This window comes from Cellulosilyticum sp. ST5 (genome assembly GCF_046529625.1).
Lineage (GTDB): Bacteria > Bacillota > Clostridia > Lachnospirales > Cellulosilyticaceae > Cellulosilyticum > Cellulosilyticum lentocellum.
On record NZ_CP132338.1, the window covers coordinates 1,787,816 to 1,845,486 of the forward strand.

At 34.3% G+C, this 57,671-nt stretch carries 48 protein-coding genes and 1 other annotated feature (2 of these 49 running past the window's edge); of the genes, 10 read left to right on the forward strand and 38 right to left on the reverse strand.

What is annotated here, in order from left to right; all coding sequences use genetic code 11:
* The 15 genes from QTL86_RS08730 to QTL86_RS08800 form a co-directional block, all read right to left on the reverse strand.
* Nucleotides 1–548 carry the start of a hypothetical protein gene (locus QTL86_RS08730; protein ID WP_127066351.1) on the reverse strand. It extends 2,140 nt beyond the left edge of the window, so the window shows 548 of its 2,688 coding nt (coding positions 1–548); the start codon lies at nt 546–548; its stop codon lies beyond the left edge, outside the window.
* A 13-nt stretch (nt 549–561) separates the two neighbouring features.
* Nucleotides 562–1,779, reverse strand: coding sequence for a prepilin-type N-terminal cleavage/methylation domain-containing protein (locus QTL86_RS08735; RefSeq protein WP_127066350.1), 1,218 nt, complete (start codon nt 1,777–1,779; stop codon nt 562–564).
* Nucleotides 1,780–1,795: 16 nt separating this feature from the next.
* Complete coding sequence (locus tag QTL86_RS08740; RefSeq protein WP_127066349.1) at nt 1,796–2,971, reverse strand: hypothetical protein; 1,176 nt, start codon at nt 2,969–2,971, stop codon at nt 1,796–1,798.
* Nucleotides 2,971–3,687 carry a hypothetical protein gene (locus QTL86_RS08745; protein ID WP_127066348.1) on the reverse strand — a complete coding sequence of 239 codons (717 nt, stop codon included), beginning with the start codon at nt 3,685–3,687 and terminating at the stop codon, nt 2,971–2,973. The genes QTL86_RS08740 and QTL86_RS08745 overlap by 1 nt, the downstream gene beginning before the upstream one ends.
* Nucleotides 3,688–3,698: 11 nt before the next feature.
* A complete protein-coding gene (gene pilM, locus QTL86_RS08750; protein ID WP_127066347.1) occupies nt 3,699–4,703 on the reverse strand; it encodes a type IV pilus assembly protein PilM in 1,005 nt (334 codons plus the stop codon).
* Nucleotides 4,704–4,736: 33 nt separating this feature from the next.
* Nucleotides 4,737–5,348, reverse strand: a complete 612-nt coding sequence (locus QTL86_RS08755) for a type II secretion system protein J (RefSeq protein ID WP_127066346.1) — start codon at nt 5,346–5,348, stop codon at nt 4,737–4,739.
* A 12-nt stretch (nt 5,349–5,360) separates the two neighbouring features.
* On the reverse strand, nt 5,361–5,849 hold the full coding sequence (locus tag QTL86_RS08760) for a prepilin-type N-terminal cleavage/methylation domain-containing protein (protein WP_190283303.1): 489 nt from the start codon (nt 5,847–5,849) through the stop codon (nt 5,361–5,363).
* A gap of 17 nt (nt 5,850–5,866) precedes the next feature.
* Nucleotides 5,867–6,643, reverse strand: coding sequence for a prepilin peptidase (locus tag QTL86_RS08765; RefSeq protein ID WP_410496982.1), 777 nt, complete (start codon nt 6,641–6,643; stop codon nt 5,867–5,869).
* 74 nt (nt 6,644–6,717) lie between these two features.
* A complete protein-coding gene (locus QTL86_RS08770; RefSeq protein ID WP_127066343.1) occupies nt 6,718–7,137 on the reverse strand; it encodes a type II secretion system protein in 420 nt (139 codons plus the stop codon).
* Between the two features lie 54 nt (nt 7,138–7,191).
* A complete protein-coding gene (locus QTL86_RS08775) occupies nt 7,192–8,397 on the reverse strand; it encodes a type II secretion system F family protein (protein WP_127066342.1) in 1,206 nt (401 codons plus the stop codon).
* 125 nt (nt 8,398–8,522) lie between these two features.
* Entirely contained in the window at nt 8,523–9,587 is a 1,065-nt protein-coding gene (locus QTL86_RS08780) for a type IV pilus twitching motility protein PilT (protein WP_127066341.1), read from the reverse strand.
* A 14-nt stretch (nt 9,588–9,601) separates the two neighbouring features.
* Nucleotides 9,602–11,284 (reverse strand): GspE/PulE family protein, encoded by a 1,683-nt coding sequence (locus QTL86_RS08785; protein WP_127066340.1) that lies wholly within the window; start codon nt 11,282–11,284, stop codon nt 9,602–9,604.
* A gap of 180 nt (nt 11,285–11,464) precedes the next feature.
* Nucleotides 11,465–14,083: a YfhO family protein gene (locus QTL86_RS08790; RefSeq protein ID WP_410496983.1), complete on the reverse strand. Its 2,619-nt coding sequence runs from the start codon at nt 14,081–14,083 to the stop codon at nt 11,465–11,467.
* Nucleotides 14,084–14,110: 27 nt separating this feature from the next.
* Complete coding sequence (locus QTL86_RS08795; RefSeq protein WP_410496984.1) at nt 14,111–14,854, reverse strand: class I SAM-dependent methyltransferase; 744 nt, start codon at nt 14,852–14,854, stop codon at nt 14,111–14,113.
* Nucleotides 14,844–15,818, reverse strand: coding sequence for a glycosyltransferase family 2 protein (locus tag QTL86_RS08800; RefSeq protein ID WP_127066337.1), 975 nt, complete (start codon nt 15,816–15,818; stop codon nt 14,844–14,846). Before QTL86_RS08800 ends, QTL86_RS08795 begins: the two co-directional genes overlap by 11 nt.
* A gap of 212 nt (nt 15,819–16,030) precedes the next feature.
* Between QTL86_RS08800 and QTL86_RS08805 the strand changes: the two genes are divergently transcribed.
* A complete protein-coding gene (locus QTL86_RS08805) occupies nt 16,031–16,183 on the forward strand; it encodes an ATP-binding protein (RefSeq protein WP_410497302.1) in 153 nt (50 codons plus the stop codon).
* Between the two features lie 625 nt (nt 16,184–16,808).
* Here the strand turns inward: QTL86_RS08805 and QTL86_RS08810 are convergent.
* From QTL86_RS08810 to QTL86_RS08820, 3 genes are all read right to left on the reverse strand, one after another.
* Complete coding sequence (locus QTL86_RS08810) at nt 16,809–17,810, reverse strand: GGGtGRT protein (protein WP_013656725.1); 1,002 nt, start codon at nt 17,808–17,810, stop codon at nt 16,809–16,811.
* 14 nt (nt 17,811–17,824) lie between these two features.
* The gene (locus tag QTL86_RS08815) at nt 17,825–18,517 is read right to left on the reverse strand and encodes an iron-sulfur cluster assembly scaffold protein (protein ID WP_013656724.1); all 693 of its coding nucleotides are present in this window, start codon (nt 18,515–18,517) and stop codon (nt 17,825–17,827) included.
* A gap of 124 nt (nt 18,518–18,641) precedes the next feature.
* Nucleotides 18,642–21,440 carry an insulinase family protein gene (locus QTL86_RS08820; RefSeq protein ID WP_410496985.1) on the reverse strand — a complete coding sequence of 933 codons (2,799 nt, stop codon included), beginning with the start codon at nt 21,438–21,440 and terminating at the stop codon, nt 18,642–18,644.
* Between the two features lie 130 nt (nt 21,441–21,570).
* Here QTL86_RS08820 and QTL86_RS08825 point away from each other — a divergent pair, with 130 nt between their 5' ends.
* Nucleotides 21,571–22,884, forward strand: a complete 1,314-nt coding sequence (locus QTL86_RS08825; RefSeq protein ID WP_410496986.1) for a peptidoglycan-binding protein — start codon at nt 21,571–21,573, stop codon at nt 22,882–22,884.
* Nucleotides 22,885–22,951: 67 nt separating this feature from the next.
* Here the strand turns inward: QTL86_RS08825 and QTL86_RS08830 are convergent, their stop codons facing one another.
* The 8 genes from QTL86_RS08830 to QTL86_RS08865 all read right to left on the reverse strand — a co-directional run bounded on the left by QTL86_RS08830 (nt 22,952) and on the right by QTL86_RS08865 (nt 36,058).
* Entirely contained in the window at nt 22,952–24,304 is a 1,353-nt protein-coding gene (locus tag QTL86_RS08830; protein ID WP_127066334.1) for an ABC transporter permease, read from the reverse strand.
* Nucleotides 24,291–26,708 carry a hypothetical protein gene (locus QTL86_RS08835; protein ID WP_127066333.1) on the reverse strand — a complete coding sequence of 806 codons (2,418 nt, stop codon included), beginning with the start codon at nt 26,706–26,708 and terminating at the stop codon, nt 24,291–24,293. Before QTL86_RS08835 ends, QTL86_RS08830 begins: the two co-directional genes overlap by 14 nt.
* Entirely contained in the window at nt 26,692–27,468 is a 777-nt protein-coding gene (locus QTL86_RS08840; protein WP_190283301.1) for an ABC transporter ATP-binding protein, read from the reverse strand. The genes QTL86_RS08835 and QTL86_RS08840 overlap by 17 nt, the downstream gene beginning before the upstream one ends.
* Nucleotides 27,469–27,643: 175 nt before the next feature.
* A complete protein-coding gene (locus tag QTL86_RS08845) occupies nt 27,644–29,404 on the reverse strand; it encodes a S8 family peptidase (protein WP_127066332.1) in 1,761 nt (586 codons plus the stop codon).
* 8 nt (nt 29,405–29,412) lie between these two features.
* Nucleotides 29,413–31,185, reverse strand: coding sequence for a S8 family peptidase (locus tag QTL86_RS08850; RefSeq protein WP_127066331.1), 1,773 nt, complete (start codon nt 31,183–31,185; stop codon nt 29,413–29,415).
* 13 nt (nt 31,186–31,198) lie between these two features.
* Nucleotides 31,199–33,520, reverse strand: a complete 2,322-nt coding sequence (locus tag QTL86_RS08855; protein ID WP_410496987.1) for a hypothetical protein — start codon at nt 33,518–33,520, stop codon at nt 31,199–31,201.
* Between the two features lie 11 nt (nt 33,521–33,531).
* Complete coding sequence (locus QTL86_RS08860; RefSeq protein ID WP_127066329.1) at nt 33,532–35,220, reverse strand: S8 family peptidase; 1,689 nt, start codon at nt 35,218–35,220, stop codon at nt 33,532–33,534.
* A 124-nt stretch (nt 35,221–35,344) separates the two neighbouring features.
* Nucleotides 35,345–36,058, reverse strand: a complete 714-nt coding sequence (locus tag QTL86_RS08865) for a 3'-5' exonuclease (protein ID WP_127066328.1) — start codon at nt 36,056–36,058, stop codon at nt 35,345–35,347.
* 307 nt (nt 36,059–36,365) lie between these two features.
* Between QTL86_RS08865 and nrdD the strand changes: the two genes are divergently transcribed.
* Together nrdD and nrdG are read left to right on the forward strand one after the other, a co-directional pair.
* Entirely contained in the window at nt 36,366–38,483 is a 2,118-nt protein-coding gene (nrdD, locus tag QTL86_RS08870; RefSeq protein ID WP_127066327.1) for an anaerobic ribonucleoside-triphosphate reductase, read from the forward strand.
* Nucleotides 38,480–38,959 carry an anaerobic ribonucleoside-triphosphate reductase activating protein gene (nrdG, locus tag QTL86_RS08875; protein WP_127066326.1) on the forward strand — a complete coding sequence of 160 codons (480 nt, stop codon included), beginning with the start codon at nt 38,480–38,482 and terminating at the stop codon, nt 38,957–38,959. Before nrdD ends, nrdG begins: the two co-directional genes overlap by 4 nt.
* A 68-nt stretch (nt 38,960–39,027) precedes the next feature.
* Here nrdG and QTL86_RS08880 read toward each other — a convergent pair whose 3' ends face one another.
* The 9 genes from QTL86_RS08880 to QTL86_RS08920 form a co-directional block, all read right to left on the reverse strand.
* On the reverse strand, nt 39,028–39,972 hold the full coding sequence (locus tag QTL86_RS08880; RefSeq protein ID WP_127066325.1) for an L-lactate dehydrogenase: 945 nt from the start codon (nt 39,970–39,972) through the stop codon (nt 39,028–39,030).
* 23 nt (nt 39,973–39,995) lie between these two features.
* Nucleotides 39,996–40,430, reverse strand: a complete 435-nt coding sequence (locus tag QTL86_RS08885) for a DMT family transporter (protein ID WP_127066324.1) — start codon at nt 40,428–40,430, stop codon at nt 39,996–39,998.
* Nucleotides 40,431–40,683: 253 nt separating this feature from the next.
* Nucleotides 40,684–41,694 (reverse strand): aspartate--ammonia ligase, encoded by a 1,011-nt coding sequence (gene asnA, locus QTL86_RS08890; protein ID WP_334295397.1) that lies wholly within the window; start codon nt 41,692–41,694, stop codon nt 40,684–40,686.
* Nucleotides 41,695–41,737: 43 nt separating this feature from the next.
* Nucleotides 41,738–41,988: a binding site (T-box leader), on the reverse strand.
* Nucleotides 41,989–42,065: 77 nt separating this feature from the next.
* Entirely contained in the window at nt 42,066–42,740 is a 675-nt protein-coding gene (locus tag QTL86_RS08895; RefSeq protein ID WP_410496988.1) for a uracil-DNA glycosylase, read from the reverse strand.
* A gap of 289 nt (nt 42,741–43,029) precedes the next feature.
* On the reverse strand, nt 43,030–43,959 hold the full coding sequence (cysK, locus tag QTL86_RS08900; RefSeq protein ID WP_013656707.1) for a cysteine synthase A: 930 nt from the start codon (nt 43,957–43,959) through the stop codon (nt 43,030–43,032).
* A gap of 17 nt (nt 43,960–43,976) precedes the next feature.
* Complete coding sequence (locus tag QTL86_RS08905) at nt 43,977–44,432, reverse strand: RrF2 family transcriptional regulator (RefSeq protein WP_013656706.1); 456 nt, start codon at nt 44,430–44,432, stop codon at nt 43,977–43,979.
* 196 nt (nt 44,433–44,628) lie between these two features.
* Nucleotides 44,629–45,483, reverse strand: a complete 855-nt coding sequence (locus tag QTL86_RS08910) for a YitT family protein (RefSeq protein WP_127066321.1) — start codon at nt 45,481–45,483, stop codon at nt 44,629–44,631.
* Nucleotides 45,483–45,740, reverse strand: coding sequence for a GIY-YIG nuclease family protein (locus QTL86_RS08915; RefSeq protein ID WP_127066320.1), 258 nt, complete (start codon nt 45,738–45,740; stop codon nt 45,483–45,485). Before QTL86_RS08915 ends, QTL86_RS08910 begins: the two co-directional genes overlap by 1 nt.
* 78 nt (nt 45,741–45,818) lie before the next feature.
* Nucleotides 45,819–47,177: a DUF4340 domain-containing protein gene (locus QTL86_RS08920; protein ID WP_190283300.1), complete on the reverse strand. Its 1,359-nt coding sequence runs from the start codon at nt 47,175–47,177 to the stop codon at nt 45,819–45,821.
* A gap of 152 nt (nt 47,178–47,329) precedes the next feature.
* Here QTL86_RS08920 and QTL86_RS08925 point away from each other — a divergent pair, with 152 nt between their 5' ends.
* From QTL86_RS08925 to QTL86_RS08940, 4 genes are all read left to right on the forward strand, one after another.
* Nucleotides 47,330–47,881: a hypothetical protein gene (locus QTL86_RS08925; protein WP_127066318.1), complete on the forward strand. Its 552-nt coding sequence runs from the start codon at nt 47,330–47,332 to the stop codon at nt 47,879–47,881.
* A 202-nt stretch (nt 47,882–48,083) separates the two neighbouring features.
* Entirely contained in the window at nt 48,084–49,109 is a 1,026-nt protein-coding gene (locus QTL86_RS08930; protein ID WP_127066317.1) for an HD-GYP domain-containing protein, read from the forward strand.
* A gap of 130 nt (nt 49,110–49,239) precedes the next feature.
* Nucleotides 49,240–50,826 (forward strand): transposase, encoded by a 1,587-nt coding sequence (locus QTL86_RS08935; protein ID WP_410495382.1) that lies wholly within the window; start codon nt 49,240–49,242, stop codon nt 50,824–50,826.
* A gap of 253 nt (nt 50,827–51,079) precedes the next feature.
* Nucleotides 51,080–52,243 (forward strand): hypothetical protein, encoded by a 1,164-nt coding sequence (locus QTL86_RS08940; RefSeq protein ID WP_127066316.1) that lies wholly within the window; start codon nt 51,080–51,082, stop codon nt 52,241–52,243.
* A gap of 56 nt (nt 52,244–52,299) precedes the next feature.
* Here the strand turns inward: QTL86_RS08940 and murI are convergent, their stop codons facing one another.
* Nucleotides 52,300–53,061, reverse strand: a complete 762-nt coding sequence (gene murI, locus QTL86_RS08945) for a glutamate racemase (RefSeq protein WP_127068046.1) — start codon at nt 53,059–53,061, stop codon at nt 52,300–52,302.
* Between the two features lie 268 nt (nt 53,062–53,329).
* Between murI and QTL86_RS08950 the strand changes: the two genes are divergently transcribed.
* Together QTL86_RS08950 and QTL86_RS08955 are read left to right on the forward strand one after the other, a co-directional pair.
* Nucleotides 53,330–53,869, forward strand: a complete 540-nt coding sequence (locus QTL86_RS08950; protein ID WP_127066315.1) for an NfeD family protein — start codon at nt 53,330–53,332, stop codon at nt 53,867–53,869.
* A gap of 95 nt (nt 53,870–53,964) precedes the next feature.
* Entirely contained in the window at nt 53,965–55,539 is a 1,575-nt protein-coding gene (locus QTL86_RS08955; protein WP_127066314.1) for an SPFH domain-containing protein, read from the forward strand.
* Between the two features lie 71 nt (nt 55,540–55,610).
* Here the strand turns inward: QTL86_RS08955 and QTL86_RS08960 are convergent, their stop codons facing one another.
* Nucleotides 55,611–56,603 (reverse strand): peptidyl-prolyl cis-trans isomerase, encoded by a 993-nt coding sequence (locus tag QTL86_RS08960; protein WP_410496989.1) that lies wholly within the window; start codon nt 56,601–56,603, stop codon nt 55,611–55,613.
* Nucleotides 56,604–56,682: 79 nt separating this feature from the next.
* Nucleotides 56,683–57,671, reverse strand: the 3' portion of a protein-coding gene (locus QTL86_RS08965; protein WP_013656695.1) for a sensor histidine kinase. It continues 466 nt past the right edge of the window; 989 of the gene's 1,455 nt are visible here — the last part of the coding sequence; its start codon lies beyond the right edge, outside the window; the stop codon is at nt 56,683–56,685.

Here is a 57,671-nt window from a genome sequence, read left to right on the forward strand (position 1 = left end):
TTATTGGCTGCATCCTGATCCGATGTTTCTATTGTTACTGTTGTATCATATCCACTGGCTATTCTATCCCCTTGCATTTTATACTCAATAGGTGGTTTCGCACTTGGTCCTTGAGTCAAAAAGCTAGATTTAATATACTCATAAATTCTTTTCTGAATTTGTGACTTAAGGACATCACTCTTGACTTGCAGTTTATTATCGCTATAAACGATATCGGGTGCTGGATTTGTAGTCGAACCTTTTAGTTTCTTAATGACGCCATCATATGTAGTCCCATCTAATGTATAACCTTGGGTCACATCTTTAACAATCTGTGACATCTGACTTTCTATAGCCTTATTCATGGTATCCACATGCTTTTCTAATGCTGATTTAGCTAAATAGTATGTATTACTTGTATTACGATTTAATACAGCTAAATCATACTGCATACCTGATATATTCACTACAGTAGCAACAATTACCGCCAAAACAAGTAAAATGATTGTAGTGATAAGCATGGCATTTCCTTTTTGATTTTTCTTCACTTTGTTAACCTTTTGTTCCATGTTATCACCTCCTTTAATGATCAAATGCATCATAGCTATAGACATCTATCATTCTTTTAACAATCTTACCAGGATTACCCATTGCAGGACTTTTTTCTCTAGCAATAATGGCAATCAAATAATTATCATAGTTGGTTTTATTATCAATATTTACGATGGTACTTTTCACACTAGTTCCAATATCTTCTACTACAATATTATACTTTGCCTTTGCATAAGCTATTTCTTGTGCAGTTAGTGTACTTGGGAAATTATTTTTCACTCTAATCGTTTGATTATATCCTGTTTTATTAATAAACTTTAAGGTGTAATCTGTTTCTGTTGCTACAGTACCTGCCGCTACATTGGCTTTTAATGTACCAATGTCTCCTATTAAATCAGTTAGATTGACTTCGATAATACTTCTAGATTTAGTAATTGGGTATATCGTAGAATCGATTGTGCCATTTGGAGAACAAGTAATTACATATCCCCTATTTGAACCATCTACATCTATGATTTTCACTTCTACTTTTACTTGATTTGTACTATTATTCCAAGTATCTAAAGTGCCATCATCTTTTATACTCACTTTATTAACATCCAAAATTTCTTGTTCGGTAGTCCCTCTATTAGGTACATAAATTAACTCGCTATCATTGAAAATCTTAAGCATCTCAGCAGTCGTTGCAAAGGTAATAGGATAAGCTGTGCCACTATAATCGCTAGCTTCTAACTTATATGCATTATCTGTATGAAGTTTTACTGCTTTTTTAAGTTGGTCTGCCGTTAATTGTAACTGATTACTTACTAAAGTTACATCTTCTAGCTTCCACAAAGCCACTTCATAAGCATATCGATTTGTATTATAAGCAGTTTGAAGATCAATGGCCGTTGGCAAAAAACCACTTAAAACATGAGATTGATCTCTATCTCCTGCTAAGCGATTGTTATACGGTATAAGATAGCCTTTATAGCCCTCTGTTTCAAGATTAAAATTAGTAGCTACTTTTCGCTTACCTTCAACTTCTTGCTTATTATAAATATCTGCTGTTATTTTTGCCTTAATATCTTCCATCAAACATTCTGTTGTTAGTGTTACTTCAGTAAGTGATTCTGCTGACACCCTTGTTTTAATAGAGGCTAAAAGTGAAAAGCTAATAGGGCCTACAATAAGAGCAACAATTGCTAGACACACTAATATTTCAATAAAGGTAAAGCCCTGTTCATTTGCTCTATCTTTCTTTAACATATTTTCACATCCCTACTTATTTAACCCTTATATTTCCTTTTGTTTGTCCTTTACTTACTTGTTGATCAAATTCATTGAAAATATGTATATTCCCTAGTAAAGAACCTGTGAGTTCTACATCCATAATTTGCTTAGTGTAGTTATACACATAAATATGGACATTAGGCATAATCTCCAGTACATTTCTCATGGTAGAATTTATTTTTAAACAAGCATTATTAATTGGCGTATCTACAAATGTCTGTTTGACATTACCATCCTTATCTTCTGCTGTAATTTCATAGCCATCTTCTCTTATTACTAAGCTAATACTCGTATCTGTTTGCGAAATAAGTCCTACATATCCACTTCCATTTATACCCCCAGGTCCATCTATGCCATAAGTATCTCCTGAAGATAAAATATCTCCTATATATATATTAAAATACTGGCTATAAGTAGTGATAGGACTCTCTTGATTTGGCTGTTCCTCATTCTGGCTTACCGAGGGACTCACCTCTTCCTCTTGTTTTACAAAACGCCTAAAAGAACTTCCTTCAACCCTTCTGCTATCCAAGTTAGGTTGATAAATTTCATCTGTTTGTTGTTCACTAGGTCTTGTATATATTGTAATTTTCAACTTAGAAGTAACTAATTGATCAAAATCTTCTCCATAATGTGCTTTATAATAAGCTGTTATTTCACTGTTTTCTGATTGAAGTTCATTATTCATTTCAAAACTATTACTATTAATAATCTGATAAGACTTATTGAGACTATCTACAAAATCTATGACATCCTTATAGCGACCTACAAAAGTTAACTCATATATACGTTTTAAAACATCTGCATCTGCATTTGCAGAAGCAGTTGCTTCTTCTGTAACTGCTTCAAACCCAATATTAGCAAAATCTTTACGCTTCATATAACGAATTAATTCCGCACCTTCTTTAGAGGCTGCTTCAAAATCGGGAATAGTATTAAGCATAGCTACTTTTTGTGCTGTCACTAATGCTAATTCTTTTTCTGTCTCTGGTAGCATTTTAACACGTTCTTCTAATTGCTGAATGCGCTTCTCCATCAGTTTTATTTCGCCTTTATTAGCTGATATTACTTGTTGCTCATCCTTATATATGGTTAGCATATAACCTATTTGTAAAACGATCAGGGCTACAATAACCACAATAAAAGCAATATTACTCTTTGATTTCATTAGTTAGCCCCCCTTTCAGGTTGCTCAGTTGATGGTGTTGTCGTCTCATCTGCAGGTTGCTCAGTTGATGGTGTTGCCGTCTCATCTGCAGGTTGCTCAGTTGTCCCCTCTGGGTTTTCGGTTTCAACAGGTTTAACTTCTACTACTGGAGTTATGTTAATTTCGTACTCAAAACCTTTTAGCTCTTCATCATAAGTTGCTTTATAAGTTGTAGTACCTGACCCAAACACACTTTCTATAATCGTAACATAATTTACTACTTGCTCTGCATCCATAGTGTTACCTTTTAATGTAATTACATCTTTTCCTGCCGCATTAACTGTTTTATCTGCTGGTTCAACGGTGATTTGATTAACAGTTGTATTGATCGGTATTCTTGCAATGATGCTATCTAGTAGGCGAGCACTAATTAAATTCTCCTCTTTAATATTTCCATATTTATCTATCCATTCCTTTATGGCAACCTTAGCATCTTCTAGTTGTTGAATCTTTTTATTAACGTCATTAAACCTACTATCTGTCAGTTCCGCAGAAACTTCATCTAATCTTTCAATTACCTTTTGTGCTTCAATCTTTGGAGATATGATTGCAATCCCCACAAAAGCAAGTATCTCTAAAGCCATAACACCTGCAACAATCAACTGAATAAACTTAATCTGTTCTGCTTGTATGTATTCTTTAGGTAGCAGGTTGATTCCTTTTACTTGTGTCCTCATATCTTCCCTCCTTATAAGCCATTAATGGCTCCCAGTATATTCACAAAAAACCTTGCATAATCCTCAAATTGAATATTAGGATTTTCGATTACTGTATCAAACTTACTCAACTTTTCCGTTGGAATATTTAATGCATCTCTAATATATCCCCTTATTCCCTTAATACTGGCTCCCCCACCTATTAAATAAATCTTCTTAATCATGCCACTACCATAACTTGAATAGTAGAATTGTAAAATTCTTTCTACTTCTGAAACAATATTATATTCTATTTGTGGTCTAATAATGCTAGCTAAATATTCTTCCTGCATCTCTGTGCCAGTCATTTCATTAACATGAGCTTCTTGAATAATTTCATTGATACTTTCTACACCAAAGTCAATCATTCTTGTTAAAATAGCACTGCTATCAGCAATGACTGTAGCCGTTGTAGATTTTCCACCTATATCTAGTACCAAAATATTTTTTGTTGCTTCATAAATCATACGTGTTTGTGAGTTAAAAACATTTTCTAGAGCTTCAGAAGGAATGGTGATTAAAATGGGTGTAAGCTTTAAACTTTTGATTAGACTAGCCATGGGTAAAATAACTGTATTAGGTGCAGCGACTAATAAAAGTTTGTTTTTAATCTCGCCTTCTTCTTCAGCATCTCCTGTGATTTTAAAGTCAATTTGATATTGACCTCTTTCAACCGGCAAATAATCCTCCGTTTTTACTTCTAAAAGTTGTCTAATAACTTTCTCTGGTTGCTTATCCATTATTGCATTTCTAATGATAATATTACTACTTTGTACTATAGCCACTACTTGTTTTGCTTTATACTTTTTTGCTTTTATTTCTTGGTCTATTACCTTGCGCAAAGGTTCAATATTACTAATAACACCATTATTAATGCAATCTGACGGTGTTTCAATAAGAGAAAACTTTTGCACCATCAAGGTTGCTCCCTTTTTTACGGCTTCGATTATTTTAATATTATTACTTCCTATTTCTAGTCCCATAATACTTCTTGCCATGTGCTCACCTCTTTTAAATTCATTATTTAAACTCTATGGAGTAATATGTTCTTTATAAGCTATTGATTCTGTAAATGCTAACTTCACCCTCTGCCGTTCATTAGCACTAGTTGGTACTTTGCTTTTACTAATAATACAGCTAAATTTAACTAGATTAGAGTCTTTATACCTCGTTACTTTTATATTTTCAATCAATACCGAAATCGTATTTGTACCATAGGTTAATCGATATAACCCTTGCTCCTGTGTAGGCGACACGATGGGCTCTAAGTTAATGGTCTTGAAATCATCTACCATTCCCCCAGCACCTCCATTAGCTGCAGCATCATACACTTGATTTTTTAACTTAATTTCTTTTAATGGGGCATCTATTATGTCTATGTTGTAAGGACCTGTAGGATCAGATTCAATTACTTGTGTTGTATCCGTAGTTGTAATTTTAATACCTTCTGATAGTCGTATGTAATCCCTTAAAAAACTTTCTACGGCATTAGCTTCGTTGTCTAGAACCACTTTTTTATCAAATTGTATAAACTCTATATAAACATTGGTAAAAAAGCCCCATAGGCTTTCTAGAAGAATGGCAAATAAAACAAATGCAACTGTTACTTCTAATAAAGTAAATCCGTTTTCTCTTTTTTTCATATCCCTCCTCCTTTATACCTTCTTAGTAATTGTATAACGACCTGTCAGACCTTCAAATTTTGCTTCCGTATAAACAACGCCATCATATGAAATAGTGATGATAAAATACTCTTTTTCATTTCCTAATGCATCTTTCATAGATCGTCCTTTGAATACTATTTTATTGGATGCCACTACTGTTGAACCATCTCCACCTACAACAGAAAATAAGATTTTAGAAGCCATATTATCTGGTTTACTACGCCATTTCCCTGAAGATGTTTGAATGCCGGGCATCATAGTATACTTATTCCCGCTTACTTCTAAAGTATATTCTCCCCCTGTAGCAATAGCTTGTTTTCTAAGGGTTACCAGATCAATACAAATGCTGTCCACGGCTTTTATTGCATGCTGTTTATATACCGCTTTCATATTAGGAATAAGGGCTACTCCCATCAAACAAATGAGTACCATAACAACTGACATTTCTACCAAAGTGAAACCTTTCTTATCTTTTTTCACCTCTTTTCCCCCTCTCATTACAGGTTAAACAAACTTAAGTAAATTTGTAATAATTGCTTTCCCCATAAAATCACTATAAAGGCTCCTAAATTCAAAAAAGGTCCTAAAGGATACGGTTCGCTCTTCTTTTTGATAAGCAATAAACCTATACCAAAAATACTCGCCAGTAAACAGGCAAGAATGATCATTAAGAAAAGCTGGTTTATACCTATAAAAAGACCTATGAACCCCATTAATCTTACATCGCCATAACCTAAACCCTCTTTTTTTAATAACCATTGGCACCCATAATAAAGTAGCATAAATAGTCCGTAACCAATAATACCTCCCACTAACGCTTCTAGTAATATATACCAGTTGTGTATACTCCAAGCTTGTAAGAATACTTCTATGAGGCCCACTCCTATCCCCCATCTAATAATCGAAGTAGGTAAAATCATATGATCCCAATCAATCATCGTAAGTACTACTGCAAAAGCAAAAAAGGTGCAATAACGTAGCGTGTCTAAACTATAGCCGTATTTGTAACCAATGATCCCAAAACCTATACCTGTAATTACTTCAATGCACATATAGCGGGGTGAAATCGGTGCTTTGCACGCTTTACACTTTCTTCCCAATATTAAATAGCTTACTACTGGAACAAGCTCTAAAGCACTTAATTCATGCTTACAGCGTGGACAATGAGAACGTGGAAAACAAATACTTTGTTGATTAGGAATACGATAAATACAGACATTTAAAAAACTACCAATTAAAATACCACCTAAACTTAATCCTATCATATATATCATATTAAACCTCTTTTAAAATAAGCAGATATTCCACAGAATATCTGCTTATTTTTAAATAATTATCATACTTTTTATTAAGGTGCTACGAAATCAGTTACTGTTTGGGAATCAATTTGTGTTAGTGCTTTACTAAATGTTGTTGTTTTTCCTGCACCTAGGTCTAACCAAATACGTTCAGCTGCAACATCAACAGAAATTAAACCACCAGCAGCACTTGTTTGTAATGTTGGTTCTGCTTGTAAGTATCCATCAGATACAAGGATACTTACTAAAGTTGAAGCATTTGTACCTGGCCATAATTCCTTCTCTGTTTTGTAAGCAGTTGCTGTTCTTTGAAGCGTCTTAATAGTAGAGATATCAGTTGTTAATCTTGCTTTAGCTGACATTGTTCCAAATGCTGGTACAAGTAATGCACCAATAATACCCATAATCGCCACTACGATAATGAGCTCAACCATGGTGAAGCCTTTTTCATTTCTTTCTTTCTTATTCATTTCTTTCACTCCCTTTAATTTGTTATATATTGTAAATCCTTATTAAGGAATTTACTACATAGCTGCTGTAGCTGCTGAGAAGGTTGGTAACATAATAGCTGCCATAATCCCTCCAACGATTACACCTACGATTAAAATCATTGCTGGTTCAATTAAAGTCGTCATATTATCTACTGCAAGGTCTACTTCTTCCTTAAAATAAACGCTAATTTTAACCAACATCTCATCTAAAGCACCACTCTCCTCACCAATACTCACCATACTGAGAAGAATAGGTGGAAAGATGGTACTTCCTCTAATAGCATCTAATAAGCTATTACCTTGTTTCAAAATTTCAATAGCTTGATTCATTTCTTCCTCTGCTACTGCATTACCCATAACTCTTTTAGTAATTTCCATAGCTTGAAGCATAGGTATACCGGATTCAACTAACATAGACATAGTACTAGAAAAAGTAGAGGATAAACTTTTCTTATTCAATTCCCCAAAAATAGGAAGTCTTAAACTTAAACGATCTAGACCTCTTCTTATAGAATCTACCTTTTTCATGTTCATAATAGCAAGTGTTACAACCACTATAATCATCAATAATATTTGCCAATAATTAACGCAGAAGTTACTAATTGCAATAACAATTTTAGTAGGAAGTGGTATAGGTGCACCTGTATCCCGTAATAAACCTAAAAAAGCCGGTACTACTTTAATCATTAAAATAATAACCACCACAACAACCATACATAGTACCACCACTGGATATGTCAATGCTTTTTTGATTTTCTTTTGGATTCCCAACTGATTATCGAAATGCTCTACTGAACGTCTCATTACCTCATCTAAATTACCTGAAGCTTCGCCACTTTCAATTAAGCTCACTAAAATACTAGGAAAAATCTTTTCATCTTCTGCTGCTTGAGAAAAAGTCTTTCCGCCACTAACTGCCTCATGAATATTTTCTAAATGTGCTTTTAAGGTCTTATTAGTACATTGCTGTCCACAAATTTCTATCCCTTTAGCAATGCTAATTCCTGCTTGAATCATGGCGGCTAATTGTTTACAGAAAAAGTTAATATCACTTAATTTAATCTTTTGCTTAAACAAAGACAAATCACTATTTAAGGCATTTTTTCGCTTAATAGATTGCGGGTATAAATTCTTATCCATTAAGACCTTCCTAACTTTTTCTTCATTTTCTCCTTCAATCTCACCCTTAACTTTATTTTGGGTTAATAAATCACGTGCCACATATAAATATGTATCCATTTCCCCACCCCTTGTCTATTATAGTTATGAAATACGCATTCATTCATTAAAATGATGCTACGCAGTTTAGGTAGCAAGCCTATTCATACTCATTCCATTATTTTAGGTTGTGTTATCACTCTTTTCTATCTTCCTAGAATTCGCTTAAGTTCATCTCTATTTTGCGCATATTGATAGGCTGTTTCTAAAGAGATTGCTCCTTTTTTATAAAGATTTGCTAGAGAAGCATCCATGGTAATCATACCAGCTAAGGTTCCTGTTTGAATCTGGGAATAAATTTGATGAGTCTTTTCCTCTCTAACCAAATTAGCTATGGCGGCGTTACTAATCATGATTTCTAATGCTACACATCTTCCCTTAATATCACTTCTTGGCAATAACTGCTGTGAGATAACCCCTTTTAAGATATTAGCGATCTGAACCCTAATTTGCTGCTGCTGATGGGGTGGAAATACATCTATAATTCTATCAATCGTTTGAGGTGCTCCTATGGTATGTAATGTACTTAATACTAAATGACCTGTCTCTGCTGCAGTAATGGCTGTAGCAATGGTTTCTTGATCTCGCATTTCTCCTACCAAAATAACATCTGGGTCTTCACGCAAAGCAGCTCGTAAGCCATTGGCATAGCTATTGCTGTCAAAACCTATCTCCCTTTGATTAACCATACTATTTTTATGTTTATGTAAATACTCTATCGGATCTTCTAATGTTAAGATATGCTCTTGCCTTTTTTTATTCATATAATCTATCATAGTAGCCAATGTAGTTGATTTGCCACTACCTGTAGGACCTGTGACTAATACTAAGCCTCTCTTATTATCTGCTAAGCTTTCCAGTATCTTTCTAGGCAGTCCTAATTCCTCCATAGTAGGTATTTCAACGCCTACCAATCGTAATGCTGTTGCCCAACTTCCTCTTTGTTTATAAACATTTACACGAAAACGCCCTATATCTTGTAAAGCATAGGAAAAGTCCGCTTCACCTTTTTCTCTAAATCTTTCTGTAATAATAGGCTTTCCTTCTAAAAGCTGACTAATGAGTTCTCTTGTATCGGCTTCTTTTAATGGTGGTAAATCCAAGTGGATTAATTGGCCATGTAATCTTAATGTAGGTGGAATTCCTACTGTTAGATGTAAATCTGATGCTTTTTCCTGTACGACAATTTCCAACAAATCATTAATGTCCATAGTTCATCCTCACCTTACTGTTCATATGCTATTCTTAACATTTCTTCCATGGTTGTCTTTCCCTGAAGTACATTATAAAGGGCATTATCCCAAAGTGTACGCATCCCTCTTTTAGTGGCCTCTGCTTTTATTTCCTCAGTACTTGTATGCCCTGCTGAAATCATATCTTCTAGATGAGTATCGATGGTTAACACCTCATGTACTGCCAAACGTCCCTTATATCCTGTCTGATTACACGCGTTACACCCCCGTGACTGATAGACTTCAGTTCCTTCAGGTATATTGTAAATCTTTGATTCACTAGCTGATACTATATGCTTTGTTTTACAGTTAGGACAAAGCCTCCTTACTAAGCGTTGTGAAATAACTCCCTTAATAGCAGCTCCTACCATATAGGCTTCTGTTCCCATATCAATTAGACGAGGAATAGAACTTGCCGCATCATTGGTATGTAATGTGCTTAACACAAGATGTCCAGTAATAGCTGCACGAATAGCTATAGTACTTGTTTCACTATCACGCATCTCACCAATCATAATAATATCTGGGTCTTGACGTAAGATAGAACGTAGGGCACTTGCAAAAGTAAGACCTATTTTGCTATTTGTTGCTACTTGATTAATACCTTCTATCATATTTTCAACTGGATCTTCTACTGTAATAATATTAACCTTATCTTCATTTAAGACCTTTAAAGCAGCTGCTAAAGTAGTTGACTTACCGCTACCTGTGGGGCCTGTTAAAAGAATAATACCATGAGGGTTTTTTAATAAATTAAGTACCTTTTCATAATCTGTAGGATAAAAACCGATTTCATCTAACCCTAAGTCTTTACCTGTACGATAAATAAAACGAATAACTGTTTTTTCACCATATACAGTAGGCAAAATACTCACACGTAAATCTACCTGCTGTCCATTTACTGTCTTAGACATACGACCGTCTTGAGGTAGTCTTCTTTCTGCAATATCTAAACCTGATAAAATTTTGATACGTGTGGTAATTCCATTAAGCATCTCTTTCTTCGTTCTTGTTAATTCATGAAGTTGACCGTCTACCCGAAAACGGATACGCACATAATACTCAAATGGTTCAATGTGTATATCCGATGCCCCTTTTAAAATACAACGTTGTAGAATATTGTTAACTAATTGAACCATAGGTGCGGTATCATCATCTTCCTCTTCATCAACAGCCACCCTTCTCTGAATTTCATCTTGCATCTGTCTTTCTACTTGATTTACGATGCTCTTGGTCTGTGCTGATGTATAGGTTTGATTAATAACATTAGTAATAGCTTTTTCACTGGCTAAAATAGGGATAATTTCCATCTTTGTACTGAGTTTAAGGTCATCTAATGCAAACATATTTAAAGGATCTTTCATAGCTACTTTTAATTTATTGTCATCCATTCCAACTGCAATAACCGTATATCTCCTAGCTATACTTTCTGGTACCTTAGAAGCAATATTGTAATCAATATTATATTGTTCTAGGTTCATATGAGGTATGCCTAATTGAAATTCTAATGCCCCTAATATATTATCCTCTGTAATAATACCTGCTTCTACAAGGACTTCCCCTATTCGTTTACCAGTACGTTTTTGCTCTTTTATCGCCCATTCCAATTGCTCTTGGGTAATCATACCTGTTTCAAATAGTAGATCTCCTATTCTCTTTCTCTGTACCTTTTTCATCTATTTCTCCCCGTTTTACACTGTAAGTAAAATATATCTCCTATCTTTAATTACCATACTATTATGCATATTTTCAATATTGTATAGTATTTTATTCAATTTGTTATATATAGATTATAATCTCATTTAATCATTTTTGCAATATTGTTTATATATTATAAAATTAATATAAACAATATTTCACTTTTTTCTATCTTGTTTATGTTTTATTGTTATAAATACCAAACATAGAACTGATATGATTGAAATAAACATACCAAATTTAAATCCAACAGGTTTATAAATCAGTTCAATTTCATGCTTGCCTTCTTTTAGATCTGCTCCTAAAAAGCCTCCTATTACTTCTTTTGTTGGTGTTGATTGACCATCCACAAATAAGTGCCATCCTCTATCATACGGAATTGATGTATACAATAAAGGCTTATCTTTAGGTATTGTAATACTTCCTTTTATCCTTTCATCTGTATATTCCTCAACGTTTAATTTACCTTGTCTTAGTTTAAGAATATCTTTCTTTAGTAAAGCATCATCAACATTACAAACTAGCAGCTGAACTATGTCTGAATACTTTTCTTTAAGTTCTATTTGAATATTTAGTTTTTCTCCTTTTTCATAGTCACCTAAATAAGTAATAGAAGTAGTCCCCGTTCTAGTTATATTTAACGACTTTCCATTAACCACAATATCTGTCCAAAAATACGCGTCACTTTGAACATAAAGATAGCATGGACCTACCTGTTCGGTAACAACACTGTAATTAATTGTTCCTTTTTGATATGTATCTTTTTGATAAAAGTGCTGAATTGTATAATTATCTTTTTGCTCATCCACCTTGTCTACATTATTAAATTTTTCTAACACTACTTTGAGTGGTTTTAAATACTCTTTATTTTCTTCCCCTAACATTTTACTTAATAGCTTATTCTGCTGTTCAAATGGTTGTATTGGTGTTTTGAATGTTCCTAATGCATCAAACTCTTCAATATCTTTAGCTACTGCAAACCCAGCTCCAATAACATAAGGATTTTTAAAGACCTTAAAGTAATTCTCTTCTCTATCGGACATTAAATCATAACCAAAATACTTTTCTTGTAAAGCCAAAACATATTTAATATTAAATATTGCTTCGGTTATTGGGGTGGTTCCTTTATAACTTATCCAGTTATTTCCTGTAGATATACCTAAGTTAGCAATTGTATTTTTGCTTTTCTCATTATACATTGTATCAAAATGACTTATACCAGGATAACCCATTCCAAATCCATCATTTAAACTACGTTGCTCTACACGTTCTATATGATAAAAGTCTTGGTCTTCTTTTAGTACTTCATGGGTTTCTTTATTGATCCTATTATAGGTTTCATAATAATCTGCTGCAAAAGGATAACCTGAACTACTGTCAAACCTGGTTAAAATCATTCTAGAGTTATCTGCTAACTCTAATCCAACTAATAATGCCAGTAGTAATAAACCATATTTTTTATATGTAACTTTATTTTTTACTAGCATAAGTAATAAATAGTATAGGAATAAAAATAATAATGTTAATAAAATATTCTCGTCTTGGATATAACTATATTCTTTAAAATTGAGACCTATTATTATGCCACCTAGTATTCCAAAAACACAATGAATTTGTTTTGTTGAGATAGTATTTAGTACCCGAAATCCTTTATATGCTAGAAAAATCATCAAAAACGATACTGTATACGTAAACCTCCCTTCAAAATAAGTTGGCCATTCAAATCCATGCCATGCCATATATAAAGGATTTAAAGTCACAGATAAAAACATAAATACAAGCCAAATAAAACTTATTAATTTTTCTCGATAACTAATGCTATAACTCAAAAAAAAGAAAATCATTAAAACAATCACTATTGTGCCACAATAAATGAGTGGTGTGCCATCGCTTACCACAGTGTCATATACACCTACAAAAGTCTTACTCCATAATGCTTTAAAATCATAGCGCAAATAGACACCTAACTGACTAACATCAAAAATACCACCTCTATTAGATACCAGATAAAGAATAGGAAAAAGTAATATACTCGCACAACCAAAGGCGAAGAGGGGACTTATGAAAAATGCTAACATCTTTTGCAAAAAATCCTTTTTCTCAATAGAGGTGTTTAAAGTAATATATCTGTATATAAAATACATAAAAGAAAAGATTCCTGTCATATAGGCAATATAGTAATTCATAAAAAATATTACGGTTAAACATATGGTAAAAAATAAATAATCCTTCTTATTCTTTATAATTTTATCTACACCATATAACACTAGTGGTAACATAACTACTTGGTCTAGCCAAATAATATGAAAATGATATGTAATTGTATAGGCCATTAGTGCATAGCACCAAGCAAAAATGCTTATACTTAAATCGTTTCTTTGAAAAGTTTTCTTTAAATAAAATGCACATGTGATACCACAACAAGCTATCTTTAAAATAATCATCCACGTAAGCGCATCTAAAATCAGTTCCTTTGGGAAAATGAAGACCAAAAAGCTAAATAAATTCACAAGAATACCTGTACTCAACATACCTAACGGTGTACTTCCCTGTATCTGCGACCATGTATTAAATAAACTTTCATTCTCTGTAAGTATTCGTTTTAAAGCTGTAAGACTATCCATATAGACTTCACTTAAATCAGAGACCAAGAAGCTATAGGCACCAAATGGTGTTATTTGCATTGTTACACATATAAAAATCATAACTATAAATGGTATAAGAAACCCCAAAAAGATAAATTGATTATCTTTTATCAAAACTGTAACTTTTTTCATTAGACTAATCCTTTCTAAATAAACAGTTTAATTTCTATTCTCTATAATTTTATTAACAATAGCTATTATTGATACACCAACTGGCATTTTTACACGATGTCTACACAAAAAAGTCTCTGTAGAAAATATCTTTTCAAGAAGAAAATTCACAAAGGGACTCGGCATAGATGCATCACTTTCACAATCATTTATTTTATTTTTTATTTTCCTAGCTACATAAATGGGTAAGAATAACCAAAAATTATAGTAGCTTATGTATGCGATACTGTATCCGGATTTTTTTAACACACGTTCCAACTGCTTAATTGTGTATCTTCGTTTATGCATATGTTCTACATCATGATATGACCATAATTGTTTAAAAGCTGGAACCGTGACTAAAAGCTTCCCATTTGTCTTTAAAACTCTCCTTATATTTTTTAATCCCAACTCATCATCTTCTAGATGTTCGATTACATCTAATGCAATAGCTAAATCAACACTTTCATCAGGAAGTTCAACTTTTTTAAGTAAATCACTTTGCACTAGATCCCCATCAAAATTCTTTTTACTGTATGCTAAGGCTCTTGCACTATAATCTATACCTTTTACATTGCCATATATTTTTAAGTATTTTAGAAGACAACCACATCCACATCCACAATCTAATATTTCATTCTCAGTACCACTTAATTCTTGATTAATAAGTTCAAGAATAATCTTCCTTTTTGATTTAAACCACCAATGTTTTTCTTCTAGTTGATACATCTCATCATATAAATTATCCTGCATAGTCATCTTCCTCTCTCATATATTGACTTACATGATTATTACTACTCTCTTTTATTAGATAGATTGGTCTTTTTTTAGTTTCCATATAAGTTTTAGCTAAATATTGACCTAGAATACCTATACAAAATAGTTGTATACCACTTACAAAAAAGATCACACATATCATAGATGGCCATCCACTAACAGGGTCTCCCCATACTAAAGTTTTAATAATAATAACAATTATTAAAATAACAGAAAACACAAATAAAACCATTCCTACTAAGGATGCAATAGCTAATGGAACCGTTGAAAATGCCGTAACTCCCTCGATGGCATATAAAAACAATTTCCAAAAAGACCATTTTGTCTCTCCTATCGCTCTGTTTACATTTGTATATTCTATCCATTTTGTATTAAATCCTACCCAACTAAAAATCCCTTTAGAAAAACGGTTATATTCACTTAATTGTAGTATACTGTCTACTACTTTTCTCTTCATCAATCTAAAATCTCTTGCACCATCAACAATATCAATATCTGATATTTTATTGATGATTTTATAAAATAATTTTGCGAAAACTGATTTAATCTTCGATTCACCACACCTATTAATTCTCCGGGCTGCAACACAATCACATTTCGGTTCTTGTATATATTCGTACATACTCAACAATAATGACGGCGGATCCTGTAAATCTGCATCCATTATTGCTATATAATTTCCTGTTGCTTGCTTCAATCCTGCAAGCATCGCTGCTTCTTTTCCGAAGTTTCTGCTAAAACTAATATAATTTATACTTTTATCATCTTGAGCTATTTGTTTAATTACCTCAAGTGTATTATCACTTGAACCATCATCTATAAACCAAATTTCATAAGAAATATTATTCATTTTTTTTCTTACTTTTAATAACTCTTCATAAAATACTTGCAAAGATAATTCTTCATTATAACTAGGTACTATAATTGAGATTTTTTCCATTTTAATATACCTCATATTTTTACTTTCTGTGTGATAAATAAAGATTCTATATGTATATTAACATATTTACGTGCTGTTTTCAAAATATACAAAATTTATTTATCAAACCTGAAACATATGTTGAATTTTATAAGTACATATTCAAATTAAGGAATGCATCATAAACACAAAAAGCATCACATTTTCTTTTATCACTATGATAAAGAGCAACTATTTGGACTGTAAATTCGGCTGATGATCCAGTTGTGGCTTCTGCCATTCTTGATAGATTGCTCCATCACTCACACGTCATCAACATAACAGGGCAATCTTATAGGATAAAAGATAAATTTGTAGATATAGATAAAAACAAGATGCAATTGTAATGCTTTAAAAGGGGCATTTTAAAATGCCCAAAAACCACATTTTCCAGTTGCCATTTCATAGTACACTCTAATATATGTTTTCTAGCAGAACGAACTGTCAAAAAAATATCTTTCTATCTTTTATTAGGGAATTACTTGTCTCATTACATATACTATAATGTAAAGATAAATCAAATAACTTCTCGTAGCAGAATCACCACAGCTTCAATCTGAGGAACTGACCAGGTCAGCCAAGTCTCAATCTATTGTTATAGGTACCTCTGGACTTAAGGAAGATGTTCACTGATGCGCTGTAAAGGGAAGCGCTCTTTTATAAGTTATTTTATAATCCTTTATATCTAGCATTACTTTAAACAAAGTTTAAACCAGAGTCTGAAAGCCTTAGCTTCCTCATCATAAGGGTGCACCGGCTAAGACTTTAAGAGCTCCTCACTCATGGCTTGAACTTTCATAGCTCTCTTAAGTAGGCACTGCTTCTTTAGCTAGTTGTGCTGAGGAGCCATTTCTATGCCTTGAAGTAAGCTCTACTTAAGGAGCCAGGAAAGTTTTACCAGAGTCCGGACAGCAAAAAAGCGGTAATCACGTCTATACGTGATTACCGCTTTTTTATTGTCCTAAAAAGGAATTATTTATTCATAGCTTCTTCGATTGCTACGGCTACAGCAACTGTAGCACCTACCATTGGGTTGTTACCCATACCGATAAGTCCCATCATTTCTACGTGAGCAGGAACTGATGAAGAACCAGCGAATTGTGCATCTGAGTGCATTCTTCCCATAGTATCAGTCATACCATAAGAAGCTGGACCAGCAGCCATGTTATCTGGGTGAAGTGTACGACCTGTACCACCACCAGAAGCTACTGAGAAGTATTTTTTACCTTGTTCAACGCATTCTTTTTTGTATGTTCCAGCTACTGGATGTTGGAAACGAGTTGGATTAGTTGAGTTACCTGTAATAGATACGTCAACACCTTCCATATGCATGATTGCAACACCTTCACGAACATCATCACAACCAAAGCAACGAACTTTTGAACGTTCACCGTTTGAGTATGCGATTTCTTTTACTACATTTACTTTACCTGTCATATAATCAAATTGAGTTTGAACATATGTAAACCCATTGATACGAGAGATAATTTGAGCAGCATCTTTACCAAGACCATTTAAGATAACTCTTAAATCTTCTTTACGAACTTTGTTTGCAGAACGTGCAATACCGATAGCACCTTCAGCGGCTGCAAAGCTTTCGTGACCTGCTAAGAATGCGAAACATTTTGTTTCTTCTCTAAGAAGCATAGCTCCTAAGTTACCGTGACCAAGACCTACTTTACGGTCATCAGCTACAGAACCTGGAATACAGAATGCTTGAAGACCTTCTCCGATAGCTTCTGCTGCTTCTGCTGCTTTGTGACAACCTTTTTTGATAGCAATTGCAGCACCTACAACGTAAGCCCAACAAGCGTTTTCAAAAGCGATTGGTTGAATTCCTTTTGTGATTTCATATGGATCAAAGCCTTTTTCTTTACAGATAGTTCTAGCTTCTTCAATATCTTTGATTCCGTATTTATTTAAAACAACGTTAATTTGGTTAATTCTTCTATCATATGATTCAAATAATGGCATTGTTTGGCACCTCCCTATTCATGTCTTGGGTCAACTGTACGTACAGCATCATCAAATCTGCCGTATTGACCTGTAGCTTTTTCAATTGCTTCATTTGCATCCATACCTTTTTTGATCATGTCCATCATTTTACCGAAGTGAATGAAACGGTAACCGATGATTTGATCGTCAGCATCAAGAGCGATGTTTGTTACATAGCCTTCTGCCATTTCAAGGTATCTTGGTCCTTTAGCAACTGTTGAGTACATTGTACCAACTTGGCTACGAAGTCCTTTACCAAGGTCTTCAAGACCTGCACCGATAGGAAGTCCACCTTCAGAGAATGCAGTTTGAGTTCTTCCGTATACGATTTGTAAGAATAACTCACGCATTGCTGTGTTAATTGCGTCACAAACTAAGTCTGTGTTAAGCGCTTCAAGAATTGTTTTACCTGCTAAGATTTCTGCTGCCATAGCTGCAGAGTGAGTCATACCTGAACATCCAATAGTTTCTACTAATGCTTCTTGAATCACACCATCTTTAACGTTAAGTGTTAATTTACAAGCACCTTGTTGTGGTGCACACCAGCCTACACCGTGTGTAAGACCACTAATGTCTTTAATTTCTTTTGCTTGTACCCATTTACCCTCTTGTGGGATTGGTGCTGGCCCATGGTTAGGTCCTTTAGCGATTGGGCACATTTGTTCTACTTCATGTGAATACATCATTTTCATGACTCCTTTCCACTCATCTCTATTTAAAGATTTCTCTTTAAATCAAAAATTTAACAATACACACTTATTGTATAGGTGGTTAAGGAATCTGTCAATATTTATCCTTTTTTTTAATAGTCTAATATGAGTAGGTAGTAAATTCTTTTTCTGTAGTATAACTTTTTTGAGTCATAATAGAAACTCTACCTTGCTTAAAAAGTTCTTTGTAAATAGCTCCCTTTGCCTTAACAGCTTCTGGTGTTGCTTTAAGAATTTCTTCTTGAAGTCTCATCAGGTCAGCTGGACCTTGCCCCCATAAAACTAGTCCTTCCAGAGCATTTGCCTCTTCTAAAGGTGTACCTAATAAACGAAATTGACTGTGCAGTCTGCTTAAAGCTTCTGCTTTGCTACTCTCAAGAGCAATGCTATCTACATTGGTACTTAAAAATTCATGTGCTTTTTCTAAAATAGGCAAAGAACGTTCTATATTGGGATCTCTATAGGTATAAAAAGAGATGGTGTATGGATAACTAAGTTGGCAACCTGCGCCATAAGCACCTAGACCTACACGAATGCGAGGATTAAGATAGTTTTTCGTTAAATAAGTGGTTGCTAGGTAATCTAGCCCGTCTAAAGGTATACCCTTATCCATTCCAATGTAACTATGATCAATAGCTGCATGACTTGTTACAACACAATTTTTAGAAGTGACTGCAAATTCATAGGTAGCTGTTTTATGTTCAAAACAAGGTAATGTCTCTAAGAAATCTTCCCAGCTTTTCGCATATAAATTCGATTCTTTAGCAGGAACAGTTGTTGCTACAATAAGGTCTCCTGTATGATATAGCTTTTTATCAATACGCTCTACATTCAGACGCCAGGCTGTATGATGCATTTTTAAAAGCTCCTCACAAAAAGTATAGGTAGGATAACTCTGTTCATACAAGTAGCGCTTCAATCCTTCTTCTGCTCCTAGGCTGAGGTGTGATAGTGTCCCAATTACATTATTTTCACTTGCCTCTTTCATATCCATAACCCATTCAATGAGTTTTTGTCTGTACCATTCATCTGGCTTGTTTTGTAAGTGTAATCTAGCTTCCCTTAGTAACGTGCTATGATCTGTTTCTTCTGCTTTTGTTAAAACAGCAAGTTTGAAGCAGGGCCAATATCCCTTTTCACTGGGATAAGCCGTACAACCTGTTGTAATAATACCACTAAAAGGGGTAATCTCCTTGGCACTTTCTTCTAATAAGTGAGCATAGAGAAACAAATAAGGCAGTTCCTTTTGAGGTATATGAGCTGTATTAAAATAAAGTTGTGACCTTGCCCATGTGCTTTCTACCTCTGTAACCATTTCTGTATAATTCTTTTTTTGTTTGCTTTTAATTTCTAAATGTGGCTTTAAAATAAGCTCTCTTAAATCTACTGCTTTTAATTTTGTTTTTTTCTTCTGCCAAGCTTCCATTTTAGGAACAATATCTAGCCACTCTTCATCTGAAACAGGACTTAATTTCTCTGGTTCCTTTACTTCATAAGAACCTGGTAATAACAGAAGAGTATACCTAGTAGCTTGTTCAAATAAAATTTGACGGCTATCTGCATCTAAGCTTTTAGCATTTTGAATATAATCTTTCTTTTCATAATACTGATTAATCGTTTTATAATGAGCCCATGCTTCTAGCATGCTTTGTGCAATATCAATGCCTCTATTGACACTTGTATCTTCTTTAAGCACGAGCCAATTTGCTTGTGCTAGCACATCTTGTTCTGTAAAGTTATTCGTTCCTAAATCCTTTGGCATACTGGCAATCAGCTGATCTAGCTGTCTTGCACAATCTTCTAGTTGATTCGTAGGCAAATCTGAAATAACCAAGGAATAAACTGGACAAGGTAAATCCTCATCTTTAATCCACCTTGCTTTACCTAGTCCAATGCGATTCAAATTTTGCCAAAATCCTGTTTGAGGACTCATTAAATAAGCAGTCATCCATAAATCTAATGCTTGTATCTTTTCTGAACTAAGCGTTTTTTCTAATACAAAACTTTTTACTAAGACCCCTTTATCGCCACTTGGTAAAACAGTATAGGTGGCTGTTTTTTCCGGATTTAAGTTTTGGACATTTAAATCAATGCCCTCTTTAGGCTTTGTCAAATCTGTTAAATAGGAGGCTATCATTTGTAAACTTTCTTCAAGTGGAATAGCACCATATAAGACAATTCTCATATTAGCTGGATAATAGTATTTTTTGTATACCTTTAAGCAATTTTCATAGGTTAAAGTAGGAATCTCATTAGGACTACCACCACTATCATATGCATAGTGGCTATCTTTAAAAATCATATTTCTAAGACTTCTAAAAACAGTACGCTCCTTGCTACTATAAGCACCCTTCATTTCATTATAGACAACTCCCCCTACTCTGTTTTCCATAGGAGATGAATAAAATGCCTCTTCATAAAAACCATAAGGTTCTTTTAATAAATTAGGTTTAAAAACAGCATCTAGATAAATATGCATAAGTTCTTTATAGCAGGAAAGATAAGGTGTAGAAAAAGGAAATAGGGTCATATCTCCGCTAGTTAATGCATTCATATAGGTGTTAGGATAAGCTTCACTGGCATCAAAAAATAAGCTTGCCGAAGGGTAGTCTTTAGAACCTGTAAATAAGGTATGCTCAATAATATGATTCACACCTGTGGAGTCTGTTGTTGGTGTTTTAACACCTAAAACAAAACTCTTGTTCACATCCTCATTTTCTATCCAAATAACCTCTAAACCTGTTGCTACATGCCGATAGGTATGTATTGTATCGGTATTGTATTTTTCTTTACTTATTTCCTTAAAACCCTGTGATTTAGGACTATTAGGTTTACCAAATATAGGACAAATCATACATAAGACAATGCATATCATAAGAAAACTTTTTCTTTTTAACATAACTCGCCTCCTTTTTCCTTATGATGTGCAATAAACATCTTTTTATCCTTTCATTTTGTTCTAATAAGCCTTAAAAACTCATATATTATCCATAGCTTATTATCAGTAAATTAATAAGGAGGGAACTTAAATGATACCACATCCTATTTATCCCCCTAGTGTTTCTAGACAAAATCTAGGATCGCTCATTGTACAACTTTCTTCAGATACGCTTTTAGGACCTCTTATTCCTGTTAGTAATGTTAATGTTACTATTAAAGAAATCTCCCCTAGTGGTGAAGAAACTGTCATTGCAGAGCTTGTTACTAATGAAGTTGGTCAGACGACTCCCCTAGAATTATCTGCCCCTCCAGTTGACTATAGTTTAGATCCCCTTAATACGCAAAAACCTTATGCTACTTATCGTATTGAAACTGCTTCTCCTAATTATGTAGATGCCATTGTTATGGGCTCACAGATTTTCGCCGATATCCAGTCTATTCAGCCTATTACTTTGCAAGCTACTGAAAGACAGCTTAAACGTTATGCTTCTTATACGAGAGAATTGTTAGAGACTGTTAGCATAGGTCCAGCCACCCTATACGGTAACTACCCACCTAAAATTCCAGAAGCTTCTATCAAACCTATTATTCCTGGCTCTGGTTTTATCGTCTTAGACGAAGTCATTGTACCTGAGTTTGTTATTGTTCACGCTGGAAGCCCCAATGATAATAATGCGCCTAACTATACGGTACCTTATATCGACTATATTGCCAATGTAGCCAGCTCTGAAATCTATCCTACCTGGCCTATTGAAACCATTAAAGCCAACATTATTGCCATTAATTCCTTTACTTTAAACCGTATTTATACAGAATGGTATCGTAATCAAGGTAAGCCCTATACCATTACTAATTCTACGGCTTATGACCATGCTTTCTTCTATGGACGTAACCTATTCGATTCCATTGTACCTGTTGTTAATGAAGTTTTTGATACCTATATTAAACTGCCTGATGTTACTCAACCTCTACTTTCTCAGTATTGTGATGGTGTTAAGTCCCAATGTCCAAACTGGATGACACAGTGGGGGAGTAAGGATTTAGGCGATGCAGGTTATACAGCTGAACAAATTCTTAGAAATTTTTACGGTAGTAATATCACCCTCAATACTGCTCCTATGGTAGAAGGTAATCCTGAATCTTATCCAGGTAGTCCTTTAAGGTTAGGTGATAGTGGGCCTGCTGTACGTACCATTCAAATGCAGCTGAATCGTATTTCACAGAACTTCCCTCTCATTCCCAAAGTAGCTGTAGATGGTAATTTCAATGAAGCAACTCAGGAAGCAGTGAAGACTTTTCAAAAAATCTTTCATCTTCCCCAGGATGGCATTGTAGGAAAAAGTACTTGGTATGAAATCTCTCGTATTTATGTAGCTGTTACTAAACTTGCTGAACTTGGATAAAATAAATAGACCTAATCGAAGATTGTTTACTTCGATTAGGTCTATTTATTTTATTAGCTTTATATCACTATTCTGTTCTAATAGCTGAAAGCGCTGAAAGTTTCATTGCTTTTCTAGCCGGAAAGTATCCAGATACGAGACCAACTAAAGTAGAAAAAACAATGCCTGCAGCAATTAACCATGGTGGTACTAAGGATACAGTAGTGCCTCCCCACATCCCTAGCATTCGTGCTATTGGCTCACCTATAGCATTTAATATAAGGGAAATTCCTACAGAGATACTTGCACCTAAAATGCCTCCTATTAAGCCAATAAATAAGGCTTCCATTAGGAAAAGATATTTAATATCTACAAGCTTGGCTCCAATAACTTTCATAACGCCTATTTCCTTAGTACGTTCATAAATACTCATCATCATAGTATTAGCAATACCTATCGCTGCTACAACAAAGGATACAATACCTATACCACCCAAAGCCATACGCTTAGCTGCTGCTTCTTGCTTATACTGTTCTAGCCATTCCATATTGTTATATGCATCATAACCCATGCTCTTAATCTGTTCTAATGTACTTACTACATTGTCTTGGTGGTCTACTTTAATCATCACTTCATTGTAAGTACGTTTCTTATCTCTTTTAGCCTCTTCATCTGTATACCATCCCATTGCCTTTTTATAAGCAATTTGTTCTTTTTTCAATTCTTCATATAGAGCTCTTGGAATAATAACTTTACGTGCTAAATCCATGCTTGTTTCAGGAAATAGGCCTACTACGTTCACCTCTGTTCCTTTAGGTGCTTTAATCTTATTGCCATTAACGTCTTCTAGTTGCGGCTTGCCTGTTTCCCAATCATACTGAATGACTTCTAGTGTAACTTTATCTTTTTCAAGGTCAAATGGCATAAATTCAAGTTCCTTAGAATAGTCTATCTGCTTCCCTCTTTTTGTAAAATACTGAAGCACGTTTTTTCCCATTAAAATACTTCTTGTTTCTTCTGGTAATAAACTGCGCCCCTCTTCTACTTTGTATCCCAATGCCTCTATATCAGCAGCATCCATCACATAAATTTCCCAATAAGGATCTGGTGTACGATATTTGCCACTACTTAAGTAAACATTAATATCATTAAGCATCGGAATAGCTCTTACAACATGATCTACCTTTTCAAATTCTTTGAGTACCTTATCATCAATTTCTTGGGTAGAGTTACCACCCCCGTAACTCCATACTTGAATCAAAGTAAGATCTCCCATCTGGGCAAACTGCTCCTCCATATTTTTCTCCATAGCTAAACCTAAGGATAACATCAATATAATAGAGCATGCCCCAATCACTACACCTAATATAGTAAGAGCTGTACGCAACTTACGTCGCCATAAATTACGTACGCTCATGCTTATCAAATCAATCTTCTTCATCTAGCATCATCTCTTCTTTTTTTGCTTTTTTCTTTTTAAGCATAACAAGGGTGATTGCTACTGCTACAACGACACCTACACCTACACCTGCTAAAATCCACTTTTTACTTACAGGCCCTTGAGCTGGTGTTTCTCCTTCCACAGGAGGCATTTCTCCATCTACAGGAGGCATTTCTTCCATCATCATCTCTTCTACAAGGAATTCAAAAGGTTTTCTAATTTCTTGAGTCTTACCGGCTGCATCTTCATATTCTACAATAACTTCACCTTTTAAGGTTCCAGCTTGATTTGCTGTAATCATTGGCTCATAGGTCTGTGAATCTCCTTGCTTAAAGTTACCAATAAACGTTCTATTATTTTCTACTGTAAAGCCTTCTCCTTCTACATAAACCATCATATTGGTTACATCAGTACGTCCTCTATTATAGAAGGTTGTAGATAGTGTTGTTTCTATCCCTACCTGTGCATATTCTACGAAAATGTCACCTGCCTCAATTTTTGTAACTTGTTCTACTGGGATTCCTATATTTTCAGTTGCTGTAATTTCATTGCCATCCTCATCTTCATAAGCCATTTCTAAGGTAATTTCGTAAGTCTTAGCTTTTGCTGTAGGAATGGTATACATGGTTACATCCTTAGTTACTGTTTCTCCTGGACTAAGCTGATCGATGTAAAAGGTATTACTACCACCTACAGGCGTAAATACATTTCCTGTTTGATTTTCACCTTGTTCAATGACTTTAATATTAGCTTTCAAATTGTTAACAGTATGCTTACTGTTTGTATTTAAAAAGCCTAGATGAAGTTCAAAGTTTTCTCCGGCTTGGACAATAGTTGGGTTAACTATATATTCTCCAATGATTACTTTAGGTTTACCTTTTAACTTCTCATCCTCATCGCCTTCTGCATCCTTCTTAGGATTGCTGATGTTAACACTTCCATATTGACTAATAGTGGTAGGTGCTTTAGCATCACCATATTCAACATTAATCTCAATCGGATGACTACTTGTAATAGCTGCATGAGTTGCTGCAAAAGTTACACTGTATTGTTTAGTTTCTCCCTTACCTAATTTAGTTACAAAGAAGAGATTCTGAGATTTAGGTACAATTCCTTCATCTCCTTTAACAGAAATTTTAAGATTATCTGCTCCGCTTTTGGAAGAAACATTGAATTTAACGGTAAAATTTTGGTCTACACCATATGTATCTGTAGGTGAAATCACATTACTAATAATAACTTCTGAAGCAATGCTTGAAGCCGATGTACTTAAATAAACGTATTGTGTATCTTCTTCTTTTTCACCTGATGAATTTAAATAATCCACTTTAATCTGAATAGGTACACTATCCCCTTTAAAGCTGCTATTTACACGTAATTTCATTGTAATATCTTGACTTGCCTTGCCTTGAATAATATCTAACCTTTTAACATTACTTGCCTCTACTATGGAGACATTTTCAGAATTAACCACTTCAAAACGGATATTCTTTGCATCACGTTGTCCTACATTACTTAACTTAAATGTTACATCACTTGCTACACCCGGTGTATAAATTTTACTGCCCGATGTACTTACTTCGAGTGCTGATGGTACTACACTACTGTCCACTTGAAGATTAACAGGATAACTATTACCATTAATCGTTATTGTCGCAGGATAAACACCTGCTTTAGCATCTTCACTTGCTTTAATAGAAAAAGTGCCTGTTTTAGTTTCCTTAGACTTGATATTTTTAACAACAGCAGTTGCTGTTTTTATTTCTACTCCTGTTATTTTACTATCTAAGGCAAGTGTCATTTCTGCTTGATTTATTGTAAAACTTCCTTTGTTAGTTATTTTTACTTGCACACTTTGTGTTTGCCCTGTTCTTACAAGCAAGTTTTCCTGCTTGTCTATTGCAAAGCTATCTGTGAACTCCTCATTACCTTTAGCTTGTAAGCCCCCCTTTAAGCTACCCGATGCACTATATTTAGTATGTTCTTCTCCATAACCATTTCCTATTCCTACACTAACTGATAAATCCTTCCCTTTACCACTATACTTTATACCATATATTTTAATATCATTATAACCTACAACAGGTTTTTCACTACTTTCTACTGAATACTGGATACTTGAATCTTCTGCCACACTACTACCAGAGGCTGTTGCATAACAAAAAACATTATCCCCCAATGCTGCTTCTTGTGACACAAGTACTTTAACTGTTACACTAAAAGTATCCCCAGGTTGCAAGTTAGTTTGGTCTTGGGTTATGTCATTAATAGATATGTATTCTGAATTATTTTGTGTTTGTTCTTTTTGTTCTGCATAAATAGGGCTATGTACACTCGATAAACTATAAGTTAGTCCTAATGCTAAACTTATGAGTAACCCTTTCCACTTATTCTTCTTTTTCATAAATCATTTCCCTTCCCTTATCTGTATTTTTTTCTATTTTAAGCACATCGCCGTCTTGCACTGTAATAATTTTATGTGCGTAATCAGCAATTTCAGGGTCATGTGACACGATAATGAGTGTTTGCTTATATTTTTCTGCAATTGCTGTAATCATATCCATTACTTCTATGGTCGTATGCGTGTCCAAATTTCCTGTAGGTTCATCTGCAAATAAAATTTGAGGACGATTCACAAAAGCTCTTGCAATACTCACACGTTGCTGTTGTCCACCACTCATCTCTTTTGGCTTATGATGAAGCCTTGACCCTAGGCCCACTGCTTCTAGCATTTCCTTGGCTCTTTTCTCTCTTTCTTTTTTATCCATGCCTTGAAATACAAGAGGTAATGCTACATTTTCTAATGCCGTTAGTGTGGGAATTAAATTGTAAGACTGAAAAACGAAACCAATATTTTTTTGACGAAAAATAGCTAACTGAGTTTCATTTAATTTTTCAACTCTTATCTTTTTTATTTTTATGGTTCCTTTTGTAGGTTTTTCAAGCCCAGCTAACATATTGAGTAAAGTTGATTTACCTGAACCTGATGTACCAAATAAACAACAAATTTCACCCTTTTCTATTTCTAGGTCAATATGATTGAGCGCCACAATTTTTTCTTTTCCCATGCGGTAAACTTTCCTCAAGTTTTTAACTTCTATAATAGGTTCCACCTTATCCCCCCTTCGTAAACAATTGTTCAAATATAACAAACAGTATAGCATACTTAACCATAATTAACCATAAAATAGAGATTACAGTATTATGACTTTTTAGTCATAATACTTAACCTTTTCTTAATATTTTCCTTTTCTTATCAATAAAAGCAAAAAAGAGTGGGCATCTCCTTTTTTAAAGTTATTGCCTACTCTTCCATCTGTCCTAACATCAACCATTTTATTAAAAAATCAATTGCCTTCTTAGCAAATCTAAACTTTGTTCAATGCATAGTCTACCATATCCCCATAATGGACTAGGATAGTTGATAGAATCATCTCTAGTAGCACCTCTTACTAGGTAAGTTCTTACATTTTCACCATATAAAAAAGGATTATTTCCCTGTATAATTCCCCACTCCATTAAAAGCGCTATTCCCCCTGTTACATGAGGTGTAGCCATACTAGTACCACTTTGAACCCTATAACCTGACGTTGTATGGCTTGCTGCACTAATTTCTACCCCAGGTGCCACCAAATCAGGCTTGATGACACTATTATCTCTTCCAAAACCTCTTCCTGAAAAAGGAGCAATTTGACCTGTAACATGGTTATAAGCACCAACTGATATTACCAACCTCGCTGTCGAAGGAGTGGTCAGTGTCGTTTCCACTGTAGGCGTTAAAAAGAAATTATTAGCAGCACCTTCTTCTGTAGTAGGCCCCCATGCATCAAAACGTCCATCTACTATCCTCTGACCATGTACGACAACTTGCCACACACCACTTGTAATCTTGCCTGATGTGGGTACTAAAAATACTGCAAATTCAATATCTCCGCTTAAAGGAGATGGACCTGCAAAAGCAGCATAGACCTTAGTTCCGCCCAACCCATATTGTACCGGTCCCTGAGCATACACAATAAGTGGCGTTCTCCTTCCAGCAGGATCAATGATTTCAAAGGCTAATTCATCAATAGGATTTTGCCAGATAGATAATGGATAATAAGTCGTATTTTCTCCTATCTGAAATTCAAACATAGTCGTGCCTTCCTGCTCTACTTTGCCACTAGTATGATTCCTAGCATTTGCTTCATTTCCTGTCCCTACTACAATATTATTCTTCCATAAAGTTGCTGCACTATCTAAATATTGTTCTAAAAGTGCATTGCTGTCATGAGGTCCATTATTAGTTCCAATACTTATGTTAATGGCAACAGGTTTACCTAAACTTATAGCTTTCTCAATCACATAACGTACACCTAACATAATCTCTATATTTCTTACAAAACCTTCGAAATCTGGTTGCCCTAGTTTTACAATAATAAATTCTGATTCTGGTGCTGCCCCTACAATTCTGCCTCCTGAACCCCTTCCATTCCCACCTGCTATTCCTGCTACATGAGTGCCATGACCGACTCTATCACCTGTTGGCACTATCTCCTGCTGTTGCATTTTTGTAGGTTGTTTTAAAGCTTCGTTAATTTGCTCCCTTGTATATTCTGTTCCTGTTAAATAACCAGTGGGTGGTGCCCCAGAAATAGATTGATCCCAAATAAAATTGATACGTGTGCTACCATCTTCATTTCTAAAGTCTGGATGAGCATAATTAATACCAGAGTCAATAATACCGAGTAAAGTGCCACTACCTTTTAGCCTATAAGGTGCTTCATTTTGAACAGGTGTAATACAACTGGCCAACATACTTTCATTAATATTATAAAAAAGCCTTTTAGGCACTTCCATATATTCTACTTCTGTAAAATTAAGAAGCTCTTGTATGCGCTCAGGTGGAACGGTTAAAACAGCAAATTGATTACTTATAATTTGTGCTACCCCTCCTACTTTTCGGGCAACTGCTTCAATGTCTCCATTGTATTTGACAAGTATCTCCCAAGTCCCTTTTTGTTCAAATCCCAGTAGCCCTAAATCAATTTCTATCTGTTCTCGTTCATTTTGAGGTACAATACTTAATATTTCTAGTGTTGCATCTGTTTTATTTTGCATGGCCCCTCCTAATTGGTTTGGTTGGCTACTTCTCTCATATTATTAAGGGCTGCCTCTAGGCAAAGTATACCAAATCCCCAACTATTATTAGGATAAGGACCATTAATAATTGGTCTTTTGGCATTACGAATCAAATACACCTCTAAGGCATCCCCATATAATCCTGGATTTCCTAATTGAATAATTCCATAAGACTGCATCAATATATATGCACCTGCTACAAATGCTGCTGCAATACTTGTACCTGATGCTACGGTATAAATTTCTCCATTTCTTACAGAAGGTACAGTTACATTCACTCCTGGTGCTACTAAATTAGGTCTAATCCTACCATCAGCAGTATATCCCCTACCTGAAAAAGCTGCTAATTGTATGGTATTACCATTATATGCTCCAACGCCAGTTAACCCTTCGGAATCAGCTGGGCAAGTTAAAGTCGTTTCTATAGAAGCTTCTAAAAATCTCGTATTATTAGCGTATTCTCTTACGATACTTCCCCATATATTATAATTACCTTGTAGAATACGTTTTCCCCTTAAACTGATACGCCATAAACCACTATTGACAAATTGACCATTTTGACCTTGTAAAACAATAAGAATTTGTTGCTGGGTGATATCTATAACAGGTTCAGAAAAATTAATAAGTACAGCTGTTTCATCAAATAAATATGCTCTATTTGGCGTTAGCAAACTTAGTACCTCTGTTTTTTCTCCCGTTGGTGACTCTAAGGTGAGTTCTACTTCATCACTTATAGGCTTCCATATGCAACAAGCATACTCTTTCATATCTCCATCAATAATAAATTGAATCTCTTTCGTTTCACCCTCTCCTATGTTTCCTTGACCATGACTTCCTCTATTCCCTTCGTTGCCCATTCCTACTACAATATTACATACCCAACTTCTATAAACAGTTCCTATATAAGCAGCTAAAATATCTTCTCCATTATGACTAGCCAAATTATATCCTGAACCTAATAAAATAACTAAGGGTTTACGTAGCTCTTTGGCTTTTTCCATTGCAAAACGAATTCCCTGCATGATTTCAAGATCTCTGGGACCATATTCTCTATTAGGTTTTCCTACTTTTACAATAAGTAAATCACATTCTGGAGCCATGCCTCTATTTCTTCTTCCTACGCTTCCTCGCCCATTTCCTCCTGCTATTCCTGCTAAAGCTGTTCCATGTCCTAGTAGATCCATAGAAGGAACTTTAACTAGCATTTCCTCTTTGGTAGGTTCTTTTAATGCTTCATCAATCTGCTCTTTGGTATAAAGTGTTCCATCAGCAAAACCTAGTGGTGGCCCTCCTTCTATACCTTGATCCCATAAATATAAAATCCTTGTTGTATCATCATCATTTCTAAAGTCAGGGTGTGTATAATCAATACCTGAATCAATCACAGCTAATAATAATCCTCTTCCTGAGATTTGAAAATTCCCTGTTGGAAGACTGGTTTCCTCTGCACAAACCTGAGCTAAATCAAGATCTATATACTCCATAAACTGAGGCAAACTAATGAAGATTACATTAGGTTCATCTGATAGTTCACTAATATAGCGTCTTCCTATAATAACCTGTGCATAACCTTGACCTAAATCATAAACTTTCATATCGAATTTACTACTTATTTCTTCTAAAGTATTGACATAACGAACAATAATCTCCCATATTTGTAAAGTTCGGTCTTTTATAAATAAGCTTTTAACATTAGGTGTCAAAAGGTTTTCATAACGCAAAGCTAATTGCACTTGTGCACTTAATTTGTTAATAACCATTTGCTAACCTCCCTTATTCTAAAGGTGCGATTAAAGTGGCTTCTAGCTTCTTTAAATCTAAAATACCACTTCCTTGACTAAAATGAGGATAAGTCTGATTAGGCAAGTGCGTAAGCTGCCGTTCTATCCACCTTTGCATCATCTTAGTATTCGGATAAGCTTTTCCCTTCTCCTGCTGCCATTTACTATATAAGGTTGCCACTACTCCTGTCACTAAACTAGCTGCTATAGCCGTTCCTTCTAAACATAATATCTCATTTTGTTCCTTTAACCTGATACTTGCCCTACCTTCTGCTACACAGCTTAATCCTGTTTGATTAGTATGCTTTGCTCTACCTGAACCCCCTCGTACAACTAAAGCCTTTGTATCAAAGCTTCCTACTCCCATAGTTCCCCATTTAGCTGGTGCAGGATTTGCCGTATTCAAAGCCGTCCATGAGCTTAATGTAGCTTCTGGATTTACTGGTTGTTCACATAGGCTTACACTTAATCTTAGCTCCTTATTATCTTCAGTTCTCAAATACAATTGCCAAGTGCTTTGTGTGTGCTGCTCTATACGAAATCTAATAACTATTTGCCCACTATGATAATCCCATTTTAACCCACTGCTTTCTACTTTTCCTGCAGTTGTTTGATAAATTCCCTGCTCTTCTATACAAATCCTTTGTGTTTCGTTCCCTAATAATTGTAAACTTGCTTGAAATACCTCTGCTTTTTCCGAACAAATCATCCCGACTATATTTAGCTTTTCTTCCTTCGTTTGTATCCTGACTTCTTTAGAAGAACCTTCTTCTATTAACCATCTGTGCTTTTTATCAGCTTCTTCTCCTACAGGCATAATGATGGTAAGCCCTGGCTGATGACTGAGTTCATTAAAGATTCTATCGTATTTATTAACACCTTCCATTCCCTCTAATAGATAGTGATAAGGTAAATAAAGAACTAGGGGTTTTTGATTAAGCTTAGCTAATTCTATTAGTTTGTATGCTCCAATTAATACATCTGGAACTAATGCAACCAGTGGATGAGGTTCTCCTCCATATAGTTGTTGTACGTTTCTGGTTGCAGGCTTTATTTTTGCTACAAGAAATTCCGCCTTAGAAGCAGGCGCTTCATAATAACCTTGTTTTCCTCCAGCTAGACCTAGTAAAAAAGTTGCTTCACTTCTACTATCTGATAATATTTTCTCTGCTTCTAAAGCTGTATTAATTGTAGCTGCTGTATAATAAATCCCTTTATCAGCTTGTTCTTGCTCCCATATACAGCTTATTCTTGTTTTTCCTTGAGATGTTCTTAAAAGTGGTTCTTCCCAATCAACACCTTCTACCGATACAATCCCAATATAAACCCCTTCACCTCTGTACTTAAAAGCGTTAGTCACGACATTATTCTCATTTATATATAGATCATTACTCTTATGTATGGGGATTTGAGCTACTAGAGGTAAAGTCCATTGTGGCATCACATAGTCCTTTAAATCATTTCTTTGTTGTTCTATGTTTGCCTTAGTATCATAAATAGCATAAAAGTCTTGACCTAATAAAATGGTATTTAAACCGACTTGTTCACTTAATTTATTCTTAAAGTTATTTTGCAAAGGTAAATAGAGTTTTTCCGACATTGGAATTTGTTCATAAAAAAGGTCTTGATATAAACTTTCTTGTGTCACTAAAGTTCTTTTCTTTGTAAGTTTTTTTATAGCCTTAGTCATGAGCTTGCTATATGACTTATCATATATAAAATGATTCTCATAAGGTTCAAAATTCTTCTCACTTGGTAAATAGCAAGCTCCAATGTCTTCATCTCTCATTATTTGTAGAACTATATGTTTTTCCCCGACAAGTAATTCATTAATGCATTTGTAGGTTAAACTGCGACAAGTAAAATAACTTTCCTTAGGCTTACTATCTAAATAAATGATAGCAATCTTTTTCAAGGCTTTTGCCTGCTCTATTAAAAGCCGAATTGTTTTAATCAATTCACTGGCCAAAAAACTCTGCTCACTATAGCAACTGATCCATATAGGTCCTTCTTTTAGTAGTGCTTCTTTATTTTGCCATCTTTCTCTTTTTATTTCATAATAGCTGCTAACTTTTGAACTTATCTGCCTTACTCCTATTGTTGCAAAGATTATGGGTGCCTCATTTAATAAGCCTAAAGCTTCTATTTGTTCTTCTCCTAATTGCATTTCAAAATCAGGTTCCAAATATCCTTCTCGTTTCTTAGATAGTTCTTCTTTAATATCTAAAAGTACATATCCGGCTCCTAAATCTTCTAAAATCCATGGTTCTAAAGACTGTTTTTCTTTGGTACACGGTGCCATAATCACTCTCATATTCCTCCCCCCTATGCTCTAGAAATACTTGCTTGTAAGTCTAGCCTGCCATAGCCTTCTATCGTGTTAGGGTAGATTACATTAGGTTGCCTTCTAGCACCGCGAATCAGAATACTCCTAGCTATTCGTGTATTCATATTAGGAAAATTACCTTTAAGAACCCCCCACTCCATTAACAATGCCGCTGCAGAACTTGTTATGGCTGCCGCTGTACTAGTCCCTACATAAGTGGTAAATCCACCTCCTGGCATAGGCCCTTGAACATTAACACCAGGCGCAATTAAATCTGGCTTCATAATGCCATCTGTAGTAGGCCCTCTGCCAGAAGAGACATAAACACTATCATCTAAATAGTCATAGCTCCCTACCGTAATCCCAAATTGCTCTGTCCCTGGTATTTCTATGGTGGTTTCTGGATCAGGTCTTAAAAATCTTGTATCACTTTGAATAAATCCTCTACGTGGTAACCAAATGTGAAAAATACCATTAATAACAATGTCTCCATAAACTGTTAATGTCCATAACCCTGGTGTTGGCTTTTCTAACCTAATATCAATTTTTTGACCTCCGGTTAATGGATCTGGATAAAAATAAGTGACAGTTACTGTTGTTTCTTCTAAATTAAGTTTAAATGATTGAGGTATTCGGGGAACAATAGGTATTTTTTCAATAACTTGCCCTAGTGGACTTTTAATGGAAACGGTTATTTTATTAGGAATATCTACCCACACAAACATAGGAAATCCCGTTTCTTTAACACCTACATTAACTTCTAGACTCTCTGAACCGCCACTACCCACTGTTCCTTTATAGTGATGTCCACTACTCCCTTCATTGCCTGCTGCAATAACTACTATAATATTAGCTGCTAGAGAGAGGCTACTAATATAGTCTTCTATTATTTCTGTACCATTGTGTGCGCCATAATTGCTTCCTAATCCTATGCAAATGACTATAGGTTTTCGTTCCTGCAGTGATAACCGAACTAAATAACTGATACCTGCTATAATATCATTATTCTGGTAAGCCGGTTCCCCTGTATTAATTAAAAATATATCTCTTATATATTCACTTGCAGGACGCAATTTAACCATAGCTATGGCTGCATCTGGTGCTCCTCCTGTATAATCAAGTGTTCCTGTTTGATCATTGCCTGCTGCTATTCCCGCTAAAAAAGTACCATGTCCATTTTCATCTTGACTAGGAACTATGGCTAAAGGATCAGGACTTTTAAGAGCTTCATTAATATCTTGTTGTGTATACACGCTACCATAGCTATAACCTGAAGGAGGATTTCCTGAAATGGTTTGATCCCATATACTTACAATACGTGTTGTATTATCTGCATTCTTAAAAAGTGTATTCGTATAATCTATGCCTGTATCAACAAATCCAATAATGATCCCATTACCACGTAATTCACCATAAGGATAATTATGAAACTGTGAAATATTAGATGCACTAAGAGCAGGTACCGCACTAAGGCCATAGGGAATAGGTGATGTAATAAAATTAACTGTATTCCTCAAGATATTAAACTCTCGCTCTGCTTGCTCTCCAGCTGGAACAGTGATTGCATAAATATTAGGCGCAATAGATTCGAACTGTAGTGAAGGAAATCCTCTACTTATAGTTTGTATATCAGTAAAGCTACTTAAAATAAAATTACTAAGAATAAATTGTTGGTCAATAGTTGCCATCATTCACCCCACTATATAAAATGCTCAAAATCTAATTTTTAGACCTTGAGCATTCTTGTGTTCACTATTATATTTATGTGGCAATCTCTTTAATTATTAATCTTCAGCTTATTTATTTTATTATTTATCTCATTAATTTACCATGACCCACTATAATCTTATCAATTAACTTACTGCACTCTGATTTGCTAAGTTCTTCATACCCTTGTGGCAAGGCTAAACTATGTCCCTTACAAAGACTTTCTAAATAGTTTTTTTGCTTTTTGGTCATTGGTTCTATTTTAGGAACCTCCCATTTCATCCTTTCAGGTATAAAAAGCTTTGCTTCCTGCTTTTCAAACTCATTTCTAAGCTTTTCAAACAACTCATAAGTAGCAAAAGCATCGTGATAGGCACGATGAGCATTTTCTAAGGAAATGGCATAGTGGTCACATAAATCACCTAGTTTACGGCTGGGTAAATGTGCCAACATTTTTCTAGAAATCACTAATGTATCTACACCCATTTTTTCAAATGTAAAACCTAAGGCCGTAGCCTTAGCTTTAAGCATGCGATAATCAAATAAAATAATATTATGACCAATCAAAGGAACATCCTCACAAAAGTCTATAAATCGTGGCATTACTTCTTCAATAGGAGGTGCATCTGCTACCATCTCATTTGTAATACCTGTAATAGAAATAATATAGTCAGAAATCATTTGGGTTGGTCTCACCAATTCGTTAAATATTTTTTTTACTTGACCTTCCTCTATATAAACAGCCCCAATCTCTATAATTTCACTTTGCACAGGATGGGCGCCTGTTGTTTCTATATCTACAACAACATACTTATTCATCTTAATCTCCTTTTAGTACTCTCACTCTCACGTATTCTTATCTTCTATTGTACATCACCCTCTATAAATTGCAAACCAGTTAACTATGTTTCTATTTGAAAAATTTTTTTACAAGCTACTCTATCTTATAACGCTCTAGTATTCCCCTATGAATTCAAGCCAACTTTTCCATTTTTAAACATTGACAAAAAAATCTAAAAACACATTCTTGCCAAACAGATGTGCAAGATATAGTATATATTTAGAAAACCGATTATATATATAGTATAGTATATAAATTGGCAAAAGTTTTAAGGGGGATAGCAAAATGCAATATTATGTTATTAAAAGAGATGGAAGAAAAGTAACCTTCAATACCACCAAAATTGAAAATGCTATTTTACGCTCAGCAAAAAATGTAGAAGTTGATATACCTATTAGTGATATTACTTCTAAAGTCACGGGCCGTATTCAAGACTTGTATAGCTATGAAATTACAGTCGAACAAATTCAAGATGTGATTGAAGATACTTTAATGGATTTACAATTAGAAGCTCTAAAAAATTCCTATGCTAATTATCGTAAAGAGCGTACACGCATACGTGACTTAAAATCCGAGCTTATGGATACGGTCCATAATATTGGTATTGAAACAGATAGAGATAATGCTAATGTAGGTAATAACTTTTCTTCCAAGCTCCTTCGTATTGCCAGTGAAACAAATAAATGGCATAACTTATCAAAAATGCCTAAACACCTTGCTAAACTACATGAACAAGGAGATTTGTATTATCACGATCTCGATAGCTATAATTTAACCACTAACTGTTTACACATTGATACTGGTAAAGTATTTGAGAATGGTTTTAATACAGGTTATGGTACTATTCGCAAACCTAAACGTATTGAATCTGCTGCAGAGCTTAGCTGTATTTTATTACAGTCTTCTCAAAATGATATGTTCGGTGGTCAATCACACGTTAACTTCGATAATGATATGGCACCTTATGTGGGACTTACAAGAGAAGAAATCCAGCAAGAATTTGCCCCATTAAAGTCTTCTTTATCCGAAGAAGATTTTACTACCTTTGTAGAGAATAAACTTGTAAGTAGAGTACGCCAATCTATGCAAGGCATTGTTTATAACTTAAATACCATGCATTCTCGTGCAGGTTCACAAGTTCCTTTTAGTAGTCTTAATATTGGTTTGCCACAAAGCAATGATGCTGCTTTAGTATGCCAAATTTTCTTAGAAGAATACGAAAAAGGTCTTGGTAAAAACGAACAACCTATCTTCCCTAATATTATTTTCCGTGTCAAAAAAGGTGTTAACCGAGGTGAGGATGCGCCTTATGAATATCTCTTTAAACTGGCTTGTCGTGTAGCTAGTACACGTATGAATCCTACCTTCATGAACATTGATGCTGACTTTAACTTAAAATATTATGCAAAAGGTATTTTACCAGCTACTATGGGTTGCCGTACTTATGTATGCTCTAATATTAACGGTCCTGAGGGGCCTAACAGACGTGGTAATAATGCACCTACTACAATTAATCTACCTCGTGTTGCTCTTGAAGCAAAAGGTAATCTAGAAGCTTTTTGGGTATTATTAGATGGTCGCTTACAGTTAGCTAAAGAATCCTTACTTCATCGTTACGAAGTACTTAAACGCCTTAAGGTGAAGGATTTACCATTTGTCGTTGGCGAAGGACTTATGCTGGGTTCTGAAGGCCTTGGACCTAATGATAGTATCGATCCTGTCTTAAAAAACGGCACCTGGTCTATTGGCTTTATTGGACTTGCTGAAACCTTAGTTGCTTTAACAGGTAAACATCACGGTGAAAGCGAAACAGCTCGTGAATTAGGTTATCAAATCGTTCAATGTATCCGTAATTTCACAGATAAAGCAACCCAAGATACCCATATGAACTGGAGCTGCTATGCTACTCCTGCTGAAGGACTTAGCGGTAAATTTGTTATTCAAGATCGTGACCGTTTTGGTAGCATTGCTGGTGTGACAGATAAAGATTATTACACGAATAGCTTCCATGTTCCAGTTGGCTATCAAATTTCTATTATAGATAAAATTCAAATCGAAGCGCCTTTCCATAGTATGTGTAATGCGGGTCATATCAGTTATATAGAAGTAGATGGTTATCCTTCTGAAGAAACGATTGAAAAAATCATTACGTATGCTTATGATAGCTCCAATATTAGTTACATAGGGATTAATTTTCATCTCAGATACTGTAAAGACTGTGGTGCATCTGTTACAGACTGTGGGAAAACATGTCCTGAATGCGGTAGTAGCCATATCCAAGGTATTAGCCGTGTAACAGGCTACCTCAGCTTAGATGAGCGTTTTGGTAGTGGTAAATCAGCCGAGAGACAAGACAGACTCTCACATGATGAAGCTCATAAAAATACTTATACTAACGTATGAGTACCTTACAGGTAGCTGGTTTTTTAGATCATTCTACTGTTAACGGAGAAGGCTTTCGTAGTGTTCTCTTTCTGTCTGGTTGCCCTCATGCTTGCCCTGGCTGCCATAATCCAGAAATGCAGGCTTTTCATTATGGAGACTCAGTAGAAGCTTCTGACATTCTTCAACGTATCTTAAAAAACAAGCCACTTATAGATGGTATCACCTTCTCCGGCGGTGAACCTTTCGAACAAACAGAGGCCTTGATAGATTTAGCTGCTTCTATTAAATCAACTGGCCTTACGCTTTGGTGCTATACCGGTTATACCTATGAACAGCTCATTACAAATCCTAGTAGAAGAAAGCTTTTAAATTTTATTGATGTACTCATTGATGGTCCTTTTATCTTAGCTGAGAAGGATGAACATCTTCTCTACAGAGGTTCTCGTAATCAACGTATACTTTATCTCAGTCAAGGGAAGATTATAGAAAGCTAAAAAATATAAGCAAAGGAGCTACTACATAGCTAACTCATCTGTTAGCCTCGTAGTAGCTCCTTTACTATTTACTCGATTGTTTTAATGATTTCTTTTAAACTATTGGCACTCGCTAGAAGTTTGTCATGCTCTTCCTTTGTAAGCGGAATATCTAAAATACTTTGAATCCCCTCTTGCCCTATAATGCAAGGCACACTAATAGCTACGTCTTTTATACCATATTCACCTTCTAATGTAGTTGAAACAGGAAGGACACTCAGCTCATTTAAGACAATTGCTTTTACCATGCGTGCTACTGCTTCTGCAATCCCATAGTTTGTATAACCTTTTGCCATTAAAATATTCATTCCCGCATCAATAACCTCTTTAAGAACTTGTTCTTGATTAACGGCTGGTTTATTAAACTTTTTGCTGCAATCACTTAATGGAATACCGCCTAAGTTACATAAACTCCAAGTAGCCATAGCTGTAGCACCATGCTCACCAAGAATATAGCCATGAACATTCTTGGTATCTACTAAGAAATGTTCTCCAATAATACGTCTCATTCTTGCTGTATCTAATAAGGTTCCTGAACCAATGATTTTATTTCTAGGATAGTTAAATTCGTTTTGTGCAATATAAGTGACAACATCTACAGGATTAGAAACAAAGATAATAATGGCTTCCTGCGTATATCTAATAATTTCCTTCATTACACTGCGCGTCACTTCTGCATTGGTTTTAGTTAAAATACGTCTATCTAGCTTTTCACCAGGTTTAACACTAGGTCCTGCTGACATCACTATAATTTGTGCATCCTTACAATCTTCATAGTTACCTTGGCGAATTAACACATTAGGTACATATGTAAAGGATGTGGTGTGAAAGGCATCTAATGCCTCTCCTGCTGCCTTTTTTTCATTTTGATCAATCATAACGATCTCAGCTACTAAGCCTGAGTTTAAGATGGACATCATGGTAGCAGAGCCTACCATGCCAGCTCCTATAATACATACTTTATTTTTAATCATTTTTGCCTCCTCTTGCTACCGTTTTATCTTTTCCATTGAAAAACGATAATTCCACCAACCATTATGAGGACTCCTACCAATTTTGTCCACATAAAATTCACTTTTTCTGTACCAAACCACCCTAGTAATTCAATCAAATAAGCAGCAGTCATTTGGGCAATCAAAATAAGCATGACAGCATAACTAGGCCCTAGCTTAGCCATAGATACTACTACTGTATACGTAATTCCTGCGCCTAAAACACCGCCTAATAAATACCACTTATTAATGGTTTTAAACCCTTCTACATTGGCATCACGCACAAAAAGTAATACTCCGAGGCAACATATGAAAGCAATAAAATGAACAATACTACTTGTAAACCAAACACCTGACTTTTCTGTTACTCTTGTATTAAAAACACCTTGTACACTCATAAGAATCCCTGATATAAGTGCTGTAATGATACTAATAAACATAATGCTCTCCTTTTTCTATTATTACGTTTATTGTGCATCATCTTCGTTTTTTTATTCCTTTTCTAAAGATTGCTTGCCTCTACTGCTTATTTCTCCTAAGTACTCAAATAAACGAAAAATAAGCGATTAAAATTCTCTACACAGATTTTAATCGCTTATTCTAAATTTACTTATTATCTTAATCCTATGTATATGAACACAGTATTAAACCATATACTCCGATTGTACATGCTCTATTGTTTAATCAATAGCGTTATAGCAAATGAACATGTACTGCTTCGCAAGCATCAATCATCTCTTGTGGCCAAATGGATGCTTGAACTTCCCCAATATGTGCTTTTTGTAAGAAATACATGCAAATTCTAGATTGACCAATCCCACCACCAATTGTATAAGGTAATTGTCTTTCTAAAACACCTTTATGGAAAGCTAATTCACGGCGTTCTGGGCACCCTGCTATTTCTAATTGTTTTTCTAGTGCTTCTTCATCTACACGGATTCCCATAGAAGAAAGCTCAAATGCGCTACCTAAAAGTGGATTCCAGAATAAAATATCTCCATTAAGAGACCAATCATCATAATCTGGCGCTCTACCATCATGTCTTTCTCCATTACTTAAAGCCCCACCAATTTGCATTACAAATACAGCTTTCTTTTCTTCACAAATTTTATTTTCTCTTTCTTTAGCAGTAAGTTCTGGATAGCTGTCTAATAACTCCTGTGAAGTTACAAAATAAATTTCATCTGGCAACCATTTTTCAAGTACAGGATACTCTTCTGTAATATAGTTTTGTGTTCTAATAAACGCCCTGTAAATCTGCTTTACTGTTTTCTCAAGAAACTCTGTATTACGCATATCCTTAGTAATAACTTTTTCCCAATCCCATTGATCGACATAAATGGAATGTAAGTTATCTAATTCTTCATCACGACGAATGGCGTTCATATCTGTATAAAGTCCTTCATTAATACCAAATTCATATCTACCAAGCGCCATTCTTTTCCACTTAGCTAAAGAATGAATCACCTCTACAATAGCATGATTATCATCTGCAATATCAAAAGCAACTGCTCTTTCTGTCCCATTTAAGTTATCATTTAAACCCGTTTCTGGTTTAACAAAAAGTGGAGCAGACACACGAGTTAAATACAACTCATAAGCTAAAGCATTTTCAAAATAATCCTTTAACTTTTTAATTGCCACTTCTGTTTCTCTTAAGTCTAATTTGGCTTTGTAACCTTCTGGAATTCTTAATTGCATCACATATTCCTCCTTTTAAAATATAAAAAACCTCCTTCCCTTAAACGTAAGGGACGAAGGTTGATTCGCGTTTGCCACCCTAATTGACTTTAGTAAACTAAAATCCTCTCACTAACGTACAGATTACTCGATACGTTTTAGATATAACGGTCTATCCCGTCTAAGTCTACTAAGCCAATAGCCGTTCGATTAGCAACTCCAAGCTGTTCTTCCATCCTTACCTTGTTACCGATTTTCAGCTCCCTCGGCTCTCTTTAAACCTTAGTAAAGATTTACTCGTCTTTTCATCGTCTTTATTTTTTAGATTTATATAAGTATTTTAATTACAGTCAAATATTTTGTCAAGTCAATTTTAGCATTCTTGTTTTAAAAGACTAGATATTTTCTATTTGAAAATCAATAGGTGTCTTACCCATAGCTATTAAATACTCATTTACCTTTTGAAAATGATTACATCCAAAAAAGCCATTGTATGCAGATAAAGGACTAGGATGAGCAGCTGTTAATATCTTATGCCAAGGTGCAGTAATAAGCTCTGCTTTTTTCTTAGCTGGTGCTCCCCATAAAATAAAAATAACAGGATCTTTTCTTTCATTTAGCAAACTAATAATACGATCCGTAAATACTTCCCAACCTTTTCCCTTATGAGATTGAGGCTTACCAGCTCTTACCGTAAGAACCGTGTTAAGTAATAATACGCCTTGCTCAGCCCATTTCATAAGATAACCATTATTCGGTATATAACACCCCAAAGTAGCTTGAAGTTCTTTATAAATATTAACTAGTGAAGGGGGTACTTTTACACCTGGCTTTACAGAAAAAGCCATTCCGTGTGCTTGTCCTTCTCCATGATACGGATCTTGTCCTAAAATAACGACTTTTAAGTCATCATAACTTGTTGTCTTTAAAGCATTAAAGATATCATACATATTCGGATAAATCGTTTGAGTCTTATATTCATCTTTTAAAAACTCATGTAAAGCTTTATAATAAGGTTTCTCAAATTCATCCTTTAATTGTTCGTCCCAGCTGTTATTAAATGTTACCATTTCATCGCTCCTCTTTTATATCATCCTCTCAAATATACCATACTTATTTCTCTGCCGGCTACAACTTAGGATGTTATTTTCATCAACTTTTTATTCCTATTCCTTTATGGTCTTGCAGTACTTGCTCGCTTACTTTTAATTTAAGCAAACAAATAACTGCCAGTTTTCACCTTTTAAGGCTTACTGGCAGTTATTTGTTAATTACATAAAATTTGATTTATTCTGCTCTCATTTTTTATCTTTGATTGATTGTACAAGTTACCCTCAACTGATACTTGAGCAAAGATTACTAAGCAAATAAAGGTGTAGATAAATATCTTTCTCCAGTATCTGGTAAAAGTGCTATGATATTTTTACCTTTATTTTCCGGTCTTTTAGCTAATTGAGTGGCTGCATATAAAGCAGCTCCTGATGAAATTCCTACTAATACACCTTCTGTCTTAGCAAGCTTTCTAGCTGTTTCAAAAGCGTCTTCATTACTTACCTGAATAATTTCGTCAATCACCTCAGAATCAAACACTGCTGGTACAAAACCAGCACCAATACCTTGAATCTTATGTGGGCCTGGTTTACCACCTGAAAGTACTGGAGAATCTGCTGGTTCCACAGCTACGATTTTCACTTGTGGTTTCTTTTCTTTAAGTACCTCTCCCACACCAGATACTGTACCACCTGTTCCTACACCTGCTACAAAAAGGTCTACGCTACCATCTGTATCATTCCATATTTCAAGTGCAGTTGTTGAACGATGTGCTAAAGGATTAGCTGGATTATTAAATTGCTGTGGTATAAAGCTTGGTACTTTTTCTTTAGCAAGCTCTTCAGCCTTTTGAATAGCGCCTTTCATACCTTTTGCTCCTTCTGTAAGCACAAGCTCTGCTCCTAATGCCTTTAATATATTACGACGCTCTACACTCATTGTATCAGGCATAGTTAAAATCAACTTATAACCTTTTGCTGCACATATATAAGCTAAAGCAATACCTGTATTCCCACTAGTTGGCTCAATAATAGTTGTTTCATTTGTTATAAGCCCTTGCTTTTCAGCATCCTGAATCATGTAATAACCAATACGATCTTTTACACTGCTACCTGGATTAAAAGACTCTAGTTTAACAATAAGCGTTGCTTCTACTCCCTCACTCTTTGCATACTGCCCTATTTCTAATAAAGGGGTATTTCCAATTAATTCTGTAATATTTTTTGATATCTTAGCCATTTTAATTCCTCCCATTTTTATATATAATACATTAATACTTCTTTTTGATTAAGCTTCTCATAATCCTTCATTAAATCTTCCAAGGTAATATGATCAATCACCTGACAAATACTTTCTGTAATTTTACTCCAAACTTGTTCTTGTAAACACTGTTTCATGCTATTATAAATCAAAGAAGCATCATCTCTAGCTTCCTCTTCTTCTACGATAAGAATTTCTCCTTCTATAGCCCTAATGACTTCTCCTACAGTGATGTCACAACTACGCTTTGCTAAAATGTAGCCACCTTGTGACCCCTTGATACTTTTTACAATTCCTGCTTTTTTTAAAGATGAAAAAACTTGCTCCATATAATTGGCGGATAACTCTTGTCTCTGGGCTATACTAATAAGTGGTACTTGATCCCCCGATGAATGAACTGCCAAATCTACTAAAGCACGTAAACCATATCTTGCTTTTGTTGATATTTTCATAGCCCCTCCTTTATTCCTACTATTTCTCTATGTTTTGTAGTATATGCTTTATATTTAGAATTGTCAACCCTTTTCGATTAATTTTATACTAAATTCCAAGAATCTTATTTATAGAATTAAAATATTAAATAAAAATAGAGATAGAAAGAAAGTTATCCGCTTAATTTCTATCTCTATTTTAAATTTTAACCATTTTTTATTTCACTTTAAAACCTTCTCCAACAACCTCATGTAAATTTTGTACTGTCATAAAAGCTAAAGGATCAATTTTAATTAATTTCCTTTTTAAATCAATAAATTCTTTACGGTCGATAACAGTTGTAATGACTTGCTTAGGATTTTTACTATATGCTCCTTCTGCTGTATAGATAGTTGCACCCCGCTCTAGTGTTTCTAAAATATACGTATTAATCGGTTGCACTTTATCTGAAGATGAGGGAATAATCATGACATAGCGCTGAACATTAAACCCAGAAATTAAATAATCTATTAAGTTAGTCGTAATTAAAACCCCTAATGCCGCATAAAGTCCTTTTTCAAGCCCAAATATGCCCATAGCTAAAAGAACAACAATCATGTCAGCTATCATTAAGGAGGTTCCAATATTAAGGTGTGTATATTGGGTAATCATTTTTGCTATAATATCTGTTCCACCAGAAGATGCTTCTAAATTAAACACTAATGCTTGACCTATAGCAATAAATAACGCTCCAAAAATAAGTAAGATTAGTAAATCGTCACTAATAGGCTGCCAATTAGGCCAAATGAATTCTAACCCTGTCATTAATACTGATACAGACAAACTACACATTAAGCTTCTTAATCCAAAGCTTTTTCCTAACATGATAAACCCAATCATAAACATCAAGCAATCTAAAATAAAAATAAGAATACCAATGGGTACAATCGGGAAGAGCGCCTTTAGAACAATTGCTAGACCACTTACGCCTCCAGCTGCTAAATTTGATGGTGCCCAGAAAAAATAAAGTCCTATGGCTATAAGTAATGCTCCTATAATAATTCCTATATATTCTTTTACTAGTTGTTTCATTACCTCAGCTCCTCAGCTTTTGAATGGATAAGAGCTTCTTTTTCAGCTCTACTCATTTGTTTAATCATATATTCTCTTTTCAAAGCTTCCGCTTTAGTCGCAAAGCTTTCTTCATAAACCAAAGTAACAGGTGTACGTCCTCTCGTATATTTTGCACCCTTTTTATCATTATGTATACGCACTCTTTTTTCTATATCATTAGTGTATCCCGTATAATAGGTACCATCTTTACATTTCAAAATATATATATAATACATAGCATTTCCCTTTTTTATATTTATTATACTATAATAGCAAAAAGGAACTCATAATCAATGGAGTTCCTTTTTTCATCCTTACTTCTTTTCTTTTTTCATATGACTAAGTGTACTAAATAGCTTTGTTACTTTATCTTTATTAACCGCAAATTCTGTAACACCATCTACACGTAAAATATAGTAATTAATATCATAAGGAATAAGCTCAATTTTCTCCTCTTGATTATTTTGTAAAGTACATGTAATTGTAATTTCAGCTTTTCTTTCTTCTTTTTGTTCAATTTCAGGATTTTGAAGTACTGCCTCAATCCATATGCTTGAGCTAATAGTTGAAATAAGCTCTGCAGTTTGCTCCTTATTTAAAGCTATTTCATCTAATTGACTTACTATTTCAGTAGCAACCTGTCCTGCTTCTCCATACTCTAGTGTCAAGTTATAAGTACCTTGTGGATTCTCTAATACAATCTGTTTAATCCCAGATAACGGCAGTTCTAAAACTTCTCTTGAAATCATGTCGAATGGTTTATAGCTAGTCAGTTGCTCTAACGCCTCTTTCTTCATCGTATAAACAACTGACTGGTCATTCATTCTTACATAAACCAGATCACCTTCTGTTTTACCAAAACTTAATTCCCAGCCTTGATTCAGACCTAAAATAAGTTGTGGCTTAGTTAGACCGTAATCTTCCTTCTCTGTAATGGCTCCTGCAAAACTATCTATCTTCATCACTTTAATCGTTTCGAGTAACTGCTCCATTACTTCTGTTTGAATAAAGTGACTTCCTTTATAGTAGTCCATTAAAGACCATTTATCAACACCTAAATCCTGTAGCTTCTTAAGGCTTAAAGTATATTCTTCATTATGTGTCAGTTTGATTTGCTCTATGTTTTCTAATTCAGGTATTTTTAAATTGCCTACTACAAAAGTATTCGGATTTCTTAAAAGCTGTTGTCCATCATGATAAGCCACTGCATATACGCCTTCCATGCGATCAGTTGTCATATAAAAGAGTTGTTTGTCTTCTGTTATCTTTCCTACTTTAAATGTTTGACTACGATTCATTTCATCATAAAGTGTAATGATAAGAGACTTATCATCTATACCATATTGGGCCTCATCTTCTACTTTATAAATAGCTTCTTTACTTTCTATTTTTCTTATCGCCACTAACCACTCATGTACTGCTTGCCAATCATACGTCAAGTCCATATGTTCTGGATTCTCCCAGTTTTGATGTTCTTTTTCTAAAATAGTCGTTTCATCCCTTTTTATTTCAATACGCACTACATTACCCTCTAGAGTACATAATTTCTGTGCTACTTCTTCTTTCCCTATGGCTTGTCCCATTGTCATTTTACTTTGAGTACTGTAATATATCATTCCTGCTCCACCTAAAATGATACCTAATAATAGGACTATGCCCATCTTCTTTTTCATTCTTGTTCCTCCTGTTTTTAGAACCTCATGATGATTTTCCATTTGATTAGTCTTATTTATATTTTTATATTAATAACTTCTCATTCTTTTTATTCTGCTATATAATAAATATAAAGAAGTCGTTAAGAAAGTTATTAAAAGGGGGAATGTTTATGTATATTTATTCTAAAACACTACCTACCTATAACATCTACTCTAATTTTTTAACCCATAGTTACTTTAATGTCTTAGAAAAATGGAGTTTCTATGAGCAGCGAGGTTGCAAAATCCATTCAACCTCTTATAATGAACTCATTAAGTCCATTCAATCTTTTATCTTTATTCTAGAAAGTTCTAGACATTCATCTTCTTATTTACAAGCTTATATCTTTGACTATCTACCAACTATACCTTATACAAATAGGTCAGTTCTTTTTAATGATTTAGCACACTCCTATCCTGAAGCTTTGTCCGTCTTTCATTTACCCAAAACAAAACTCAACTTAAAACTTTTAAAGAAATGTTACTTACATACATTTAATAAGCTTTCTAAAAATGCTAGAACTGACTTAATCCAGGATTGTAATATCATCCTTATTAACCTTTATTATTTTATTCTATATATTCCTTTTAAAAAGCAAAAAAATAGCCCTGCTTTTTTCCTAGCTCCAACAGCAGAAGATTTTATCACACTTGTTTATGATTTTAAAGAACACTGCAGCTAAGAAGCTAAATCTTACTAGTAATCAGATTTATTTTCGTCATATTAGTTTATCATTATTGAAGAGATTTTGCAAATAGCACCATAGCACACTATAACGATATACAATTTTTCTGTTTTTAAGTTATTATTTGCTCTATTTTCTTACTTTTCTTATCTATTTGGTCGATATAAAATTAAAAGTAACAGACAAGGGGGCTTACGTTATGCAAAAAATTATTGTGCCTATTTCAAAATGTATTCCAGGTATGATTACTTCAGGACCTATTATTGATTTAAAAACTGGTACTACTATTGTAGGTCAAAATCAAGAACTCACACCGGAGCATATTAAAAATATCCAAAACTTTGTTCATACAGATATATGGGTTTATTTAGATTCTTTCAATAAAGTATGGAATCTTCCTGTAGAAACAATTGAAAACTATAAAAAGTATAGTTCTGCCTTAATGGCTGTTGTTAATCAAATGGATCAAAAAGATACAAGCTTATTGGATATTAGTGACTTTGAAGCGTTATGTCAAGATTTACCCACCGACTTTACTGCTAATTATAGTCTCTTAGGTTGTACTAACCTTATTGAACAATTAGACTGTAATACCTATAATCATAGCTTAAATGTAGCTTTTATCTCTATGCTTATTTGCCGTTGGTGTAACTTAGATAATCATCTTATAGCCTCTGCCATTAAAGCCGGTTTATTACACGATATCGGTCTGCTTAACCTTTCATTTGATCCTTTTGATCCTTCTTTTACCAGAAATGCTGATGAGCAAGCTGAATATGAAAAGCATCCTATTTATAGTTATAACCTTGTAAGTAAACTCAAGGATTTAGATCCTATTATCCCAAAAGCCATTTTAGCTCATCATGAACATTGTGATGGCAGTGGTTTCCCAGTTCATATTTCCTCACCTTATATTAATTTATTAGGTAAGATATTGGGGCTTGCTGATACCTATGACTTACTCCGTCACAAACATCATATATTTGATACACTTAAAATCCTATTATTAGATCTACTTCCTCAATTTGATCCTAAACTTCTTTTAACTTTCTGTACTAATATAGCTACCTATTATGTTGGTACCTTTGTTATCTTGAATACAGGAGAAATTGGAGAAGTTGTTTTTGTTAATCCACAATGCCTTTACCGTCCTATTATTAAAATTAATGATCGTTTTATTAATTTATATGAACATAATGAAATTGATATTATCGCTATAAAATAAATAAGACGACCTACTCTTTACAGTAAAATATAGCTGTATTATTAAGAAGAAGGGGATGTAAAAAAACTCCCCTAACGAAAAAATCGCTGAGGTCGTAAGACTTCAGCGATTTTTTTGGTATAATTTATTTATGCTACTAAACAAAAATACCAATGATAATTTTACACCAAGACAGCTAAAATTACCATTGGATATCGAAAAAATAATTGATATTTCAGATCCAGTATATACTTTATGCGAAGTAATGGATCACATTGACCTAACACGATATTTTGTAGAGAAGGACTGCAAAATAGGTCGTCCAAGATGTGATTCAGATAAAATGCTTAAGATTATACTTTTCACTTTTATGGAGCATGGCATTAGTTCTTTAAGAAATATTGAAAAACTCTGCCGTACAGACATCAGATATATGTATCTTCTTGACGGAATGAAAGCTCCATCTTTTGCTACTTTCGGCAACTTTATTCGTAATGAATTAACGACTTCAATTGAACAAATCTTCATTGATATCAATTCTTATATTTTTGATCAAGAGCATGTGGATTTACATCACACTTACATCGATGGAACAAAGATCGAAGCTAATGCTAATCGCTATACCTGGGTATGGAAGAAATCTTGCATCAAAAATAGAAACAAAGTGTTCGAAAAGATCTCATTACTCATCGATACAATGAATTCAGAGATTCTTAGTTTTCTTAATGTGAAGTTAGAAAAAAGAGATGAATATGCGATTGATTACGTTGAGGCATTGCTTGAAAGTTATCAGAAGGCAATAAATCTAGAGGTTTCAAAATTTGTTTCCGGAGCTGGGCATAAGAAAAGTATCCATCAAAAACAGTATCAGGAAATGCAGGGGTATCTAGAACGCCTCAAGAAATATGCAAAGCACATCGAAGTATGTGGAGAGCGAAGAAATAGTTATTCAAAAACTGATTACGATGCAACTTTTATGAGAATCAAACGTGATTATATGGGAAATGACCAGCTCCTTCCTGCTTACAATATGCAGGCTGCCATATGTGATGAATATATAGCTGTAATAGACGCAAAACCTTATGCTTCAGACATGGAATGTTTTCAACCCTTAATGGAAAAGTTTAATGCTACTTATGGTCATTATCCAACGTATCCTGTTGCTGACGCAGGATATGGTTCTTATAACAATTATCTTTATTGTGAGGAACATGGCATGGAAAAATATATGAAATTTACTATGTTTGAGAGGGAAACTAAGAATCAAAAATATCATTATGATCCATATCGTGCAGTAAATTTCAAAAGAGATGAACACGGAAACCTGATCTGTCCTAATAATAAAAAGTTTATATATAAATGTGATAGGCATATATATAAAAATCAATATGGTAGAACAGAAGAAATATATGAATGTGAAGACTGTGCAGGATGTCTATATCGTAGTGAATGTTGCAAAAGAGCACATGGAAATAGAACAATACGCCTTAATCGAGAATTAACAGAAATACATAAGGAAGTAATAAATAATCTAGAATCAATTCATGGTGCCTTATTGTGTATGAACAGAAGTATTCAATCAGAGGGGACATTTGGGATAATTAAGTGGGATAGATCTTATAAAAGATTATTTCGGCGAGGTGAAAAAGCTGTCATTTTAGAATTCACGTTAATTTCTTGTGGATACAACCTCTATAAGTATCATAACAAGAAACATCGGACATCCATAGCTGCATAAAAAACGGATATAATATCATCATTTAAAGCCTATAAAACCATAGGCTTAATAAGTGACTTCTAATTTTGTGATAATGACAATAAATCTATAAAAAAACAAGGAGCAGGTCGCTACAGGCGACCTGCTCCTTGTTTCGAGGCTGTTTTTTTACAGCCCCTTCTTCTCATTTAGCTTGAAAAAGTAACTTATGTCATATAGAATGATAACTAATTATACTATGATATATATTTTAAGCCAAAGGATGTGACTCTCTTTGAAACATAAGCCACATGTAACTATTATTTGTGTTAGTTTTTTATTTTTATTTGGATTTATAAGTTTAAGTATCTTGCAAAATCAATCAACTAAGCATGAACAAGCAGTACCTTTAACTTATAACTGGTACTATAGTTTAAATGGAAAGTCTCCTGTTTCTCTTTCCATCCCTACTCACGTTGATTGTTATTATCATAAAGGCGATACAGTAGATCTCTATACTACTTTACCTACTACTTCCATAAAGCAACCTTACCTTCGTACTAAAATCTTTTTACAGCATGTAAAAATTTTTCTAGATGATGAACTTCTTTATACGTATGACGGTAATATTAATACAAGCGGTAATCTAGAAGTAGGTAGTGGACTTCTCGTATTTCCTCTGCCAAAGGATTATGCTTATAAAACCTTACATATTCAATATATTCATAGTTTTGACCGTATCACTAATTATATCTTTCCAATTACTTTAACTGAAAAAAATCTAACGGAGACGCTCCTCTTTGACTCTGCTGAAACTATTTATTTAAATAGTTGGTTTTTACTTACAGGTATAGTCTGTTTATTGGTTAGTCTTTACTTGAAATTCCAAAAACAACCTTATTTAAGCTTTTTATTTTTAGGTATATTTGCCATTATTTATTCTATTTGGTTACTATGTAACACTAAGTGCTTGCAATTATTTACACAGAATCTAGCTTTTATTCATCATTTAGAATATCTTTGCTTTTATGCTATTGCTATTCCTCTTTGGTTATTCTTCTATCAAATTGTATCTAAGCATTCTTTAAAACTCTATTGCTTTATAAGTGTCTTACCTGCTATTGTTTTTTACATTATCGCTATTATTTTGCAGTATATGGATAAAGCTAACTTTTTTGAATTGTTACCAGCTTATCATCTTCTTCTTGGTGGTAACTTGTTATTAATGATTATATTCATCGCCTTATTGATTTATAAGAAGCACCCCTTAAGTCAGGGATTACTCGTAGGTATTCTTTGCTTAATCTTATCTGGTATATTAGAGATTGTTAAATTTTATGCTACCAATATTAAAGTTACTTCCTTTATCAATTATGGCATTATCCTATTCTTTTTCAATCTTATTTATGCTTTATATCGTCCCAAAAATTTGACAAAAAGCAAAACTACTCATTTTTAAAAGCACTATAAGTAGGTTCTTTATAAGCCACCTACTTATAGTGCTTTTCATATTAATCAAACTTCTATTATATCTAAGTATTTGTTAAGCAGTTCTTTAGATTCACACCTTTTACCTGAGTAATAAAAGGTTACTTCAGGTTCTTTCCTAATATGCATTATTTTTTCACTATCTATTAACTCTTTTAAATGACGTATAGTACCTTCATTCCCATCATATACAGTAATATGTGGTGGTAAACATTCTTTTAATATTTTCTTGAAATAAACGAAATGAGTACATCCTAGTACAATTGCCACAATCTCTTCTAACGGATAGTCCTTTAATTTTTCTTTAAAATAAGCTTTGATTTGTGCTTCGTCAAACATAAAGGCTTCTGCAAAAGTAACTAGTTCCGGTAAAGCCAATGTGCAGACACGTTCTTCTTCTCCTAAACGATTTACCAAATTCTTAAACTTCTCTTCTTTTAAAGTAAGAGAAGTAGCTGTTACTAACACCTTCCCATCTGAGTGATGATTGAATGCTAACTTCACAGCTGGCTCCATCCCAATAATAGGAACAGGATATCGACTTCGTAAAGTTTTTACTGCAATACTTGTCGCTGTATTACATGCAATAACAATGGCATCTACCTGTTGACTTATTAAAAAGGCTACGACATCATTTACATAGCCTAAAACTTCTTCTTTAGTTTTTGTACCATAAGGTACATGATTATTATCTGAGTAATAAATATAATCTACTTGTGGTAGGAGCTTTAGGGCTGTCTTTAGAACTGTAATGCCACCTACTCCTGAGTCAAATATTCCAACCTTCATCCTTATCACACTTCCATCTCTTGTAGTATCTTTTCTATTTTAATCGATTTGTTAATTGTTGTTAATACTTTCCTCTCCATGAATCTATAAAAAATATAAGATTGATTCTAAAATTTGTCAAGGAATTAGAGCATCTACTATAATTTTTAACTATTAAAAATATAAAATAATATTAAAATAATAAAATTAAATAGTATCAGATTCGTTTTACTTATTCACAATAATATAATATAATATTCTTACAACTTATTTGTAAGGAGGATGTTACATGTCAACTATTTACCTATATGCTCTAGGCTTCGGTCTAATATGCTTATTCATTAGTTTCATCTTAGATGGACTAAGTGATTTGTTTCAAGGGCTTAGTTATTTTGACTTAAGTTTTGATGCACTTCCTGGCATTTTACCTATCACCCCCTTAGAAATTTGTGCCTTTTTAGTAGGCTTCGGCGGCATGGGGTATACGCTCTTTGACAAAACTTCTTTTCATCTAATTGGTGCCATTTTAACTGGCTGTTTGCTTTGTTATTTAACCAAAACACTTATCGCTCATCTTAAAAAAGTAGATAGTGATGCTTTAACTGATGCTGATTTAATTGGCATGGAAGGTAAGGTTATTGTTACTATTTTTGAAGGAGGCACTGGAAGTGTGGCTTTAAATACGAAACACGGTAAAATCTCCTATTCCGCACAAAGTGCAACGCCTATTCAAGAAGGTACTATTGTTAAAGTATTAGACATTAAGAATCATATTCTAATTGTTTCTGATTCACCTACGTATTTTTTATCTAATGAACTCATGAAATAAGCTTTTATTAAATATTAATTTTTCACTAATTTTCTTTACACTTGTATATCTTAAAGTATACTTTAGATATATACATATTATGAAAGGGTGAGGCTATGCCAGAAGTTTTTTCATCATTACCAGTAGGTATTATTGGTATTATTATCGCTATTATTTTAATCGTTGCTATTATCTTGAGTATGTGGAAAAAAATCCCACAAGATAAAGCAGCCGTCGTTACCGGTCTTAAGAAACGTGTCATCACCGGTGGTGGTGGTATTGTTATTCCTCTTTTTGAGCGAATGGATACCATTTCTTTAGAAAGTATGAAATTAGATGTTAAGACCAACGGTGCTATGACTAGTCAAGGGGTACCAATTAACACAGATGGTGTTGCTGTTATCAAAGTTCGCAATGATAGAAATTCTATTTTAGCAGCTATTGAGCAGTTTAATGCTGCCAAGGAAGCTCAAACCGTTCAAACCATTAGTGATGTTTCCAGAGAAGTGCTAGAAGGTAAATTACGTGAAATTATTTCTAAACTTACAGTAGAAGAAATTTATAATGATCGTGAAAGCTTTGGTTCTAAGGTTCATGAAGTAGCTGGTACTGACCTTGCTGAAATGGGACTTGAAATCAAAACTTTAACCATCAAAGATATCTCTGATAACAACGGTTACTTAAAGGCTATGGGGGAAGCGCGTATTGCAGAGGTTAAGAAAAATGCACAAATTGCTGTAGCAGAAGCTAATAAAGAAACACAAATCAAAACTTCTGAGGCACAACGTCTTGGAGAAACAGCTTCTATCGAGGCACAAACTGCTATTGCTGAAGCTAACAAAATAAAGAATATTAAACAACTTAACTTTGAAAAGGAACAATTTACAGCTAAAGCCGAATCAGATGCAGCTTATAATATTCAACAAAATATTACTCAAAAAACCATTACTGATACGCAGATGGATGCTGAAGTTTTAAAACAACAACGTTTAAGAGATGTAGAAGCAGAAAAAATTCAAATTTCTATTGTAGCTGAACAAAAAAATATAGAACTAGCTGAGAAAAAAGCTGCACGTAAGGAAAAAGAATTACTTGAAACTATCGTCAAACCTGCAGAAGCTCATAAAGCTAAAGAACAATTAGATGCTGAAGCTTTAAAATACAAAGAAATTGCAGATGCTCAGGCTCGCGCTGAAGCAGTTCGTTTAAGCGCTTTAGCTGAAGCTGAAAAGACCAAAATCCAAGGTCTGGCTGAAGCAGAAGTTATTAGACAAAAAGGTCTGGCTGAAGCTGAAGCTATTAAAATGCAAGGTCTTGCCGAAGCTGAAGCTATGGAAAAGAAAGCTGAAGCTTATGCTAAATACACTGATGCTGGTAAAATGGAAATGCTGGTTCAAGTGCTTCCTGATATTGCTAAGAGTGTGGCTGAACCAATGTCACGTATTGAAAAAATTATTGTTATGGATGGTGGCGGTGACAGTCAAGGTGCCACTAATGTAGCCAGAACAGTGGCTAGTACTATGGCTACTGTTATGGAATCTGTAAAAGAAATGACTGGTTTTGACTTAACAGATGCCATGAAGGCACACACTTATGATGCTGTTGTTAATAAAAATGTTAATTTAGATATGAAACATGTAGGCGGTCCTTTCCTTGAATCCCCTACGCCAACTACCTCTAAGGTAGAATAAAATAATCTTTATAACATCATTAAAGGGTATCGTGAATCAATTACTTGATTCACGATACCCTTTAATACTAATTAAATTAAGTCTTCATTAATAACAATATGGGTTGACTCTTTCCACTCTTTTATTTTTGCCTCTACTGCTTCATTTTGTTTTTGTATTAAAAGTTGTTCCTTAATTTCATCTTTCACCTCATCATAAGACTTTATTTGGTCTTCTTTATTGACATCGGTTACTTTAATCAAATGCCAACCATGTTGAGTTTTAACTGGTTCGGATACTTCTCCTTCTTCAAGCTGTTTTGCACCCTCTAAGAAATCTGCATCATAATTAGTGCTGTTATAAGGAATATATTCTAGCAAGCCTCCTTGACTTTTAGTATCGTCTGTACCATATTCTTCTGCTAAATCTTCAAAGCTTGTTCCTTTGTCATACTTAGCTTTGATTTCTTTTGCTTCTTCTTCTGTAGCTACTAAAATATGAGACATAGTCGCTCCTGCTTCTGTTTTGAAACTATCAATATTACCATCATAGTAAGTTTTTATTTCTTTATCACTTACAGTAATATCTTTTGTACAAGCCGTAACGACTTGGTTAACAATCAAATCTTCTTTGAGCATCTGTTTAAGTTCTTCTAAAGACATACCACTTGTTGTGAGTGCTTCCTCAAAAGCTGCTTCTGTATCATAATCTGATTTAAGTAGTTCTAACTCTTCATCTACATCATCTGCTGTAACATTAACATCATATTCTTGGGCTTTACTAATAATAAGCTGTATTTCAACTAAATAATCTACCATTAAACGTTTTTGTTCATTATAATAAGTCATAGCCTCTTCATTTGACTCATAATCTTCACCATATTGCCATTGCATCAAGCTATCAAGATAAACTAGTTGTTGATCTAGGGCTTTTTTAGTAACCTTCCCATCACCAACTGTAGCAATGACAACATCTTCTGTTTTATTATTGGTTTGAGAATTGTCTGCTGCTTTACTGCAACCTACTACTCCAAAACCTAAAAGCCCTACCATTAATAATACCATTCCCTTTTTTAGTAACTTCATTGACGTCCTCCTATGTCTGATATGCTTTAATAATAGCTTATCCTTTTTTTGTGACAGTGAGGTGAACATCAGCTGAATATTAAGCAAGCTTGATTTCGAACCAGAATGTACTACCCTCTCCTATATTACTTGTAACACCATAATGAGCTTCATGGGCATCTAATATAGTTTTTACAATAGACAAACCTAGGCCTGTTCCCACCGTTGCTCTTTTATGTGTTTTGTCTACCTTATAATATCTTTCCCAAATATATGGCAAATATTCCTCACTAATACCTTCTCCAGTATCAATAACCTCTATTCTTACTTGGTCATTGGTTACATGCTGTTTAACTATGACATGCTTATCTGACCCTGTATAGTTAATAGCATTATTAATCAGATTATAGATTACTTGTGATAACTTCAGTTCATCTCCATTCACCCATATTTCTTCATCATAGATAAAGTCAATGGTATAACCCTCTTGAGCCGTTAAAGTATTATAACGTAATAATAGTTCATTGATTTGTTTCGTCAAATTAAAAGTAACTTTTTCTAACTGACTGGTTCCTGCTTGAAGTTTAGATAAATCTAACATATCATTGACAAGTTGTGTTAAACGTTTAGCTTCATCTACAATGACTTGTACATTCTCAGGTGTATTTTCTGTAGGTAAATCACGCATCAATTCTGCATAACCCGTTATCAAAGTAAGAGGCGTTCTTAAATCATGAGAAACATTGGCAATCAATTCTCTTCTTAGTTTTTCTGTCTTCGTAAGTTCTACTGAAGCATAACTTAAAGTGCCTGAAAGCTCTGCAATCTCCTTATATCCTTTTTCCTCAAATACAATGGCCTCATCTCCTACCGCTAGTTGCTTTGCCTTTGCATTAATTTGAATAATAGGCCTTGCAACTTTTTTAGCAATCAAAATGGCTAATAAGAACGCAAGAATAAGCATAATTAAACTTACATACACCAGCTGTTTTCTAATAGTACTTACCGTAGCATCTACAGGTGCAATCAAACTATTAATTAAAACAATATATTGATTACCTGTTTGACTATTTAATAGGCGTGTATAAA

Bases quoted from the DNA above. Each gene is read 5' to 3' on its own strand.
- QTL86_RS08960 (WP_410496989.1), bottom strand. From the start codon at position 56,603: ATGAAGTTACTAAAAAAGGGAATGGTATTATTAATGGTAGGGCTTTTA.
- QTL86_RS08920 (WP_190283300.1), bottom strand. From the start codon at position 47,177: ATGAAAAAGAAGATGGGCATAGTCCTATTATTAGGTATCATTTTAGGT.
- QTL86_RS08950 (WP_127066315.1), top strand. From the start codon at position 53,330: ATGTCAACTATTTACCTATATGCTCTAGGCTTCGGTCTAATATGCTTA.
- QTL86_RS08785 (WP_127066340.1), bottom strand. From the start codon at position 11,284: ATGAAAAAGGTACAGAGAAAGAGAATAGGAGATCTACTATTTGAAACA.
- nrdG (WP_127066326.1), top strand. From the start codon at position 38,480: ATGAGTACCTTACAGGTAGCTGGTTTTTTAGATCATTCTACTGTTAAC.
- QTL86_RS08755 (WP_127066346.1), bottom strand. From the start codon at position 5,348: ATGAAAAAAAGAGAAAACGGATTTACTTTATTAGAAGTAACAGTTGCA.
- QTL86_RS08790 (WP_410496983.1), bottom strand. From the start codon at position 14,083: ATGAAAAAAGTTACAGTTTTGATAAAAGATAATCAATTTATCTTTTTG.
- QTL86_RS08800 (WP_127066337.1), bottom strand. From the start codon at position 15,818: ATGGAAAAAATCTCAATTATAGTACCTAGTTATAATGAAGAATTATCT.
- QTL86_RS08910 (WP_127066321.1), bottom strand. From the start codon at position 45,483: ATGAAACAACTAGTAAAAGAATATATAGGAATTATTATAGGAGCATTA.
- QTL86_RS08880 (WP_127066325.1), bottom strand. From the start codon at position 39,972: ATGATTAAAAATAAAGTATGTATTATAGGAGCTGGCATGGTAGGCTCT.
- QTL86_RS08820 (WP_410496985.1), bottom strand. From the start codon at position 21,440: ATGTTAAAAAGAAAAAGTTTTCTTATGATATGCATTGTCTTATGTATG.
- QTL86_RS08770 (WP_127066343.1), bottom strand. From the start codon at position 7,137: ATGAATAAGAAAGAAAGAAATGAAAAAGGCTTCACCATGGTTGAGCTC.
- QTL86_RS08955 (WP_127066314.1), top strand. From the start codon at position 53,965: ATGCCAGAAGTTTTTTCATCATTACCAGTAGGTATTATTGGTATTATT.
- QTL86_RS08895 (WP_410496988.1), bottom strand. From the start codon at position 42,740: ATGGTAACATTTAATAACAGCTGGGACGAACAATTAAAGGATGAATTT.
- QTL86_RS08915 (WP_127066320.1), bottom strand. From the start codon at position 45,740: ATGTATTATATATATATTTTGAAATGTAAAGATGGTACCTATTATACG.
- QTL86_RS08885 (WP_127066324.1), bottom strand. From the start codon at position 40,430: ATGTTTATTAGTATCATTACAGCACTTATATCAGGGATTCTTATGAGT.
- QTL86_RS08735 (WP_127066350.1), bottom strand. From the start codon at position 1,779: ATGTTAAAGAAAGATAGAGCAAATGAACAGGGCTTTACCTTTATTGAA.
- QTL86_RS08840 (WP_190283301.1), bottom strand. From the start codon at position 27,468: ATGCTATACTGTTTGTTATATTTGAACAATTGTTTACGAAGGGGGGAT.
- QTL86_RS08845 (WP_127066332.1), bottom strand. From the start codon at position 29,404: ATGCAAAATAAAACAGATGCAACACTAGAAATATTAAGTATTGTACCT.
- QTL86_RS08930 (WP_127066317.1), top strand. From the start codon at position 48,084: ATGCAAAAAATTATTGTGCCTATTTCAAAATGTATTCCAGGTATGATT.
- murI (WP_127068046.1), bottom strand. From the start codon at position 53,061: ATGAAGGTTGGAATATTTGACTCAGGAGTAGGTGGCATTACAGTTCTA.
- QTL86_RS08780 (WP_127066341.1), bottom strand. From the start codon at position 9,587: ATGGACATTAATGATTTGTTGGAAATTGTCGTACAGGAAAAAGCATCA.
- cysK (WP_013656707.1), bottom strand. From the start codon at position 43,959: ATGGCTAAGATATCAAAAAATATTACAGAATTAATTGGAAATACCCCT.
- QTL86_RS08865 (WP_127066328.1), bottom strand. From the start codon at position 36,058: ATGAATAAGTATGTTGTTGTAGATATAGAAACAACAGGCGCCCATCCT.
- QTL86_RS08795 (WP_410496984.1), bottom strand. From the start codon at position 14,854: ATGCAGGATAATTTATATGATGAGATGTATCAACTAGAAGAAAAACAT.
- QTL86_RS08810 (WP_013656725.1), bottom strand. From the start codon at position 17,810: ATGCCATTATTTGAATCATATGATAGAAGAATTAACCAAATTAACGTT.
- QTL86_RS08830 (WP_127066334.1), bottom strand. From the start codon at position 24,304: ATGAAGAAGATTGATTTGATAAGCATGAGCGTACGTAATTTATGGCGA.
- pilM (WP_127066347.1), bottom strand. From the start codon at position 4,703: ATGGCAAGAAGTATTATGGGACTAGAAATAGGAAGTAATAATATTAAA.
- QTL86_RS08835 (WP_127066333.1), bottom strand. From the start codon at position 26,708: ATGAAAAAGAAGAATAAGTGGAAAGGGTTACTCATAAGTTTAGCATTA.
- QTL86_RS08765 (WP_410496982.1), bottom strand. From the start codon at position 6,643: ATGATATATATGATAGGATTAAGTTTAGGTGGTATTTTAATTGGTAGT.
- QTL86_RS08935 (WP_410495382.1), top strand. From the start codon at position 49,240: ATGCTACTAAACAAAAATACCAATGATAATTTTACACCAAGACAGCTA.
- QTL86_RS08850 (WP_127066331.1), bottom strand. From the start codon at position 31,185: ATGGTTATTAACAAATTAAGTGCACAAGTGCAATTAGCTTTGCGTTAT.
- QTL86_RS08740 (WP_127066349.1), bottom strand. From the start codon at position 2,971: ATGAAATCAAAGAGTAATATTGCTTTTATTGTGGTTATTGTAGCCCTG.
- QTL86_RS08815 (WP_013656724.1), bottom strand. From the start codon at position 18,517: ATGATGTATTCACATGAAGTAGAACAAATGTGCCCAATCGCTAAAGGA.
- QTL86_RS08860 (WP_127066329.1), bottom strand. From the start codon at position 35,220: ATGGCAACTATTGACCAACAATTTATTCTTAGTAATTTTATTTTAAGT.
- nrdD (WP_127066327.1), top strand. From the start codon at position 36,366: ATGCAATATTATGTTATTAAAAGAGATGGAAGAAAAGTAACCTTCAAT.
- QTL86_RS08775 (WP_127066342.1), bottom strand. From the start codon at position 8,397: ATGGATACATATTTATATGTGGCACGTGATTTATTAACCCAAAATAAA.
- QTL86_RS08905 (WP_013656706.1), bottom strand. From the start codon at position 44,432: ATGAAAATATCAACAAAAGCAAGATATGGTTTACGTGCTTTAGTAGAT.
- QTL86_RS08745 (WP_127066348.1), bottom strand. From the start codon at position 3,687: ATGAGGACACAAGTAAAAGGAATCAACCTGCTACCTAAAGAATACATA.
- QTL86_RS08925 (WP_127066318.1), top strand. From the start codon at position 47,330: ATGTATATTTATTCTAAAACACTACCTACCTATAACATCTACTCTAAT.
- QTL86_RS08825 (WP_410496986.1), top strand. From the start codon at position 21,571: ATGATACCACATCCTATTTATCCCCCTAGTGTTTCTAGACAAAATCTA.
- QTL86_RS08855 (WP_410496987.1), bottom strand. From the start codon at position 33,520: ATGAGAGTGATTATGGCACCGTGTACCAAAGAAAAACAGTCTTTAGAA.